The sequence below is a fragment of the Hydrogenophaga sp. FG152 genome (assembly GCF_057809615.1).
Window position 1 is genome coordinate 1 of record NZ_JBMDKH010000026.1, and the last position, 53,705, is coordinate 53,705.

General features: G+C 67.6%; 58 protein-coding genes and 1 pseudogene (1 of these 59 running past the window's edge). 24 read left to right on the plus strand and 35 right to left on the minus strand.

What is annotated here, in order from left to right:
* The 16 genes and pseudogenes from ACODTB_RS23775 to ACODTB_RS23850 all read right to left on the minus strand — a co-directional run.
* Positions 1-269: pseudogene (locus tag ACODTB_RS23775) on the minus strand (hypothetical protein); the annotation flags it as partial.
* A gap of 29 nt (positions 270-298) precedes the next feature.
* On the minus strand, positions 299-1,666 hold the full coding sequence (locus tag ACODTB_RS23780; protein ID WP_291115336.1) for an LLM class flavin-dependent oxidoreductase: 1,368 nt from the start codon (positions 1,664-1,666) through the stop codon (positions 299-301).
* Position 1,667: 1 nt separating this feature from the next.
* Positions 1,668-2,465 (minus strand): MetQ/NlpA family ABC transporter substrate-binding protein, encoded by a 798-nt coding sequence (locus ACODTB_RS23785; RefSeq protein ID WP_291115338.1) that lies wholly within the window; start codon positions 2,463-2,465, stop codon positions 1,668-1,670.
* Between the two features lie 180 nt (positions 2,466-2,645).
* Entirely contained in the window at positions 2,646-3,323 is a 678-nt protein-coding gene (locus tag ACODTB_RS23790) for a methionine ABC transporter permease (RefSeq protein ID WP_291115340.1), read from the minus strand.
* The gene (locus tag ACODTB_RS23795) at positions 3,316-4,356 is read right to left on the minus strand and encodes a methionine ABC transporter ATP-binding protein (RefSeq protein WP_488929816.1); all 1,041 of its coding nucleotides are present in this window, start codon (positions 4,354-4,356) and stop codon (positions 3,316-3,318) included. Before ACODTB_RS23795 ends, ACODTB_RS23790 begins: the two co-directional genes overlap by 8 nt.
* Before the next feature lie 139 nt (positions 4,357-4,495).
* A complete protein-coding gene (locus tag ACODTB_RS23800) occupies positions 4,496-4,711 on the minus strand; it encodes a TOBE domain-containing protein (RefSeq protein WP_291115344.1) in 216 nt (71 codons plus the stop codon).
* A gap of 41 nt (positions 4,712-4,752) precedes the next feature.
* Entirely contained in the window at positions 4,753-5,559 is an 807-nt protein-coding gene (locus tag ACODTB_RS23805) for an ATP-binding cassette domain-containing protein (RefSeq protein WP_291115347.1), read from the minus strand.
* A 4-nt stretch (positions 5,560-5,563) separates the two neighbouring features.
* Positions 5,564-6,526, minus strand: coding sequence for an aliphatic sulfonate ABC transporter substrate-binding protein (locus tag ACODTB_RS23810; protein WP_291115349.1), 963 nt, complete (start codon positions 6,524-6,526; stop codon positions 5,564-5,566).
* Between the two features lie 25 nt (positions 6,527-6,551).
* Positions 6,552-7,442, minus strand: coding sequence for an aliphatic sulfonate ABC transporter permease SsuC (gene ssuC / locus ACODTB_RS23815; protein WP_291115351.1), 891 nt, complete (start codon positions 7,440-7,442; stop codon positions 6,552-6,554).
* Positions 7,439-7,819 carry a VOC family protein gene (locus ACODTB_RS23820; RefSeq protein ID WP_291115353.1) on the minus strand — a complete coding sequence of 127 codons (381 nt, stop codon included), beginning with the start codon at positions 7,817-7,819 and terminating at the stop codon, positions 7,439-7,441. The genes ssuC and ACODTB_RS23820 overlap by 4 nt, the downstream gene beginning before the upstream one ends.
* Positions 7,820-7,830: 11 nt before the next feature.
* The gene (locus tag ACODTB_RS23825; protein WP_291115355.1) at positions 7,831-9,069 is read right to left on the minus strand and encodes an FMNH2-dependent alkanesulfonate monooxygenase; all 1,239 of its coding nucleotides are present in this window, start codon (positions 9,067-9,069) and stop codon (positions 7,831-7,833) included.
* A gap of 11 nt (positions 9,070-9,080) precedes the next feature.
* The gene (locus ACODTB_RS23830; RefSeq protein ID WP_291115399.1) at positions 9,081-10,046 is read right to left on the minus strand and encodes a sulfonate ABC transporter substrate-binding protein; all 966 of its coding nucleotides are present in this window, start codon (positions 10,044-10,046) and stop codon (positions 9,081-9,083) included.
* A gap of 142 nt (positions 10,047-10,188) precedes the next feature.
* The gene (locus ACODTB_RS23835; RefSeq protein ID WP_291115357.1) at positions 10,189-11,223 is read right to left on the minus strand and encodes a sulfonate ABC transporter substrate-binding protein; all 1,035 of its coding nucleotides are present in this window, start codon (positions 11,221-11,223) and stop codon (positions 10,189-10,191) included.
* A gap of 119 nt (positions 11,224-11,342) precedes the next feature.
* The gene (gene ssuE / locus ACODTB_RS23840) at positions 11,343-11,927 is read right to left on the minus strand and encodes an NADPH-dependent FMN reductase (protein WP_291115359.1); all 585 of its coding nucleotides are present in this window, start codon (positions 11,925-11,927) and stop codon (positions 11,343-11,345) included.
* Between the two features lie 54 nt (positions 11,928-11,981).
* A complete protein-coding gene (locus ACODTB_RS23845; RefSeq protein WP_291115361.1) occupies positions 11,982-12,995 on the minus strand; it encodes a sulfate ABC transporter substrate-binding protein in 1,014 nt (337 codons plus the stop codon).
* Positions 12,996-13,086: 91 nt separating this feature from the next.
* Positions 13,087-14,010, minus strand: coding sequence for a LysR family transcriptional regulator (locus ACODTB_RS23850; RefSeq protein ID WP_291115363.1), 924 nt, complete (start codon positions 14,008-14,010; stop codon positions 13,087-13,089).
* 115 nt (positions 14,011-14,125) lie between these two features.
* Here ACODTB_RS23850 and ACODTB_RS23855 point away from each other — a divergent pair, with 115 nt between their 5' ends.
* Genes ACODTB_RS23855 through ACODTB_RS23865 form a run of 3 tightly spaced genes read left to right on the plus strand, consistent with a single transcriptional unit; the run spans position 14,126 to position 17,285 of the window.
* A complete protein-coding gene (locus tag ACODTB_RS23855) occupies positions 14,126-15,139 on the plus strand; it encodes a Bug family tripartite tricarboxylate transporter substrate binding protein (RefSeq protein WP_291115365.1) in 1,014 nt (337 codons plus the stop codon).
* 2 nt (positions 15,140-15,141) lie between these two features.
* Positions 15,142-16,446 (plus strand): FAD-dependent oxidoreductase, encoded by a 1,305-nt coding sequence (locus tag ACODTB_RS23860; protein WP_291115367.1) that lies wholly within the window; start codon positions 15,142-15,144, stop codon positions 16,444-16,446.
* 2 nt (positions 16,447-16,448) lie between these two features.
* Entirely contained in the window at positions 16,449-17,285 is an 837-nt protein-coding gene (locus ACODTB_RS23865; RefSeq protein WP_291115402.1) for a shikimate dehydrogenase family protein, read from the plus strand.
* Between the two features lie 10 nt (positions 17,286-17,295).
* Here the strand turns inward: ACODTB_RS23865 and ACODTB_RS23870 are convergent, their stop codons facing one another.
* On the minus strand, positions 17,296-18,936 hold the full coding sequence (locus tag ACODTB_RS23870; RefSeq protein ID WP_291115369.1) for an FAD-dependent oxidoreductase: 1,641 nt from the start codon (positions 18,934-18,936) through the stop codon (positions 17,296-17,298).
* Between the two features lie 2 nt (positions 18,937-18,938).
* The gene (locus ACODTB_RS23875) at positions 18,939-19,922 is read right to left on the minus strand and encodes a Bug family tripartite tricarboxylate transporter substrate binding protein (protein ID WP_488929817.1); all 984 of its coding nucleotides are present in this window, start codon (positions 19,920-19,922) and stop codon (positions 18,939-18,941) included.
* Positions 19,923-20,053: 131 nt separating this feature from the next.
* Between ACODTB_RS23875 and ACODTB_RS23880 the strand changes: the two genes are divergently transcribed.
* The gene (locus tag ACODTB_RS23880; protein WP_291115373.1) at positions 20,054-20,977 is read left to right on the plus strand and encodes a LysR family transcriptional regulator; all 924 of its coding nucleotides are present in this window, start codon (positions 20,054-20,056) and stop codon (positions 20,975-20,977) included.
* Positions 20,978-20,983: 6 nt separating this feature from the next.
* Here the strand turns inward: ACODTB_RS23880 and ACODTB_RS23885 are convergent, their stop codons facing one another.
* Positions 20,984-21,628: a 3-oxoacid CoA-transferase subunit B gene (locus tag ACODTB_RS23885; protein ID WP_291115375.1), complete on the minus strand. Its 645-nt coding sequence runs from the start codon at positions 21,626-21,628 to the stop codon at positions 20,984-20,986.
* Between the two features lie 10 nt (positions 21,629-21,638).
* Complete coding sequence (locus ACODTB_RS23890) at positions 21,639-22,355, minus strand: 3-oxoacid CoA-transferase subunit A (protein ID WP_291115377.1); 717 nt, start codon at positions 22,353-22,355, stop codon at positions 21,639-21,641.
* Positions 22,356-22,497: 142 nt separating this feature from the next.
* On the opposite strand from ACODTB_RS23890, the gene ACODTB_RS23895 reads away from it, so the two are divergent.
* Positions 22,498-23,556, plus strand: a complete 1,059-nt coding sequence (locus ACODTB_RS23895) for a maleylacetate reductase (protein WP_291115379.1) — start codon at positions 22,498-22,500, stop codon at positions 23,554-23,556.
* A gap of 4 nt (positions 23,557-23,560) precedes the next feature.
* Here the strand turns inward: ACODTB_RS23895 and ACODTB_RS23900 are convergent, their stop codons facing one another.
* From ACODTB_RS23900 to ACODTB_RS23910, 3 genes are read right to left on the minus strand one after another with little or no spacing between them, the layout of a single operon-like run.
* On the minus strand, positions 23,561-24,079 hold the full coding sequence (locus ACODTB_RS23900) for a class IV adenylate cyclase (RefSeq protein ID WP_291115381.1): 519 nt from the start codon (positions 24,077-24,079) through the stop codon (positions 23,561-23,563).
* Between the two features lie 21 nt (positions 24,080-24,100).
* Positions 24,101-24,583, minus strand: a complete 483-nt coding sequence (locus tag ACODTB_RS23905) for a GNAT family N-acetyltransferase (protein ID WP_291115383.1) — start codon at positions 24,581-24,583, stop codon at positions 24,101-24,103.
* Between the two features lie 25 nt (positions 24,584-24,608).
* Complete coding sequence (locus ACODTB_RS23910) at positions 24,609-25,538, minus strand: LysR family transcriptional regulator (RefSeq protein WP_291115385.1); 930 nt, start codon at positions 25,536-25,538, stop codon at positions 24,609-24,611.
* 103 nt (positions 25,539-25,641) lie between these two features.
* On the opposite strand from ACODTB_RS23910, the gene ACODTB_RS23915 reads away from it, so the two are divergent.
* The 5 genes from ACODTB_RS23915 (at position 25,642) to ACODTB_RS23935 (ending at position 29,270) form a co-directional block, all read left to right on the plus strand.
* Positions 25,642-26,508, plus strand: coding sequence for an intradiol ring-cleavage dioxygenase (locus ACODTB_RS23915; protein WP_291115387.1), 867 nt, complete (start codon positions 25,642-25,644; stop codon positions 26,506-26,508).
* Positions 26,505-26,807, plus strand: coding sequence for a Dabb family protein (locus ACODTB_RS23920; RefSeq protein ID WP_291115389.1), 303 nt, complete (start codon positions 26,505-26,507; stop codon positions 26,805-26,807). Before ACODTB_RS23915 ends, ACODTB_RS23920 begins: the two co-directional genes overlap by 4 nt.
* A 29-nt stretch (positions 26,808-26,836) precedes the next feature.
* Positions 26,837-27,472: a nuclear transport factor 2 family protein gene (locus ACODTB_RS23925; RefSeq protein WP_291115391.1), complete on the plus strand. Its 636-nt coding sequence runs from the start codon at positions 26,837-26,839 to the stop codon at positions 27,470-27,472.
* Between the two features lie 64 nt (positions 27,473-27,536).
* The gene (locus tag ACODTB_RS23930) at positions 27,537-28,556 is read left to right on the plus strand and encodes a Bug family tripartite tricarboxylate transporter substrate binding protein (RefSeq protein ID WP_291115393.1); all 1,020 of its coding nucleotides are present in this window, start codon (positions 27,537-27,539) and stop codon (positions 28,554-28,556) included.
* Between the two features lie 132 nt (positions 28,557-28,688).
* Positions 28,689-29,270 (plus strand): malonic semialdehyde reductase, encoded by a 582-nt coding sequence (locus ACODTB_RS23935; RefSeq protein ID WP_291118599.1) that lies wholly within the window; start codon positions 28,689-28,691, stop codon positions 29,268-29,270.
* A gap of 24 nt (positions 29,271-29,294) precedes the next feature.
* Here ACODTB_RS23935 and ACODTB_RS23940 read toward each other — a convergent pair whose 3' ends face one another.
* From ACODTB_RS23940 to ACODTB_RS23950, 3 genes are all read right to left on the minus strand, one after another.
* Positions 29,295-30,287 (minus strand): alpha/beta hydrolase family protein, encoded by a 993-nt coding sequence (locus tag ACODTB_RS23940; protein ID WP_291118596.1) that lies wholly within the window; start codon positions 30,285-30,287, stop codon positions 29,295-29,297.
* Between the two features lie 139 nt (positions 30,288-30,426).
* Positions 30,427-31,917 carry a sensor histidine kinase gene (locus tag ACODTB_RS23945; protein ID WP_488929818.1) on the minus strand — a complete coding sequence of 497 codons (1,491 nt, stop codon included), beginning with the start codon at positions 31,915-31,917 and terminating at the stop codon, positions 30,427-30,429.
* Positions 31,914-32,951, minus strand: a complete 1,038-nt coding sequence (locus tag ACODTB_RS23950) for a sensor histidine kinase (RefSeq protein WP_291118591.1) — start codon at positions 32,949-32,951, stop codon at positions 31,914-31,916. Before ACODTB_RS23950 ends, ACODTB_RS23945 begins: the two co-directional genes overlap by 4 nt.
* Before the next feature lie 428 nt (positions 32,952-33,379).
* Between ACODTB_RS23950 and ACODTB_RS23955 the strand changes: the two genes are divergently transcribed.
* Positions 33,380-34,618 (plus strand): HD-GYP domain-containing protein, encoded by a 1,239-nt coding sequence (locus ACODTB_RS23955; protein ID WP_291118588.1) that lies wholly within the window; start codon positions 33,380-33,382, stop codon positions 34,616-34,618.
* Here the strand turns inward: ACODTB_RS23955 and ACODTB_RS23960 are convergent.
* Entirely contained in the window at positions 34,615-34,917 is a 303-nt protein-coding gene (locus tag ACODTB_RS23960) for a putative quinol monooxygenase (RefSeq protein ID WP_291118586.1), read from the minus strand. The genes ACODTB_RS23955 and ACODTB_RS23960 overlap by 4 nt on opposite strands.
* Before the next feature lie 186 nt (positions 34,918-35,103).
* Positions 35,104-35,724: a DJ-1/PfpI family protein gene (locus ACODTB_RS23965; protein WP_291118583.1), complete on the minus strand. Its 621-nt coding sequence runs from the start codon at positions 35,722-35,724 to the stop codon at positions 35,104-35,106.
* A 462-nt stretch (positions 35,725-36,186) separates the two neighbouring features.
* On the opposite strand from ACODTB_RS23965, the gene ACODTB_RS23970 reads away from it, so the two are divergent.
* Positions 36,187-36,603, plus strand: a complete 417-nt coding sequence (locus tag ACODTB_RS23970) for an NYN domain-containing protein (protein WP_291118580.1) — start codon at positions 36,187-36,189, stop codon at positions 36,601-36,603.
* 13 nt (positions 36,604-36,616) lie between these two features.
* On the opposite strand, the gene ACODTB_RS23975 is transcribed toward ACODTB_RS23970, so the two are convergent.
* On the minus strand, positions 36,617-37,243 hold the full coding sequence (locus ACODTB_RS23975; protein ID WP_291118577.1) for a LysE family translocator: 627 nt from the start codon (positions 37,241-37,243) through the stop codon (positions 36,617-36,619).
* 5 nt (positions 37,244-37,248) lie between these two features.
* Entirely contained in the window at positions 37,249-37,509 is a 261-nt protein-coding gene (locus tag ACODTB_RS23980) for a hypothetical protein (protein WP_291118574.1), read from the minus strand.
* Between the two features lie 162 nt (positions 37,510-37,671).
* Between ACODTB_RS23980 and ACODTB_RS23985 the strand changes: the two genes are divergently transcribed.
* On the plus strand, positions 37,672-39,216 hold the full coding sequence (locus ACODTB_RS23985) for a methyl-accepting chemotaxis protein (RefSeq protein WP_291118571.1): 1,545 nt from the start codon (positions 37,672-37,674) through the stop codon (positions 39,214-39,216).
* 11 nt (positions 39,217-39,227) lie between these two features.
* Here ACODTB_RS23985 and ACODTB_RS23990 read toward each other — a convergent pair whose 3' ends face one another.
* The 3 genes from ACODTB_RS23990 to ACODTB_RS24000 form a co-directional block, all read right to left on the minus strand.
* The gene (locus ACODTB_RS23990) at positions 39,228-39,608 is read right to left on the minus strand and encodes a response regulator (protein WP_291118568.1); all 381 of its coding nucleotides are present in this window, start codon (positions 39,606-39,608) and stop codon (positions 39,228-39,230) included.
* 141 nt (positions 39,609-39,749) lie between these two features.
* Entirely contained in the window at positions 39,750-40,391 is a 642-nt protein-coding gene (locus ACODTB_RS23995) for a response regulator (RefSeq protein ID WP_291118566.1), read from the minus strand.
* A gap of 21 nt (positions 40,392-40,412) precedes the next feature.
* Complete coding sequence (locus ACODTB_RS24000) at positions 40,413-42,497, minus strand: PAS domain S-box protein (protein ID WP_291118563.1); 2,085 nt, start codon at positions 42,495-42,497, stop codon at positions 40,413-40,415.
* A gap of 246 nt (positions 42,498-42,743) precedes the next feature.
* Between ACODTB_RS24000 and chrA the strand changes: the two genes are divergently transcribed.
* On the plus strand, positions 42,744-44,087 hold the full coding sequence (gene chrA, locus ACODTB_RS24005) for a chromate efflux transporter (protein WP_291118560.1): 1,344 nt from the start codon (positions 42,744-42,746) through the stop codon (positions 44,085-44,087).
* Here the strand turns inward: chrA and ACODTB_RS24010 are convergent, their stop codons facing one another.
* Complete coding sequence (locus tag ACODTB_RS24010) at positions 44,088-45,791, minus strand: AMP-binding protein (RefSeq protein WP_291118557.1); 1,704 nt, start codon at positions 45,789-45,791, stop codon at positions 44,088-44,090.
* A 156-nt stretch (positions 45,792-45,947) separates the two neighbouring features.
* On the opposite strand from ACODTB_RS24010, the gene ACODTB_RS24015 reads away from it, so the two are divergent.
* Complete coding sequence (locus ACODTB_RS24015) at positions 45,948-46,775, plus strand: alpha/beta fold hydrolase (protein ID WP_291118555.1); 828 nt, start codon at positions 45,948-45,950, stop codon at positions 46,773-46,775.
* The gene (locus ACODTB_RS24020) at positions 46,772-46,984 is read left to right on the plus strand and encodes a DUF3820 family protein (protein ID WP_291118552.1); all 213 of its coding nucleotides are present in this window, start codon (positions 46,772-46,774) and stop codon (positions 46,982-46,984) included. Before ACODTB_RS24015 ends, ACODTB_RS24020 begins: the two co-directional genes overlap by 4 nt.
* 3 nt (positions 46,985-46,987) lie before the next feature.
* Here the strand turns inward: ACODTB_RS24020 and ACODTB_RS24025 are convergent, their stop codons facing one another.
* Positions 46,988-47,590 (minus strand): 3'-5' exonuclease, encoded by a 603-nt coding sequence (locus ACODTB_RS24025; protein ID WP_291118549.1) that lies wholly within the window; start codon positions 47,588-47,590, stop codon positions 46,988-46,990.
* Positions 47,591-47,630: 40 nt separating this feature from the next.
* Between ACODTB_RS24025 and ACODTB_RS24030 the strand changes: the two genes are divergently transcribed.
* The 8 genes from ACODTB_RS24030 to hscA form a co-directional block, all read left to right on the plus strand.
* On the plus strand, positions 47,631-48,005 hold the full coding sequence (locus ACODTB_RS24030; RefSeq protein ID WP_291118546.1) for a DUF6172 family protein: 375 nt from the start codon (positions 47,631-47,633) through the stop codon (positions 48,003-48,005).
* Positions 47,959-50,079, plus strand: a complete 2,121-nt coding sequence (gene uvrB / locus ACODTB_RS24035; protein WP_291118543.1) for an excinuclease ABC subunit UvrB — start codon at positions 47,959-47,961, stop codon at positions 50,077-50,079. The genes ACODTB_RS24030 and uvrB overlap by 47 nt, the downstream gene beginning before the upstream one ends.
* Before the next feature lie 216 nt (positions 50,080-50,295).
* Positions 50,296-50,832, plus strand: coding sequence for a Fe-S cluster assembly transcriptional regulator IscR (iscR, locus tag ACODTB_RS24040; protein ID WP_066272853.1), 537 nt, complete (start codon positions 50,296-50,298; stop codon positions 50,830-50,832).
* A 71-nt stretch (positions 50,833-50,903) separates the two neighbouring features.
* The gene (locus tag ACODTB_RS24045) at positions 50,904-52,121 is read left to right on the plus strand and encodes an IscS subfamily cysteine desulfurase (RefSeq protein WP_291118539.1); all 1,218 of its coding nucleotides are present in this window, start codon (positions 50,904-50,906) and stop codon (positions 52,119-52,121) included.
* Positions 52,122-52,134: 13 nt separating this feature from the next.
* On the plus strand, positions 52,135-52,521 hold the full coding sequence (gene iscU / locus ACODTB_RS24050) for a Fe-S cluster assembly scaffold IscU (protein WP_291118536.1): 387 nt from the start codon (positions 52,135-52,137) through the stop codon (positions 52,519-52,521).
* Positions 52,522-52,649: 128 nt separating this feature from the next.
* Positions 52,650-52,973, plus strand: coding sequence for an iron-sulfur cluster assembly protein IscA (iscA, locus tag ACODTB_RS24055; protein WP_066272849.1), 324 nt, complete (start codon positions 52,650-52,652; stop codon positions 52,971-52,973).
* Between the two features lie 118 nt (positions 52,974-53,091).
* Positions 53,092-53,610 (plus strand): Fe-S protein assembly co-chaperone HscB, encoded by a 519-nt coding sequence (hscB, locus tag ACODTB_RS24060; RefSeq protein WP_291118528.1) that lies wholly within the window; start codon positions 53,092-53,094, stop codon positions 53,608-53,610.
* A 31-nt stretch (positions 53,611-53,641) separates the two neighbouring features.
* Positions 53,642-53,705: the beginning of a Fe-S protein assembly chaperone HscA gene (gene hscA, locus ACODTB_RS24065; protein WP_291118525.1), read on the plus strand. The gene runs 1,808 nt beyond the window's last position; 64 of the gene's 1,872 nt are visible here — the first part of the coding sequence; the start codon lies at positions 53,642-53,644; its stop codon lies off the right edge, out of view.

A 53,705-nucleotide genomic window follows, 5' to 3' on the forward strand; every position in this document is an offset into this window, starting at 1 on the left:
CGTTGCGAAGCCTCGCCGGGCCACCGGCCCGTCTGCGTTTCGCGCCTTGCGCAGGACTTTTTTGATCCGCAACGCATCTTGGAAAAATGGGGCGAGCAGGCCCTGATGTTGCCGGGCACCTTCAGGTCGAACAGGTCGGCGCCATGCTGCGCGTTGTCGAAGGCGTAGGCGGCGGTCTGGTAGATCGGCACGGCCACGGCCTTGGTGGTGGGGTCGGGCCGGTAGCCGGCGTGCACCGAGCGGGTTTCGAATTTCCAGTCTGCGGACATCGGTTTTTCTCCTTGTGGTGGTGGGACGTTCAGGCGGTGGCGGGTTCGCGCGCCGTTTGAATGGCGGCGGCGGCCGGGTGGGCGGGACGTTTCAGGCCCAGGTGATCGCGCAGGGTGCGGCCGCTGTACTCGGTGCGGAACAGGCCGCGCCGCTGCAGCTCGGGCACGACAAGCTGCACAAAATCCTTCAGGCCGTGGGGCAGCGTGGGCGCCAGCACGTTGAAGCCGTCGGCCGCGCCGCTGGTGAACCAGTGTTCGAGCTGGTCGGCGATGGACTCGGCCGTGCCCACCACCGTCCAGTGGCCGCGCGCGCCGGCCACGCGCTCGTAGAGCTGGCGGATCGTCAGGCCGTCGCGGCGCGCGAGGCCGGCGAACAGTTCCTGGCGGCTCTGCCAGCCTTCGGTCACCGGCAGGTCCTGCGGGAACGGGCCGTCCACCGGGTATTTCGAGAGGTCCACGTTGCCGAGGAAGGTGGAGAGCAGGCCGACGCCGAGCACCGGGTCGATCAGGGACTGCAGTTGCTCGAACTTCTCGCGCGCTTCGGCCTCGCTGCGGCCCACGAAGGGCGAGATGCCGGGCAGGATCTTCAGCGCGTCGGTGGAGCGGCCGTAGGCGGCCAGCTGGCCCTTGAGGCGGTTGTAGAACTGGCGCGCGTCATCGGCGGTCTGCTGCGCGGTGAACACCACCTCGGCGCTGGCGGCGGCGAGGTCCTGCCCGTCGCCGGACGAACCGGCCTGCACCAGCACCGGGTGGCCCTGCGGCGAGCGGCGGGTCTGCAGGCCACCGTGCACCTTGTAGTGCGCACCGTCGTGCGCCACGCGGTGCAGCTTGGCGGGATCGAAGAAGCGGTTGCGGGCCTTGTCTTCGATGAAGGCGTCGTCTTCCCAGGTGTTCCACAGGCCTTTGACGACCTGCACGTACTCCCGCGCGCGCTCGTAGCGCTGGGCGTGGGCGATCTGCTGGTCCAGCCCGAAGCTGCGGGCCTCGAAGTCGCTGCCTGAGGTGACGAGGTTCCAGCCCGCGCGGCCACCACTCAGCTGGTCGAGCGTGGCGTATTTGCGGGCCAGGTGGTAAGGGGGCAGGTAGGTGCTGGAGACCGTGGCCACCAGGCCGATGTGCGTGGTGCTCTGCGACAGCGCGGCCAGGGTGAGCAGCGGATCCAGCGGGTACCAGAGGGCGTTCTTCGCCACCCCTTCGTCGGGCGGGCCGGGCAGGCCCACGTTGTCGGCGAAGAAGATGGCGTCGAACTTCGCGGCCTCGGCCAGCTGCGTCCACTCGGTGAGCGCGGCGATCTGGCCGCCGGCCGAGGGCACCACGTCCGGGTGCCGCCAGGCGGCCAGGTGGTGACCGGCGCCGAAGAAGAAGGCACCGAGGTGCATCTGGCGAGGGGAGGTCATGTCAAAACCCGGCCAGGACCGAGCCCTTGAACTCGGTCTGGATGAAGGCCTTGACTTCGGCCGACTGGTAGGCCTTCACCAGTTTGGCGACCCAGGGCTTGTCCTTGTCGGCCTCGCGCACGGCGATCAGGTTCACGTACGGGCTCTTGGCGTTTTCCTGGGCGATGGCGTCCTTGCCCGGGTTCAGGCCGGCGGAGAGCGCGTAGTTGGTGTTGATGGCCGAGGCGTCGAGGTCGTCGAGCGAGCGCGGCAGTTGCGCGGCGTCGAGCTCCACGAACCTGAGCTTCTTGGGGTTGCTCACCACGTCCAGCGGCGTGGCCTTCAGACCGGCTTCGGGTTTGAGCTTGATGAGGCCCTGGTCCTGCAGCACCAGCAGCACGCGCCCGCCGTTGGTGGGGTCGTTCGGGATGCCGACCTTGCCGCCTTCGGGCAGGTCCTTCAGGCTCTTGACCTTCTTGCTGTAGATGCCGATGGGGAAGTTCACCGTGTAGCCGACGGCGGTGAATTTGTAGCCGCGGTCCTTGATCTGGTTGTCCAGGTAGGGCTTGTGCTGGTAGCTGTTGGCGTCCAGGTCGCCGGCGGCGAGCGCGGCGTTGGGCTGCACGTAGTCGCTGAACTCGACGATCTGGATCTTCAGGCCGTCCTTCTCGGCGATCTTCTTCACCTGCTCGAAGATCTGCGCGTGCGGGCCGGCGGTGACGCCGATCTTGAGCGGTTTGTCCTGCGCGAGCGCGGGCGCGGCGAAGGCAGCGGCCAGCGTGAGGGCCAGGGTGGATTGGAGCAGTTGCCGTTTGATCATTTCAGGGTTCCTTGTGGTTGATAAAAGTTTTCAAAGCGCACGAAACAACACTTCCGGAGCGTGTGCCTCGATCCAGAGGCATCAAGGGACGGCTCCGCCGGCCCAAGATGCCGTCCCCCCTCCAAGCGCCGAAGGCGCGCAAGTGAGGGGGGAAGCCGCGCAGCGGCGCAGGGGGGTGTTTCATTTCTTGTTCAGGCGGCGCACCAGCCAGTCGCCCAGGCTTTGCACCGCCTGCACGAAGACGATGAGCAGCAGCACCACGGCCAGCATCACCTCGGGCAGGAAGCGCTGGTAGCCATAGCGGATGCCGAGGTCGCCCAGGCCGCCGCCGCCGATGGCGCCGGCCATGGCCGAGTAGCCGGTGAGGCTGACGAGGGTGATGGTGAAACCGGCCACGATGCCGGGGAAGGCCTCGGGCAGCAGCACCTTGAAGACGATCTGCGGGGTGGTGGCGCCCATGGCTTGCGCGGCTTCGACCAGCCCGCTGTCCACCTCGCGCAGCGAGGTTTCCACCAGGCGCGCGATGAAGGGCGCGGCGGCGATCGTCAGCGGCACCACGGCGGCGGCCGTGCCGATGGACGAGCCGGTGATGAGGCGCGTGAACGGGATGATCGCGACCAGCAGGATGATGAATGGCGTGGACCGCACGGCATTGACGATGCCGCCCACGGTGCGGTTGAAGGCCGCGTTCTGCAGCACGCCGCCGTGGTCGGTGAGGCGCAGCAGCACCCCCAGCGGCACGCCGATGAGCGCACCCACGGCGCCGGAGATGCCCACCATCACCAGCGTCTCCCAGAAGGAGAGCACGAAGAGGTCGAGCAGGGCCGGCGGGAACCAGGTTTGCAGCTGTTCAAGCATGGGCCACCTCCTGCACCTGCACGCCGGCGCCACGCAGGTGGCTCACGGCGGCTTGCAGCTGCTCTTGCGCGCCACGCGCCAGCACGGCCAGCGTGCCGAAGGGATGGCCCTGCACCTCGTCGATCTGGCCGTGCACGATGTTCAGGTCCAGCCCGAAGCGGCGCACCAGGTCGGAGAGCAGGGGCTGGTCGGACTCGACGCCGGCGAACACCAGGCGCAGCAGGCTGGCCCGCGGCTGGCCCGGCACGCCGAGCAGGCCGCGCACGCGCTCCAGCACATTGGCCGGCAGCTCGCGCGGCACCACGTCGTCGAGCAGGCTGCGCGTCGTTTCGTTCTGCGGGTCGCTGAACACCTTGAGGGCCTCGCCCTGTTCGACGATCTGCCCGGCCTCCATCACCGCGAGGCGGTGGGCCACCTGCTTGATCACCTGCATCTGGTGCGTGATGAGCACGATGGTGAGGCCCAGCTCGCGGTTGATCTGCTGCAGCAGCGCGAGGATGGAGCGGGTGGTTTCGGGGTCGAGCGCGGAGGTGGCTTCGTCCGAGAGCAGCACCTTGGGCTGGCTGGCCAGGGCGCGGGCAATGCCCACGCGCTGTTTCTGCCCGCCGCTGATCTGGGCCGGGTAGCGGTCGGCCAGCGCGCCCAGGCCCGCGAGTTCGAGCAGCGGGTTCACGCGCGCCTTGATCTGGTGGCGCGAGAGGCCGGCGAGTTCGAGCGGCAGCGCCACGTTGTCGAACACGGTGCGCGAGGTCAGCAGGTTGAAGTGCTGGAAGACCATGCCGATGTCGCGCCGGGCTTCGCGCAGGCCGGCGGCGTTCAGCGTGGTGAGGGAGCGGCCGGCGACTGTGACCGTGCCCTGGCTGGGCCGGTTGAGCAGGTTGATGGTGCGCACCAGCGAGCTCTTGCCCGCGCCGCTGCGCCCGATCACGCCGAAGACCTCGCCGCCGCGGATCTGCAGGTCCACGCCGCGCAGGGCGTGCACCGGCCCCTTGGGGCCGCGGTAGGTCTGGTGGATGTTGTCGAGAAGGATCACGAGGAAATGCCAGGAACGAGGGGGAGTTCGCCAGGGGCACCGCGGAACTGGCTTTGCCAGGCCGCTGGTGTCGTCCCTCCTCCCAGCGCCGAAGGCGCGCCAGAGAGGAGGGAAGCCGCGAAGCGGCGCAGGGAGGTGTTCACAATTTCGCGATGGAGACTTCGGTGGACTTCACGAGCGCGACCACTTCCGAGCCCACCTTCAGGTCCAGGTCGTTCACCGAGCGGGTGGTGATGACGGAGGTGACGATGCCCCAGGGCGTTTCGACATCGACTTCGGAGACGACGTCGCCCTTGATGATTTCCTTGACTTTGCCCTTGAACTGGTTGCGCACGTTGATGGCTTGGATGGACATGGTGTTTTCCTTGGTTTGAATGAAGTGGAGGGAGCAGGGATTCAGACGGCCCAGCGCAGGGCGTGGGCGGGTTGGGTGGGCCAGACCGGGTCGTTCGACGGTGGCGCGCTGTCGGGCACCTGCAGCACGCGGTCGAGGATGCGTTTCTCGATCGCGGCGAAGGTGGCGTCACCGCGCGAACGCGGGCGCGCCAGCGGCACGCGCTCGTCCAGCGCGATGGCGCCGTCTTCGATCAGGATCACGCGGTCGGCCAGGGCCACGGCCTCCTGCACGTCGTGCGTGACGAGCAGGGCGGTGAAGCCGTGGCGCTTCCACAGGCCTTCGATGAGTTCGTGCATTTCGATGCGGGTGAGCGCATCGAGGGCGCCCAGCGGCTCGTCGAGCAGCAGCAATTGCGGCCGGTGCACCAGGGCGCGGGCCAGCGAGACGCGCTGGCGCTGGCCGCCCGAGAGCTTGGCCGGCCAGTCGTTGAGGCGGTCGCCCAGACCGACCTGGCCGAGCACGGCCTCGGCGTCGGCCTTGCGGTCCTTGGGCAGGCCCAGGGCCACGTTGTCGACCACGCGTTTCCAGGGCAGCAGGCGCGCGTCCTGGAACATGATGCGGGTGTCGTCGTGCAGGCCGTCGACGTTCTTGCCGTCGAGCAGCAGCTCGCCGCCGCTGGCCGGCTCCAGGCCGGCGATGAGGCGCAGCAGCGTGCTCTTGCCGCAGCCGCTGCGGCCCACGATGGCCACGAACTCTCCGGGCTCGATGGTGAGCTGGTTGTCGCGCAGCACCTCGCGCGCGCCGTAGCGCTTGCTGAGGTGGCGCAGCTGCACGCGCACGCCGTGGGTGTCGGTCTTCTCGCTCATGCGTTCACCCCTGCGGTTTGAACAGCGCGACGTTCACGGCGTCGACGCGGCGCGGCAGCAGCTTCTCGGCCAGGAAGGCGTCGGCGATCTTCTGCTGCTCGGTGATGTTCTGCGGCGTGACCGGGCGCACCGCGTAGCTGCGGCGGCCGTTGGCCTGTTCGACGATGGCCGCGTCCAGGCCCCAGAAGGGCGCGAGCAGGGCGGCGGCTTCCTTGGGGTTCTGCTTGACCCAGCGGCCGGTCTTCTCCAGCTCGGCGTAGATCACGCCGAGCACGTCGGGCCGGGCCTGCGCGAAGCGGGTGCTGGCCAGGTAGTAGCGCTGGTACGAGGCCAGGCCGGTGCCGTCGGCGAGCACGCGCGCGCCGGCCTGCTTCTGCGCGGCGGAGAGGAAGGGGTCCCAGACCACCCAGGCGTCCACGGCGCCTTTCTCGAAGGCGGCGCGGCCATCGGCCGGCGTGAGGTACGCGGGCTCGATGTCGGCGAAAGACAGGCCGGCTTTTTCCAGCGCGGCGATCAGCAGGTAGTGCGCGCCGGCGGCTTTCGCGAAGGCCACGCGCTTGCCCTTGAGTTCGCTCACGCTCTTCAGCGGCGAGTCGGCGCGCACCACGATGGCCTGGGCCGTGGGCGAGGGCGCCTCCTGCGCCACGAAGGTGAGCTGCGCGCCGGCGGCCTGGGCGAACACCGGCACCGTGTCGGCCACGTCGGCGCTGAAGTCCAGGTTGTCGAGGTTGAGCGCTTCGAGCAGCGGCAGGCCGCTGGTGAACTCGTGCCAGCTCAGCGTGGCGCCCAGCGGCGCGAGGCGCTGTTCCAGCGTGCCCTGCAGGCGCAGCACGGCGATCAGCGTGGACGATTTCTGATAACCCAGGCGCACGGCGCGTGGCGCGTTGCCCTGGGCCAGGGCGGCACCGGCGGCGAGGGAACCCAGGGCGCCCAGCGCGGCGCGGCGATTGAAGAGGGAGTGCGTCATGGTGGTCGTTCTCGTTGGATGGGGTTCAGGGGTTCTGGTAACCGGGGTGCCAGCGCAACCAGTAGCGTTCGAGACCACGGGCGAACACGTCGGCCAGCTTGCCGAGCGCGGCGTAGAGCAGGATGCCGACGAGCACGATGTCGGTCTGGAGGAACTCGCGGGCGTTCATCGTCAGGTAGCCGATGCCGGCCTGCGCCGAGATGGTCTCGGCCACGATCAGGATCACCCACATCAGGCCGAGCGAGAAACGCAGGCCGACCAGGATGGAGGACAGCGCGCCGGGCAGGATGATCTGGGTGTACAGGCCCCAGCGCGAGAGGCCGTAGGTGCGGCCCATCTCGATCAGGCCCGGGTCCACGTTGCGGATGCCGTGGAAGGTGTTGAGGTAGATCGGGAAGAACACGGCGACGGCGATCAGGAACAGCTTGGCGACTTCGTCGATGCCGAACCATAGGATCACCAGCGGGATCAGCGCGAGCGCCGGGATGTTGCGCACCATCTGGATGCTGGAGTCCAGCAGCGTTTCGAAGAAGCGCACCGAGCCGGTGAGCAGGCCCAGCGCCAGGCCCAGGCCGCCGCCGACGGCCAGGCCGATCAGGGCGCGGCCGGCGCTCACCTTCACATGGGTCCAGAGTTCGCCGGAGACGGCCAGCGTCCAGAACGCGGCGACCACGTCCAGCGGTGCGGGCAGCACGCGGGTGGACAGCCAGCCCAGCGAGGACGAGAGCTGCCACAGCACCACCAGCAGCACCGGCACCAGCCAGGGCAGGAAACGCTGCCAGAGGCCGCGCAGCAGCGGGCCGAGGAAGGCACCGGCGCCACGGCCGGGCAGCAGGCCCCAGCCGGGCGCGTCGATGGTGTCGGGCACCGGGGTCACCGGGGCCTCGCGGAGGGTCTGGGCCTGGGCTTGCGTCATGTGGCGCTCCCTTGTTGCGAATGGTCGGGTTCGAGGAATTCCAGCGGGTTGCCGGCGGGGTCGTTGACGAAGAAGCGCAGGTGGCCAGGCAGCGGCCGGCTTTCGTCGATCTCCAGCCCGGCGTCGAGCAGCCTGGCGCGGAAACCGGGCAGGTTCTGCACCTCGAAGGCCAGGTGCGAGGGCGAGGGCGAAGGGGTCCAGTTCGGCACGGGCACGAGGTCCACGCGCTGCGAGGCGGCGTAGAAGCGCAACGCGTTGCCACCGCCCAGGCGGAATTCCTTCAAGCCCAGCAACTCGCCGTAGAAATGCCGCACCAGCGATTGCTGGCCAGCCGGGAAGCCGAGCTGCACGTGGTGGATGGAATGGATGGTGCTCATGGCAGGGCTCCTCAGCTTTGGGCGGTGCGCGGCACGAACACGTTGGCGACCGTCTCGCCGAACGGGCCGGTGAGCGCGGGGCCGGGCAACTTCTCGCGCAGCTTGCGCGGCAGCAGCGGGAACACGAGTTCGGCGAAGCGGTAGGCCTCTTCGAGGTGCGGGTAGCCGGAGAAGATGAAGTTCTCCAGACCCAGCTCGGCGTACTCCTGGATGCGAGCGGCCACGGTCTCGCGGTCGCCCACCAGGGCGGTGCCGGCACCGCCGCGCACCAGGCCCACGCCGGCCCACAGGTTGGGGCTGATCTCCAGGTCGGCGCGGGTGCGTTTGGCGCCGCCGGCGTGCAGCGCGGCCATGCGGCGCTGGCCTTCGGAATCCATCTTGGCGAACGCGGCCTGCGCGCGGTTCACCACGTCGTCGTCGAGTTTGCTGATGAGCGCGTCGGCGGCGGCCCAGGCCTCGGCGTCGGTCTCGCGCACGATCACGTGCAGGCGGATGCCGAACGTAATCGGGCGGCCGGATCGGGCGCTGGGCCGCCCCAAGCCCGATTGCACCCCCTCGGGGGGCAGCGCAGCGTGGGGGCTGTCGTATTTGGCGGCGCGGGCCTTCACGTCGGCCACTTTCTTCGCCACCTCCGCCGGGGGCTCGCCCCAGGTGAGGTAGGTGTCCACCTGTTCGGCCGCGAGCTCGTGCGCGGCTTCGGAAGAACCGCCGAAGTACACCGGCGGGTGGGGGTGCTGCAGCGGCGGGAAGAACAGCTTGGCGCCCTTGACCTGCAGGTGCTGGCCGTCGTAGTCGAAGGTCTCGCCTTCGTGGCTGCGCGTGAGGATCTCGCGCCAGATGCGGATGAACTCGGCCGACTGCTCGTAGCGCTGCGCGTGGTCCAGGAACACGCCGTCGCCTTCGAGCTCGGCGCGGTCGCCGCCGGTGACGAGGTTGATGAGCAAGCGGCCGTTGGAGAGGCGGTCGAAGCTGGCGGCCATGCGCGCGGCCAGCGCCGGCTGGTGCAGGCCGGGGCGCACGGCCACCAGGAATTTCAGCCGCTGCGTCACCGGCAGCAGGCTGGCGGCCACCACCCAGGGGTCTTCGCAGGAACGGCCGGTGGGAATCAACACGCCTTCGTAGCCCAGGCTGTCGGCGGCTTGCGCGACCTGCTTGAGGTAGTCGTGGTTGAGCTGCCGCCCGCCCTGCGCCGTGCCGAGGTAACGGCTGTCGCCGTGGGTGGGGATGAACCAGAAGATGTTGAGACCCATGGCCGCTCCCCTCAGCTCGCGTTCACCGCAGCCTCAAGCACGTTGATCTTTTTCGGGATCAGCTTGAGGTTGAAGAAGGTGTCGGCGATGACCTGCTGTTCCTGCAGGATGGCCCTGGTGATGGGGCCGGTGCCGTAGACCTGGCGGGTCACGGAGCGGTCCACCACCGGCTTGGGCAGGCCCCACAGCGGCGCGAACTCGGCGGCGAGTGCATCGCGGTTGGCGCTGCCCCACTGGTCGAGCTTGTTGATCTCCTCGATCACGATCCTGATCACGTCGGCGTTCTTCGCCGCGTAGTCCAGCGTGGAGAAGTAGTAGGCGCGGTTGTTCACCACGCCGGTGGCGTCGGCCAGGATGCGGCCGTTCAGGCCCACCTCGGCGGCGGCCAGGAACGGGTCCCAGATCACCCAGGCGTCGACGGCGCCTTTTTCGAAGGCGGCGCGCGCATCGGCCGGCGGCAGGAAGACGGACTGCACGTCGTCGTACTTCAGGCCGTTCTTCTCCAGCAGCTTGACCAGGAAGTAGTGCACGTTGGAGCCCTTGTTGTAGGCGACCTTCTTGCCTTTGAGGTCGGCCACGCTCTTGGTGGCCGAGTCCTTGGGCACGAGCACGGCTTCGGTGGCGGGGCGCGGCACGGTGGCGGCCACGTAGGCCAGCGGTGCGCCGGCGGCCTGCGCGAAGATGGGCGGGGCTTCGCCCACGTCGCCGAAGTCGATCGAGCCGACGTTGAGTGCTTCGAGCTGCACCGGGCCGGCGGTGAATTCGGTCCAGCTGATCTTCACGCCCAGGGGCGCGAGGCGCTGTTCCAGCGTGCCCCGGCCCTTGAGCAGGCTCAGGAAGCCCTTCTGGTGGCCGACGCGGAACACGCGGTTGGCGGTCTGGGCCTGCGCGGGCAGGCCGGGCAGCGAGGCGAGGGCGGCGGCGCCCACGCCGGTGAGGACGAAGCGGCGGCGGTTGGAGAAATCGTTGTGGCTCATGGTGGTGGTGTTCTTTGAAAGGGTCAGGACGCTGCGCGCTTTCGCGGCGGCGATGCTCCAGGAGGCCGCGGTGACGGCCAGCAGCTGGGCGATGTGGCGGCGCAGGTCGGCCGCACTGAAGGGCTTGGACATGGCGGGCGCCTCAGGGCTGGGCGACGACGACGGCTTCGTTGACCTTGATCGCCTTGGGGATCAGCTTGAGTTCGAAGAAGGTGTCGGCGATCTTTTGCTGGTCGGCGGCCACGGCGGGCGTGATCGGCTTGACGTTGAACTCGTAGCGCTGCAGCGCGAGCTCGACCACGTCGACCGGCAGGCCTTGCAGCGGGGCGATGAGTTCGGCCGCCTGGCGCAGGTTCTTCTTGAGCCAGATGCCTTGCGCCACGGAGTCTTCGAACAGGGCTTCGATCACCTTGGGGTTCTTGCTGACGAAGTTGCGCGCGCCCAGGTAGTACTGGTAGTTGTTGACCACGTTGCCCGTGCCATCGGCCAGCACGCGGGCGCCGGTGGCTTTTTCGGCGGCGGCCTGGAACGGGTCCCAGATCACCCAGGCGTCCACGTTCCTGCTTTCGAAGGCGGCGCGTCCGTCGGCCGGGGCCAGGTAGACGGGCGTGATGTCGGTGATCTTCAGGCCGTGTTTTTCCAGTTGCTTCACCAGCAGGTAGTGCACGTTGCTGCCCTTGTTGAGCGCGACTTTCTTGCCCTTGAGGTCGGCCACCGACTTGATGGGCGAGTCCCGGGTGACGAGGATGGCCTCGGCGCGCGGTGCGGCGGGGTCGTGGCCGAAGTAGACGAACTGCGCGCCGGCGGCCTGCGCGAAGATGGGTGGGGCTTCGCCCACGTAGCCCACGTCCACCGCGCCGACGTTGAGGCCTTCGAGCAGCTGCGGGCCGGCCGGAAACTCGACCCACTTCACGCCGAAGCCCAGCGGGGCAAGTTTTTTCTCCAGCGTGCCTTGCGCCTTCTGCAGCACGAACAGGCTGGCCGACTTCTGGTAGCCGATGCGCAACTCGCCCTTTGCCTGGGCTTTGGCCTCGGGCACCGGCAGCAACAGCAGGGCCAGGCCGAAGGCGGCGATGACGAAGACCAGGAAGCCGATGGCCCATTGCTTCAGGCGGCTGAAGCGCGAGGGCTCGACCGGCACGCCGGCCTCGGGGTGGTGTTGAAACAGTTCACTCATGATCATTTCCTCTGTGACGAAGGCGCAGGCAACAGCCGTCCAGGCCACCTGCGCGGTGGCTGAAAAAAACGAATGGGGATGCGGGCGGGATCGGCCGGGTGGTCCCGGCTCGCAGCGGCTCAGACGCTACATCGCACCTGGGCGAACGGCACGGGCGCGAACCCGGCCGCGACCGGCATTCGCAGGCCTTCGTGGAGGAGGGTGTTCACGGCGTCGTCCAGCCGGTCACCGATCTCGGTGCCGACGTGGTACTGGCCTTCGGTGTCCTTCGGGATCTGCGCATCGGTGGCGTAGACCCCGGGAAGGATGTGCCGCGCCGCGAGCGACTGCAGCACGGGGCGCAGCGCGTAGTCGAGCGCGAGCATGTGGTGCGGGCTGCCGCCGGTGGCCAGCGGCAGCACCACCTTGCCCTTGAGGGCGGATTGCGGCAGCAGGTCCAGGAAGACCTTGAGCACACCGCTGTAGGCGGCCTTGTAGACCGGGGTGGCCACGACCACGGCGCGCGCGGTCTCGACCTGGCTCAGCGCGGCGCGGATGGACTTGTGGCCCACGTCGGCCAGCAGCAGCGCCTGGGGGGACAGGTCCCGGATGTGCAGGCGTTCGATCAGCGCGTGGCGCAGGCCCAGCCGTTGTGACACCGCATCGAGCAGCGCCGCCGAGCGCGAGTGCTCGGACGGGCTGCCAGCGATCAGGAGAATGGACACGGTGCGGTTCCCTGAGACGTTGTGCGTGCTTGGTGTGTGACAGCGCGAGGCTTCTTACTTCTTGGTGTAGATCTGGTCGAAGCTGCCACCGTCGGAGAAATGGACCTTGGCCGCTTTCTCCCAGCCGCCGAAGGTGTCCTCGATCTTGAACAGGTTGATCTTGGGCAGTTGCTTGGCGTACTTGGCCTGGGCCTTGGCCGAGGTCGGGCGGTAGAAGTGCTTGCCGATGATGTCCTGCGCCTCTTCGGTGTACAGGAACTCCAGGTAGGCCTGGGCCACGGCGCGCGTGCCCTTCTTGTCGACGTTCTTGTCGACGATGGTCACGGCCGGCTCGGCCAGGATGGACAGCGAGGGGTAGACGAAGTCGACCTTGTTGCCGAATTCCTTCTCCAGAAGGTAGGCCTCGTTTTCCCAGGCGATCAGCACGTCGCCCTGGTTGCGCTGCGAGAAGGTGATGGTGGAGCCGCGCGCGCCGGTGTCGAGCACGGGCACGTTGTTGTAGAGCTTGCCCACGAACTCCTTGGCCTTGTCGTCGCTGCCGTACTTGCGCTTGGCGAATTCCCAGGCGGCGAGGTAGTTCCAGCGCGCGCCGCCGGAGGTCTTGGGGTTGGGGGTGATGACCTTGACGTCGGGGCGGATCAGGTCGTCCCAGTCCTTGATGTTCTTGGGGTTGCCCGCGCGGGTCACGAGCACGATGGTGGAGGCGTAGGGCGTGCTGTTGAGCGGCAGGCGCTTCTGCCAGTCCTTGGGGATCCAGTTGCCGTGGTCGTGCAGGGCGTCGGTGTCGCCGGCCAGGGCCAGGGTGGCCACGTCGGCGTCCAGGCCGTCGATGATGGAGCGGGCCTGTTTGCCCGAGCCGCCGTGGCTTTGCTTGATGCTCACGTCCTGGCCGGTCTTGGCCTTCCAGAACTTGGTGAAGGCGGCGTTGTACTCGACGTAGAGCTCGCGCGTCGGGTCGTACGACACGTTGAGCAGGGTCACCGGCGCGGGCTGGGCCACGGCGGTGAGCGCGCTGGCGGTGAGGGCGGTGGCAGCGAAGGCCTGGATCAGTTGGCGGCGGGTGGTCATGTCGTTCCTCATGGGGATGCGTTGAAGGGATGCCGGATGATCCTTTCAAAGCCACGGATAAGGAACGAATGGTTTTTTGGTTGTTTATTACTTAAACATCTGAGCTGACGTTGTCCTCGGCCGATCCACGCCGGATCGAGCGAAAGCCCTGGCGGATGCGCTCGACCAGCGCCTGTTCCAGCGCCGAGCTGGGGAAGTTCGGGTTGCGCACCATGTACACCTTGCTCGAAGGCGCTTTCCTGACCGGGCGGAACGCCAGCCGGTCGTGCGGCCAGGCGCGCGCGGTCAGGCTGTCGACCACCGCCACGCCGGCGCCGGCCGCCGCCAGCGCGCAGGCGACCTGGCCGGAGCGCACTTCGATGCGCTGGCGGCCCGGGTCGATGGCGCGCGGGTAGGCCTGGGCCACCATGCGGCCCTGCGGCGTGTCGGGGCTGAAGGCGATCAGCGGCTCCTTCACGATCTCGCGCAGCGAGACCGCGCTTTCCTGCTCGAAGCGGTGGCCTTTCTGGAACACGCAACTCAGCGACCACGAGCCGATGGCTTCGGTGACCAGGGGCGGGTGGTCGATGGGCAGGCTGCTGAAGCCCACGTCGGCCTCGCCGATGGAGAGCAGGCGCACCATCTCGCGCACCAGCTGCGATTCCACATAGAAGCGCGAGTCCGGGTAGCGGGCCGAGAGCGAGGCCACCGCCTCGGGAACGATTTCCAGCAGCAGGCTGGGCGTGGCCAGCACGCGCACGGCCAGCCCGCCGCCGGACTTCAGGGCCTGGGCCCGCGCGTCGATGCGCTGCACGCCGCGGTAGACCTGCTCGACCTCGGCGTACAGCGCGTGCGCCTCGGGCGTGGGCTTGAGCCGGCCCTTGCCGCGCTCGAACAGGTTCACGCCGAGCTGCAGCTCGACGTGGCCGATCATGCGGCTGATGCCGGGCTGCGAGACGTGCAGCAGCCGGGCCGCGTCGGCGGTCGATCCGGTCAACATGGTGGCGCGGAACACCTCGATCTGCCGCAGGTTCATGGCCGTCCTTTCAAGCGATAACAGCATGTTATTGCATGCCATCGAATTGGTATTTGCCTGTTAGGGGTGCGGTTTCTACGATGCCGGCTTCCGACACCGATCCTGGAGACAACACATGACCTCGCCTTCCGCTTCTTCCTCGTCCCTCGTGCGCCGCCGCGCGCTGCTCTCGGGCGCTGCCGCATTGGGCTGCGCCGCTGCCGTCTGGCCCCAGGGTGTGCTCGCGCAGTCGGCCTGGCCTTCGCGCCCGGTGCGCATCATCGTGCCCTTCGCCCCCGGTGGCGGCGCCGACAGCTCGGCGCGCGTGCTGGCCGAGCTGTTCGCGGCCCAGCTGGGCCAGGGCGTGATCGTGGAGAACAAGCCCGGCGCGGGCAGCGCCGTGGGCGTGAACGCCGCCGCGCAGAGCAAGGACGGCCACACCCTGCTGATGGGCAGCAACAGCATGGTGATCAATCCCTCGCTGATCCCCAACATCGGCTACGACGTGGCGCGCGACTTCGATGCCGTGGGCATGGTCTCGGCCCAGCCGCTGGTGCTGGTGGTGCCGGCCAACTCGCCGCTCAAGAGCTTTGCCGAGGTGGTCGCCGAAGCCAAGGCCAAGCCCGGTCAGCTCATGGCGGGCAACAGCGGCAACGGCACGCTGGCGCACCTCGCGTCTGAAATCTTCGCCAGCCAGACCGGTACGACGATCACCCCGGTGCCTTACAAGGGCGAGAGCGCGCTCATGCCCGACCTGATGGGCGGCCTGGTCTCGCTGGGTTTCCTGAACCTGCCCAGCGTGATCGCGAACATCCGCTCGGGCCGGCTGCGCGCGCTGGCCGTGTCCTCGCCGAAGGAAGTGCCGGAGCTGCCGGGTGTGCCCACCTTCCGCTCGCTCAACCAGCCCAGCCTGGAAGTGCAGGGCTGGGCCGCGCTGTTCGCGCCCAAGGATTCGATTCCCGCCGAGGGCCTGGCCAGGCTGGAGAAGCTGCTGGCCCAGGCACTGGCCTCGGACGCGGTGAAGAGCCGCTTCGCCACGCTGGCCGTGTCGCCGGTGAGCCAGAGCCGCGCGGAGACCGTGAAGTTCATGAAGGCCGAGACCGAGCGCTACGCCGCCGTGATCAAGGCGCGCGGCATCAAGGCGGAGTGAACGTGAGCCCTGCCAACGGACGGGCACCGATGACGGTGGATGTGCTGGTGTGCGGCGGCGGTGTCGCCGGCACCATGGCGGCCGTGGCCGCGGCGCGCCAGGGCGCTTCGGTGCTGCTGGTGGAGCGCTACGGCTTCCTGGGCGGCAACGCCACGGGCGGGGCCGTGGCCCAGTTCAACAGCTGGCAGACCGAGAACGGCCGCCGCGTGATCGCCGGGCTGGCCAGCGAGGTGGTGGAGCGGCTGCGCGCCTACCAGGCGGCCGGCGAGCACGAGGTCTTCGTGATGTCCACCGGCCACCGCATGGACCGCGTGGCGTACGCGCCCGAGGTGCTCAAGCTGGTGCTCGACGACCTCGTGACCGAAGCCGGCGTGCAGCCCATGCTGCACGCCAACGTGTGCGACGTGGTGCGCGAGGGCGATCGCATTCGCGCCGTGCGCCTGCTCACCAAGAGCGGCGTGATCGAGGTGAACCCGCGCGTGGTGATCGACACCTCGGGCGACATCGACGTGCTGCACCGCGCGGGCGCGGACTTCCTGGAACTGGACGCGGGCGATGCCCTGCAGCCGGCCACCATGATGTTCCGCTTCGGCCCGATCGACTTCGCGCGCTTCGACGCGCTGGCGCCGGCCGAGGTGCAGGCCCTGGCGCGCCAGGGTTACGACAGCGGCGAGCTGGCGCGGGCCGCGCTGCACTCGTCGCGCGACCCGTATTCCCACGACGGCTGGTTCAACATCAGCCGCCTGGGTATCGATGCCACCGACGCCGGGGCACTCAGCCGCGCCGAGATCGACGGCCGCCGCCAGGCCTGGAAAGCCGCGGCCTACCTGCGGCGCGCCGTGCCCGGCTGCGAGGGCGGCCGCCTGCAGGCCTTTGCCACCCAGGTCGGCATCCGCGAGACGCGGCGCGTGCAGGGCGACCACGTGCTCACGGCCGAGGAACTGCTGCAGCCCGCGAGCTTCGCCGACGGCATCGCCTGTGGCGCCTACCCGATCGACATCCACCCCGCCGCCGGCGGTGAGCTGATCTACTCGGGCCTGGGCGCGGACCACGCCTACCAGATTCCCTACCGCAGCCTGATCCCGTCGGGCCTGTCGAACGCGCTGGTGGCCGGACGGGGCATCTCGGCCACGCACGCCGCGCTGGCCGCGATCCGCGTCATGACGATCTCGATGGCGGTCGGCCAGGCCGCCGGCACCGCCGCCGCCATGGCCTGCCGGGCCGAGGGGGCGCCGGATGTGCGCGCCGTGGACGCGGCGGCGCTGCGCGCCAGCCTGGTCGCGCAAGGTTCGCTGGTGGGCGGTTGAGCGTGCGCATCGATGGCCGCACCGAGCTGATCGCCCTCATCGGCCACCCGACCCACACGGTCAAGTCGCCGATGATCTACAACCCGTTTTTCGAAGCAGCCGGCATCAACGCCCTGGTGATGCCCATGGGCTGCCGGCCCGGGCACTTCGCCGCGCTGATGCGCAGCCTGTTCGCGCTGGAGAACACGCGCGGCGCGCTGATCACCATGCCGCACAAGGTCGCCACCCTGTCGCTGCTGGACGAGGCCAGCGTGGCCGTGAAGGTGGCGGGCTCCTGCAACGCAGTCAAACGCACCGGGGACGGCCGCCTGGTGGGCGACCTGTTCGACGGCGAAGGCTTCGTGCGCGGCGTGCGCCGCAAGGGCCTGGCGCTGGCGGGTGCGAGCGCGCTGGTGGTGGGCAGCGGTGGTGTGGGTTGTGCCATCGCGGCCTCGCTGGCCGGGGCGGGCGTGGGCACGCTGGCACTGTTCGACGCGAACGAAGCCTCGGCCCAGGGGCTGGCCGAGCGCCTGCGCCGGCACCACCCTGCATTGCAGGTGCAGGTGGGCAACAAGGACCCCCAAGGCGTCGACCTCGTGGTCAACGCCACGCCGCTGGGCATGAACGCGGGCGACCCCTTGCCACTGGACGTGGATCGCCTCTCGCCCCACACGCTGGTGGGCGAGGTGGTGATGAAGGCCGAGATGACGCCGCTGCTGCAGGCCGCGCGGGCCCGGGGCTGCGCGGTCCAGATCGGCACCGACATGCTGTTCGAGCAGATCCCGGCCTACCTGGAGTTCTTCGGCCTGCCCACGGCGACGGCGGACCAGCTGCGCGCGACCGCGCGGCTGGCCTACTGAGGGCCGCCGCTCACGCGCGGGCGGCGGCGTGCTGGTAGCCGGTGCGCAGCAGCGGGGTGAGGGCACCGAAGCGCGGCCACTCCAGCAGCACACCTTGCGCTTGCAGCAGCCGCTGGAAGTCCTGCAGCAGCTCGGGTTGGGCGCGCACCGCGCGTGGCGGTTCGGCCTGTTGCAAGGCGAAGGCGGCGAGCGAGCCTGCGGCTTCGCCGATGCTCCATTCGGTGGCGTGTTCGCGGTAGGCGCCGTTGGTCACGCGCGTGGTGCCGAGGTTCTTGCAGGCCGGCAACAGGTTCTCCACCCGCTGCGGCAGCAGGGCGCCCAGCGGAATCTGGAACGGGTACGCGTCGATGTCCACCGTGTTGCGCCCGCGCGTGCTGGGGTGCAGGTCGATGCGGTAGGCGCCGATACCCACGCTGTCGAAGAAGCGCTCCGCGCCGTCCTGCCCCGGCCGCGCGGCCACGCCGATGTGCTGTTCGAGCACCGTGAACTCGGCCTGGATGCGCCGGCCTTCGCGCCAGTAGACCTGCTGGGCCATGCCGTCTTCGGTGCCCAGCACGTCGCCTCGCAGGCGCAGGCCCGGGTAGCCCACACCGCCGTCGTGGCGCGGGGCCTCGGTCTGCATCCAGTAGAAGAAGCCCAGGCTGAACTGCTTGGCTTGCCGCAGCGCGTGCTGCTCCTCGGCCTCGGACACGCCGATCAGCGGCTGTTCCCAATAGTCCATCTGCGGCCAGTTGGCCAGCGTGATGTCGCTCTCGTAGGTGCCGGGCTGGAAGTGGCCACGCCAGGCGATGCGGCGCGCGTGCCAGAGGTCGTACACGCCGGGCGCATCGGTGTCGCCCGCGAACAGCGCGCGGGTGCGCGGCTGGTGGGTGACGAAGTCCGACAGCGTCCAGCTGTACTGGGCGTTGGGCCAGCAGTCCAGCTGCAGGGTGCGAAAGCGCTCGTAGCCCTCGGGCTTGTCGATCACGTGGTGCTCGCCGGGGCGGTGCTCCATGGCGAAGCACCAGGTCACGGCCTGCTGGTCCATCGGGTCGGCCTCGGGCAGGGCATGCGGCTCCTGCGTGACCGACTGCGCCTCGGCGCCCAGCACGTGCTCCGCGCCGGCCTGTTCCAGCAGTTCGCCGGTTTCGGTGGCGTCGATGAAGAGTTGCGCCTGCAACACGCCCTCGCGGCCCGTTCGCAGGTCGCGCAGTTCCAGCGCCCTGAGCCGGTCGCCTTCGCTGTGCGCGCGTTGCACGCGGTGCTGGCGCAGCACGCGCAACCGGCCGTCGTGTTCCCAGGGCGCGAGCAGTTCGTCGATCACCTTGGCGGCCACCCAGGGCTCGTGGCACAGGGTGCTCACGTTGCCCTGGCCCGGGTTCAGGCAAAGCGTGCGCCGCGCCTCGGGCGTCAGCGGCAGGTGCAGGCGGTAGTGCTCGCGAATGGCGCGGCGCAGCTGCGAGTAGCTTTGCGAGGCGTGCAGCGATTCGATCCACGGGTACTCGTCGGGCGGCACGGCCTGGGCCGTGAGCTGCCCGCCGAGCCACTGCAGCGCCTCCACCAGCACCACGCGCCGGCCCAGCCTCAGCGCGGCCAGCGCCGCCGACACCCCGCCCAGGCCGCCACCGACGATGGCGACCTCCGTGCTCCAACCGCTTGCCGTCACCGCCATGCTCACTCCACCTTGATGCCCATGCGTCGGATCGCTTCGCCGTAGCGCTGCGTGTCCGAGGCGATCAGTTTCTGGAACTCGGCCGGCGTGCCGCCGCCGGACTCCAGGCCGAGGCCGCTCAGGCGCTCGCGCAGTTCGGGCTGTTGCAGCGCGGCGTTGAGCTCGCGGTTGAGGCGCTCGACCACGGCGGCGGGGGTGCCTGCCGGCGCGAGCACGCCGAACCAGCCGATCACTTCGAAGTCGCGGATGCCTTGTTCGATCACCGTGGGCACGTCGGGCAGTGCGCTGCTGCGGGTGCGGGTGGTCACGGCCAGCGCGCGCAGCTTGCCCGACTGGATGTGGGGCAGGGCGCTGGAGGGAATCTCGAAGCCGACCTGCACCTCGCCCGACAGCAGCGCGGTGAGCGCCGGGCCCGAGCCTCGGTAGGGCACCTGGACCATGTCGGTGCCGGTGTCCTTCTTCAGGAACTCGGCCGCCAGCGCGGTGGTGGTCGCGCCACCGCCGCCGGCCGCGTAGTTCAGCGTGCCGGGCGCCTTGCGCGCGGCGTCGAGCAGTTCGCCGAGCGATTTCCAGGGCTGGGCGGCGGGGGCCACCACCACCACCGGCGTGGCCGCGAGCTTGATCACCGGGGTGAAGGCCTTGATCGGGTCGTAGCGCAGCGTGGGGTAGAGCGCGCCGCTGCCGGCGTGGCCGCTGGTCACCAGCAGCAGGGTGTGGCCGTCGGGCGCGGCCGAGGCCACGGCGGCGGCGGCGATGGTGCCGCCCGCGCCGGGCTTGTTGTCCACCACCACGGGCTGCCCGAGCACGCCGGTGAGTTTCTGCGAGATGGCGCGCGCCAGGATGTCGGCCGAGCCGCCGGCGGCAAAACCCACGGTGAGGGTGACGGGCTTGGCGGGCCAGGCCTGGGCCTGGGCCAGCAGGGCGGTCGAGCACAGGGCGGCGGCGAGGGCGGTGCGCGCCAGGGCGCGCCGGTGAAGCTTGAACATGTCTTGTCTCCTGAATGAATCCCGGTGTTCGGGCCGAGTGGGGAGATGCTAGGAGGGGTGCTCCATACGATCCAATACTTTTCTGCCAGTTCTGAATAACACGGGGTTATGCGTGGGCGACAATGCGGCCCATGAACCTGCGTCAGATCGAGGTGTTCCGCGCCGTCATGACCACCGGCTCCACCACCGAGGCCGCGCGGCTGCTGCACGTCTCGCAGCCGGGCATCAGCCGCCTGGTGCGCCACCTGGAGCTGCAGCTGGGCGTGGCCCTGTTCGAGCGCCGCAGCGGCCGGCTGGTGCCCACCGCCGAGGCGCGCGAACTGCAGGAGGAAATCGAGAAGGTCTACCGGGGCGTGCAGCACGTGCGCGACGTGGCGGCCCACCTGCGCTTCGGCACGCGCACCACGCTGCGCGTGCTCTCCAGCGCCAACACCGCGTTGCAGCTGGTGCCGCGCTGCATCGCCGCGCTGGTGGGCCAGGCCACGACCGCGCGCGTGCTGTTCGAGTCGCTGCCCACGCGCGAGATCGTCAAGCTGCTGGTGACGGAAGAGGCCGACGTGGCGATCTCCAGCGCGCCGCTGGACCACCCTGCGCTCGACATCGAGGAGATCGGCCGCTGGGAGCTGCTCTGCGCCTTGCCCGCCGGGCACGCGCTGCTGAAGAAGGCCAGGCCGTCGTTGGCCGAGGTGCTGGCCGGCCGCCTCGTGGTCTACAGCCCGGAGGCGCCGCAAAGCGCGGTGATCGACCACTGGATCGAATCGCACGGCGTGGCGCGCAACGTGGCGGCCGAGGTGCGCTCGGGCCTGGCCGCGTGTTCGGTGGCGGCCACCGGCGCGGCCGTGGCCTTCGTGGACGACCTCTCGGCCCGCGCCCACCGGCCCGAAGGCCTGGTGTTCACCGCCTTGCCGGGTTCACCCACCTTTCCCATCTTCGCGGTGCGCAACCGGCACCGCCCGCTCTCGCGGCTGGGCACCGCTTTCCTGCAGATCGCGCGCGAGCAGCTGGAGGCCCTGCGTGCGGCGCCGCTGCCGCTGCACAAGGCCGCGCTGCGCTGAGGACGCTCAGGCCGCCGCGATCGGCAGGCCCACGAGCCTTTCGAGTTCGGCGTGTTCCAGGCCCTCGACCTTGTCGATCAGCTTGAGGCCTTCGGGCGTGCAGGCCAGGGTGGCGAGGTCGCTGTAGATGCGCTTGACGCAGCCGATGCCGGTGAGCGGGTAGCTGCATTGCGCCACCACCTTGCTCGCGCCCTGCTTGGTGAGCAGGTCCATCATCACCCAGGTCTGCTTGGCGCCGATGGCCAGGTCCATCGCGCCGCCCACCGCCGGGATGGAGCCCGCTTCGCCGGTGCTCCAGTTGGCCAGGTCGCCGGTGGCCGAGACCTGGAAGGCGCCGAGCACGCAGATGTCCAGGTGGCCGCCGCGCATCATGGCGAAGCTGTCGGCGTGGTGGAAGAACACGCCGCCGGGCAGCAGCGTCACCGGCTGCTTGCCGGCGTTGATGAGGTCGTAGTCTTCCTCGCCCGCGGCCGGTGCCGGGCCCATGCCCAGGATGCCGTTCTCGCTGTGCAGCACCACCTCGATGCCCGGGGGCAGGTGGTTGGCCACCAGCGTGGGCTGGCCGATGCCGAGGTTCACGTAGGCGCCGTCGTGGATGTCCTGCGCCACGCGGTGCGCGAGTTCGTCCTTGGTTCTCCGGGTGTAGCTCATGGGGTCTTCCTCAGGCGGCGGTCTTGAAGCCGCCGGCCTGCGTGGCCACGCGGGGAATGCGCACCACGGCGCTCACGTGAATGCCGGGCGTCACCACCGCCTCGGGGTCGAAGCTGCCGAGTTCGGCGAACTCATACACGCTGGCGATGGTGCGCTTCGCGGCGGTGGCCATCACCGGGCCGAAATTGCGCGCGGCCTTGCGGTAGGTGAGGTTGCCCCAGCGGTCGCCGCGCTCGGCCTTGATGAGCGCCACGTCGCCGAAGATCGGGTACTCCAGCACATAGGCCTTGCCATTGATCACGCGCGTTTCCTTGGGCGAACCGTCTGCGTTCTTCGCGAGCTCGGTGCCGAAGCCGGTGGGCGTGAAGAAGGCGCCGATGCCGGCCCCAGCGGCGCGCAGGCGCTCGGCCAGGTTGCCTTGCGGCACCAGCTCGAGTTCGAGTTTTCCGCTGCGGTAGAGCGCGTCGAACACATGGCTGTCGGCCTGGCGCGGGAAGCTGCAGATCACCTTGCGCACGCGCCCGGCCTTGAGCAGCGCGGCCAGGCCGGTGTCGCCGTTGCCGGCGTTGTTGTTGACCACGGTGAGCTCGCGCGCGCCCTGGTCGATCAGGCCGTCGATGAGTTCACCCGGAATGCCGGCGGTGCCGAAACCGCCGATGAGCACGGTGGCGCCGTCTTCGATGCCGGTGAGCGCCTCGGCGACCGAGGCGGCGATCTTGTTGATCACGGAAGTTCTCCTTCAGGGGGTGCCCGCGCATTGTGTCAGCGAAAGGACCGCCATTTCGCGCCCACATTTCCCTCTGCGGAAAACTGATTTTCAGGTGCCCCGCCACGCGCCGGGGCCGGCAGACGCTGCCATCATTCGCACCATGAAATCCTTCATCTACCAGAACCTGCCGGCGCGCGTGGTCTTCGGCGCCGGCTCGCTGGCCCAGCTGCCGCGCGAGATGGATGCCCTGGGCGCGGCGCGCGCGCTGGTGCTCAGCACCCCCGAGCAGCGCGCCTCGGCCGAGCACGTGGCGGCGCTGCTTGGCGCGCGGGCCACCGGCATCTTCGACCGCGCGGTGATGCACGTGCCGATCGAGACCGCGCGCGAAGCCCGCGAGGTGGCGCGCCAGCTGGGCGCGGACTGCGCCGTGGCCATCGGCGGCGGCTCCACCACCGGCCTGGGCAAGGCCATCGCGCTCGACTCGGGCCTGCCCATCGTCGCCATCCCCACCACCTACGCGGGCTCGGAGATGACGCCCATCTACGGCATCACCGAAGCCGGCCTGAAGAAAACCGGCAAGGACCCGCGCGTGCTGCCGCGCACGGTGATCTACGACCCCGAGCTGTCCCTGGGCCTGCCCGTGGCGATGAGCGTGACCAGTGGCATCAACGCCATCGCGCACGCGGCCGAAGGCCTGTACGCGACCGACGCCAACCCCATCATCGACCTCATGGCCGAAGAGGGCATCGCCGCGCTGGGCCGCGCGCTGCCGCGCATCCACGCGCAGCCGACGGACGCCCAGGCGCGCTCGGACGCGCTGTACGGCGCCTGGCTCTGCGGCACCGTGCTCGGCACGGTGGGCATGGCCCTGCACCACAAGCTCTGCCATACCCTGGGCGGCAGCTTCAACCTGCCGCACGCCGAGACCCACACCATCGTGCTGCCGCATGCCCTGGCCTACAACGCGGCGGCGGCCCCGCAAGCCATGGAGCGCATCCGCCGCGCCCTGGGCGGGGCGAGCGCGGCGCAGGCGGTGTACGACCTCGCCAAGATCAACGGCGCGCCCGTGGCGCTGAAAGACATCGGCATGAAGGCCGACGACCTCGACAAGGCCTGCGAGATCGCGATGAGCAACCAGTACCCCAACCCCAGGCCGCTGGAGCGGGGCGCGATCCGGCTGCTGCTGCAGGACGCGTTCGAGGGCGTTCGGCCCGGGTGATGGGTTAGCGCAGGGCCTTGGTCAGCAGATCCACATACGCCCCTCCCACCAGCTGCGAGGGCGCGATGCCGAGGTCGGCCATCAGCCGGTGCGCTTCGCGCACGCCGGCTTCCAGCGGCTCGCCGTCTTCCAGCACCACCTCCAGTTCCAGGAACTCGCCCAGGCCCTGCACCTTGTCGAGGTGGATGCGGGTGCGCCCCAGCAGGTACAGCGTGCGGTCCTTGACGACGCGGCCGATCTCGCCGTGCGCCAGCGTGAGGGCTTCGCGCAGGCTGGCCGGGCTGGCGGTGGGCGAGTGCATGTAGAACGATTCCTTGGGGCCTTGCCGGTCGGTGCGGCGGTAGAAGATCAGCTCGCCTTGCGTTTCTGAAAACACGCGCAGCTTGAGGCGGCCGTTGTCGCAGCGGAAGAAGGTGTCGTCCTGCGCGATGGCGATGGGGCCGTGGTCGGCCAGGGCGGCTGCCTTGGCGGCGACGGCGCTGAAGTTGTCCAGGCGGGCTTTGATCTCGACGTTTCTCGGCATGGTGGGGCGATGGCGTGTGGGTCAGGCCGCAGCCTGGGGTGGTGCAAGGCGTTTTCGCATCAACGCGTTCGGGATGATGACACCCGCGCGCACGGGAAAGCGCTGCTCCACGACCTCGAACCCGAAGCGGGCGAAGAAGGGCTGCGCGGTTCGGCTGACGTCCGCCGTGAGTTCGGCGATGCCCTGGCGGGCCGCCTCTTCGTGTATCCGCCGCATGAGACAGCGCCCCACACCCTGGCGAGGAAAGTCGGCGGACACGAAGAAGTGATCGATGTAGCCGCTGGGTTGCAGGTCGGCATAGCCGGCGATCACGCCGTCGACCTCGGCCACGAAAGGCCGAAGGTGGCGCATCTTGATGGCCCACGGCCCCGGGTCCTGCCGGTCCGGCGCCCAGGCCTGGACCTGCCCGGGCGTGTAGTCGCGCGACGCCACGCGGTGGATGGCCTCGCGGTGCACGCGGTAGAGGGCCGCTTCGTCGCCGGGCTGGAAAGGGCGGATGTTCATCGTGCGATGGCGCTCTGCGAGACGGTCAGTAGACGGAGAAGCGGCCGGTCCACTTGCGCTCGTAGTCCATCTTCTCGAAGTGCGCGGCCATGAAGTCGATGAAGGTGCGCACCTTGGCGCTGAGGTGCTTGCGGCTGGGGTAGGCCAGGTTGACGGTGAGGCGAGGCAGGTCCCAGTCGTCGAGCATGGGCACCAGGCGGCCGGCGACGATGTCGTCGTAGACGATGTAGCTGGGCTGGACCAGGATCCCCATGCCGTCGAGCGCGGCGGCGCGCAGGATCTGGCCGTCGTTGCTCTCCAGCAGGCCCTTCACGTTGATGGTCTGCTGCTCGTCGCCGCGTGTGAAGCGCAGTTCATTGGGGTTGTTGGCGTGCGTGTAGATCAGCAGCTTGTGCCGGTGCAGCTCGTCGATCGTGCGCGGCACGCCGTGGCGCGACAGGTAGGCCGGCGACGCCGTGAGGATGCGCCGCGTGCCCGCGAGCCGGCGGATGGTGATGTTGGAGTCGGGCTCGTATTCGCGGTTGCGGATCGCCACGTCGATGTTGTTGTCGATGATGTCCAGGTAGCGGTTGGCCGATTCCACGTGGACCGACACGTTGGGGTAGCGCTCGGTGTACTCGCGCAGCAGCGGTGCGATGTGGTGCATGGAGAACGAGAGCGAGGCGGTGACGCGCAGCACGCCGGTGGGGTTGAGCGCGGCCGCGTTCACGGTGGACTCGGCGTCGCGCAGGTCGGCCAGGATGGCGCGCGAGCGCTGGAAGAACTCCTGCCCCGTGTCGGTGAGGTAGAGGCGGCGCGTGTTGCGCTCCACCAGGCGCACGCCCAGGCGTGTCTCCAGCGCGGCCAGGTGGCGGCTCGCGCTGGCGTTGGACAAATTGAGCAGCTCGGCCGCGCGGCTCAGGCTGCCGGTCTCGGCCACCTGCACGAACAGTTCGATCTCGGTCCAGCGGTCCATGGTCTCCTCTTTGTTGCGCCTGACGGAAAAGTCATTTTTGCCGCAGGTCTTTTTCGGGGTCTCCCAAGGCCGTACATTGTGCCGGCACTCCCGGAGACCACGCTTGAGAAACCTCGACCAGTACAACATCACCCAGGCGGTGCTCGCGCGCATGGCGAACACGCCGGACCCGCGCCTGAAACAGATCATGACCAGCCTGGTGCAGCACCTGCACGCCTTCGCGCGCGAAGTGAAGCTGACCGAGGCCGAGTGGAAGGCCGGCATCGACTTCCTCACCGCCACCGGCCACCAATGCACCCACCAGCGGCAGGAATTCATCCTGCTCTCGGACGTGCTGGGGCTGTCCATGCTCACGGTGGCGCAGAACAACGACAAGCCCGCCGGCTGCACCGAGGCCACGGTGTTCGGGCCCTTCCACGTGGAAGGCGCGCCGCACTACGAGCATGGCGCCGACGTGGCCAACGGCGCGGCCGGCACGCCTTGCCTGGTGCGCGGCAGCGTGCGCGCGCTCGATGGCACACCGGTGGCCGATGCCGTGATCGACGTGTGGCAGGCCGATGCCGAGGGCATGTACGACGTGCAGCGCACCGACCTGCCCGAGGCCCAGGGCCGGGGCGTGCTGCGCAGTGGCCCCGACGGCCGCTTTCACTTCCAGAGCGTGGTGGCCGAGCCGTACCCGATTCCCGACGACGGACCCGTGGGCGACATGCTGCGCGCCACCGGCCGCCACCCCTGGCGCCCGGCGCACCTGCATTTCATGATCCAGGCGCCCGGCTACGAAACCCTGGTGACGCACGTGTTCCGCGACGGTGGCGAGTACCTCGACTCGGATGTGGTCTTCGGCGTGCGCCAGTCGCTGGTGGCCGACTGGGTTCAGCAGCCCGATGGCACCCACACGCTGGACTTCGACTTCGTGCTCAACCGCGCCAAACCCGCCACCGCCACCGCCACCGCCACCCGCGCCACATGATCAAACACATCGTCATGTGGAACGTGAGCGGCGAGACCGCCGTGGCCAAGGCGCACAACGCCCAGCGGCTCAAGCGCGCCTTCGAAGGCCTGCGCGAGCAGATCCCCGGCCTGCTGCGGCTGGAGATCGGCCTGGACGAAAGCGGCGTGGACTACGCCTGCGACGCTGTGCTCTACGCCGAATTCGAGTCGCGCCAGGCCCTCGACGACTACGCCCGCCACCCTGCGCACACCCGCGTGCGCCACGAGCTGGAAGGCGTGCGCACCGCGCGCCACCAGGTCGACTTCGAAACCCTTTGAATCACCGCAACCCCCCGAGGAGACAAACCATGATCGAACAACAACTCAAAGACGAACTGCTGATCCGCCAGATGGTGGAGCGCTGGGCCGTGTGGCGCGATGCCGGCGACTGGGACCGCTTCGCCACCGTGTGGCACCCCCGGGGCGTGATGATGGCCACCTGGTTCCAGGGCCCGTTCGCCGACTTCATCCGCGTCACGCAGGAAGGCTGGGCCAAGGGCGTGAGCATCCTGCATTTCCTGGGCGGCTCGGCGATCGAGGTGGCGGGCGACCGCGCCATCGCGCAGACCAAGATGACCATCTCGCAGCGCGGCATGGTCGACGGCGCCAACGGCCCCGTGATGTGCGACGTGGTCTGCACCGGCCGCTTCTACGACTTCGTGGTGCGCGAAAAAGGCGAGTGGAAGCTGCTGCACCGCCAGCCCATCTACGAAAAAGACCGCATCGACCCGATCGACTCCACCGCCGTGCTCGCGCTCGACCAGCAAGCCCTGGCCAGAATGCCCGAGGGCTACCGCCACCTGGCCTACATCCAGACCCGCATCGGCTACACGGTGAAGATGGACATGCCCATGCTCAAGGGCCCTGAGGTGGACGAGCTCTACCGCCGTGGCGCGCGCTGGCTGGCCGGCGGCGAGCTGGAGCGCGAAGTGAACCCGGGCTGAGTTTCATGCGGCGGGCGCGGGCCGCCGTCCAACCGCGCCAGACACCACAACAAGGAGACAAGACATGAACGCACTCGATCCGACGTGCGGGGGACCGGCTTCGCCGCTTCGCCGCCAACTGCTCGCCGCCGTGCCGGCCGCCGCCCTCGCTTCCCTGGCCCCGGCCGCCGCCTGGGCGCAGGCCGACTACCCCAACCGGCCCCTGCGCGTGATCGTGCCGCAACCGCCCGGTGGTGGCTTCGACTTCGTGGGCCGCGCGCTCGCCGACCGCCTGGCCCAGCCGCTGGGCCAGCCCGTGGTGGTGGAGAACCGCACCGGCTCGGGCACCGTGGTGGGCACCGACGCCGCCGCCAAGGCCGCGCCCGACGGCTACACGCTGCTCACCGGCTCGGTGTCGAACATGGTCCTGAACATGGGCCTGTACAAGAACCTCTCGTACGACAGCCTCAAGGACTTCGAACCCGTGGGGCTGGCCGTGAGCTACAGCTACACGCTGCTCGGCCGCAACAGCCTGCCGTTCAACAACCTGGCCGGCCTGGTGGCCTACGCCAAGGCCAACCCCGGCAAGCTCACCTACGCCTCGGCCGGCAACGGCTCGGGCCAGCACGTGATTGCCGCCGCGCTGTGGAGCCTGGCGGGCGTGGACATCGTGCACGTGCCCTACCGGGGCGCGCAGCCGGCGTACGCCGACCTGCTAGGCGACCGCGTGGACCTGTTCTTCGACCTCACGCCCACCACCCGCGCGCACGTGGACACCGGCAAGCTCAAGGCCATCGCGGTCTCCAGCGCCGAGCGCAACCCCATGCAGCCCACGGTGCAGACCATCAACGAGTCCGGCACCGTGAAGCTCGAACTGGAATCGTGGTTCGGCTACTTCGCGCCCAGCAAAACCCCGCCCGAGGTGCTGGCGCGGCTGCGCGGCGAACTGGCGAAAATCATCGCCACGCCCGAGCTTCAGGAAACCTTCCGCAAGGCGGGCGGTTCGCCCATGAAAATCAGCGTGGCCGACACCAAGACCATGCTGGCACGGGACGTGCAACGCTGGACCGGTCTCATCAGAGCCGCCAACATCAGCTTGGACTGACCCCCCGCCGCGCTTCGCGCGACCCCCCAAGGGGGGCAACACCTGCGGCCCGGCAAAGCCGGTTCCGCGGTGTTTCTGGGCGGGGTCATTTCGTTTCTGCAATGCTTTCTTTTCTTTAACTTTCAATTTGCCATGACCCTCGACGCGCAAGCCCTCGATCAGATCTTCCTCAAGGCGCGCACCGCCAACACCTTCCTCGACAAGCCCGTGCCCGACGAGCTGCTCAGGCAGGTGTACGACATCGCCCGCATGGGGCCCACCTCGATGAACACGCAGCCCGCGCGCTACGTGTTCCTCAAGACGCCCGAGGCGCGCGCGCGCCTGCTGCCCGCGCTCTCGCCGGGCAACCTGGACAAGACGCGCGTGGCGCCGGTCACGGTCATCGTGTGTGCCGACAACCGCTTCCACGAGTTCATGCCCCAGGTGTGGCACCGTGAAGGCGCGAAGGAAAACTTCGAGAGCAACCCCGCGCTGAGCGAAGCCACGGCCACCCGCAACAGCACGCTGGGTGGCGCGTACTTCATCATCGCGGCGCGCGCGCTGGGCCTGGACTGCGGGCCCATGAGCGGCGTGGACCTGGCCAAGGTGAACGCCGAGTTCTTCCCCGACGGGCGCTGGCGCGCGAACTTCCTGATCAACCTCGGGTATGGGGATGGGAAGGTGTTCGACCGCAATGCGCGCTTGAGTTTCGAGCAGGCTTGTCAGGTGCTTTGAGCGCGGCGATCGCCGCGCACGGGATCAATGCGCCCGCAATGCCTTGCTGAAAAAGTCGACGACCGTTGCATTGAAGCTCGCGTGAAACGCGACCCGATCGAAACCAGGAGCGCTGGTGCAAATCGGGGGCGCGATCGACGCCAGCGCGCTGCTGCACGGCGCCAGGAAGTCGAAATGCCCTGCCTTGGGGACGGCATGGTAGTCCGGTGTCTGCGGCAATGCGAGCCGGACCGCTTCGGCGTATCGCGGATGTGGAAGGATGGCATCGTCCTCGGCGCGCCAGAGCTGCACAGGGACCTTGACGTTCTTGAGCCCATCGGGTGCGAAGCTGAAGCCGAGCGCTGGTGCGGCCACCACAGCGGCCTTGATCCGAGGGTCCGTCGCGTTGGCGATGGCGGACGCGGTGGGCGGAGAGACGTTGCTGCCGCTCTTCGCCAGGAGCTGGCACGCAAAGTCGCCGGGGTATTGGCGGCACACGGGCTCGATCTTTGAAAAGTCGGGCACCCCGCCGATGTTCGCGAGCGTGGTGAAGCCGCCGGCGGAGAAGCCAAACATGCCGACGCGCGCCGGGTCGATCACCGCACGACCGTCCCAGCTCGCCAGCATGTGGTCGATCACCCGGCGGATCTGCCGGGGGCGGTCCATGATGTCGACGGCGCGACTCTGGTCGGCGTAGTTGTCGCCCGTGTGCATGACGGCCGCCACCACGAAGCCGGCGTCGGCAAGCGCCATGGCTGTGTCGAAGTGCCCGAGATAGGAGCCACCGGTGCCGTGCGAGATCAGCACCAGCGGCAGTGCCTTGCCCTGCACCGGGCCTTTGACGGCCACGCTCATCGTCGTCGGGCCCATGGCCACGGGTTGGACCGCCGCCGAACTCGGGTACCAGATGCCGATTTCGAGCGGCTTGCCGTCCGGATCGGCGGCGAATCCGTGCTGAAAACCGGCGGCGTGGGCGCAGGCACCTGCAAGCGCCAGGGTGAGGGCCACGGAGAACCGTTTTGTGTTGAGCGTTTTCATGTAGTGCGAGCCTTGATTGGATGACGCTCGCGATTATCTGGGCGGGCCACCCATGGGCCTTGCCCTTTGCGACGATGCAATGGGCGGTCGGCGCGGAGGTGATTGAGAAACTCAAACACTGCGCCAAGTGATTCGCCCATCACGGCAAGGCGAGGGTGAAATAGAAGGTCGCGCCTTGGTTCGGTCTTGCCTGCACCCACACGCGCCCACCATGGCGCGCCGCGATGCGTTGCACGATGCTCAGGCCGATGCCAGTTCCCTTGAACTCGGTTTCGCTGTGCAGGCGTCGGAAGGGACTGAACAGTTGATCGGCATGGGCCATGTCGAAGCCACAGCCGTTGTCTTTGACGTAGAAGACATCTTGGCCTGCGTTGAATTCGTGGCCAACTTCGATGCGGGTAATGTCCCGGTTGGCGCAGAACTTCCAGGCGTTGCGCAGCAGGTTGTCGAGCACGCTGCGCACGAGCACCGGATCGCCCTGGGCCTTCAGGTCTGGGGCGATGCGCACGTCAGCCACTCGCTCGGGCTCGGTCTCCATCTGCTGCTCGATGATTTCCGCAGCGATGCTGCTCAGATCCACTTCGCTGAGTTGCGGCGTCACTTTAGAGAGGTGCGAGAGGTTGAGCAGGGCATCGATGAGGTTGCTCATCTGGGTGCTCTTGGCCGCGATCCGTGCGATCAGCTTGATACCTTCCTCATCCAGTTGGGTCCGATGGTCTTCCAGAAGCACTGCACTGAGTCCGGCGATGGCGCGAATGGGCGAGCGCAGGTCGTGCGCCACCGAGTAGCTGAAGGTTTCCAGCTCCTTGAGGCTCTCGCGCAGTTCGTTGGTGCGCTCCCACACGAGACTTTCCAGTCCTTCATTGAGCTTGCGCAGCCGAATCTCCGCGTGTTTGCGCTCCGAGATGTCCTGCACCACGCCACTGATGCGTTGCGCGGGCAGGGCGCTGGCGTCGATCTTGATCCAGCGCGCGGGCTTCTGGTCGCTCAGCAGGCGAAACTCCTCACTGAATTTTTTCAGGGGGTCCAGCGCTTCCTGGAAGCGGGTGGCGACGAGGGCGCGGTCTTTTTCGTCGATGCCCGCGAGAAAGTTATCAAGGGTGATCAAGTTTTCGGCTGGCTTGTCGAGCAGTTCGGCGGTGCGCGGGTTGAGCGTCATGGCAGCGTTCGAAGGATCGAACTCCAAGATGCCCAGGCTGGCGGCGTCCAGGGCCTGCTGCAGCAGGCGGCGGTTTTCCACCAGCGCTTCCTCCACCGCATGGCGCTCCAGTGCCATCTGAATGGTGGCATGCAGTTCGCGTTCGGAGAACGGTTTGATCAGATAGCCATAGGGACGTGTCTTGCGCGCGCGTTCGAGGGTGGAGTCTTCGGAATAGGCGGTGAGGTAGATCACCGGCACAGGACTGTTCTGGTTCAGCCGCGCGGCCACTTCGATGCCGTCCATATCGCCCTCGATGTGAATGTCCATCAGCACGAGATCGGGGCGGGATTGCGAGACGAAATCCAGGCTTTGCTGCCCAGAGACAGCCACGTGTGGCACTTCGTAGCCCAACTGCGAGAGGCGCTGCTGCAGGTTGAAGGCAACGATGCTTTCGTCTTCCACAATCAGGATTCGAGCGGGTTGTCTCATGGCGCCGTCCCCAGTTGAAAGCTGAGCGAGAACCGAGTGGGGTTTTCGCGCTGGATATCCAGTTTTCCGTGCAACTGCTGCGTCAGGAGCTGGACCAGCTGCAGCCCGAGCGAACCGGTGCGTGAGAGGTCGAGCGCCTGCGGGATGCCTTGTCCATCGTCACTGATGCACAGCTCGATCTGCTTCTCGCCTTGTTGACGGATGTCCACTGAAATCCTGCCGCGTTGCTGGTTCGGGAAGCCGTGCTTGAGCGCGTTGCTCACGAGTTCATTGACGATCAAGCCGCACGGGATGGCCTCGTTGATGGGCAGCTTGACGTCATGCGCGTTGATCTCGATGTCCACTTGTCCAGACGTCGAGCCGTACGCCTCGGTCAGGCGGGGCAGAAGTTCCCCCAGGAAGCGCTGGAAGTCCACCTGCGCGAAGTTCTGCGACTGGTACAAAGTCTGGTGAATCAGCGACATTGAGCGCACACGGTTCTGACTGTCGCGCAGCATGCCGATCAATTCGCTGTCGCTGCTTTTGAGGGCCTGGAGATCGAGCAGGCTGTGGATGACCTGAAGGTTGTTCTTGACGCGGTGGTGCACCTCGCGCAGCAGCAAGTCCTTTTGTTGCAGCGCGTCTTGAATTCGCTTCTCGCTGAGCTTGCGCTCGCTCAGATCCAGGATCACCGAGAGGATCATCGGACCCTCGCCAGTCTGCACCGGGTTGATGCCGATTTCGACGGGAAACTCGCTGCCATCCTTCCGCAGGCCGCTCAGATCGCGCCCTGCGCCCATTGGGCGCGCATTGGTTTCGGCGAGAAACCCCTGGCGGTAGCCGGGATGGGCATGGCGATAGCGGGCAGGAATGAGCATTTCGACCGGGCGTCCGATCAATTCCGCGCTGCTGTAGCCGAACGTGGTTTCTGCGAGCTGGTTGAGGCGGGTGATCTCCCCCAGCTGATTGACGACGATCATGGCGACCGGGATGCGATCGAACGCCTGCCCCAGATACTCGTCCAGCTTCAGCCTCTGCTCCGCCATGCCGGGCATCGTATGTCAGTTGTGTAGGGCTGCCTACTGCGCAAACCCCATGGCCGTGTCACCGCGGCGTCGAATCGCCACAATTGTGCATAGGGCTGGGCATGTTTCTCCCCCATTCACGCTCAAGCTGCGCACGGTGTCACCCATGCGACTCACGGCAACCGCTGCACAGACCGTGGGATGCCCTCCAGCACCCGGGCCGCACCCCAGGCGCACATGAGTGCCCGGCTTTACTCGTTGTCCGTTTGACGCAATGCAACCGTGCAATAGTTTGGACCACTCCAATGCAGTTCATGCGCAACACCGGGGCACCGGTTCACAATGCCCAAGGGCAAAGTTCGCCTGCCGCATTGAGACCCAAGGACACGCCTCTCGCACTTCGACGAAGCTCGCCGCCGATGCAAGCTCACATGAGGACGCTCTGAGCGAAGACACCCATGATCAAGCGAATATCAATCAGGCAACTTCGCCGGGGAATGTATGTTCATGAGTTCTGTGGATCCTGGATGGATCATCCGTTCTGGCGCTCCAGATTTCTGCTTCGCAACGACGCCGAGTTGCAAAGAATCATCTCGGGAGGTGTCCAGGAACTCTGGATCGATACAGCAAAGGGCCTGGATACCGAAAGCGATGTGGCCGGGGGGAGCGAACACCGCGAGCAAGACGGAGCAGAACAAATTGAACGGGAGCTGGAGTTTGCAGCGTCCCTGCCGATGGAATACGACCTCGGGCCATCCGAGGGCACCGCGCTGGTCCAGGCGCAGGCGCTGTACCGCCGTTCTGTGCCGAAAATCAAAGCGTTGTTTGGCGAAGCCCGGCTTGGAAAAGCCATACGCGTTGACCAATGCACGGCGTTGCTGGAGGAAATCTCGGAATCGGTGCTCAACAACCCCGGGGCGTTGATCAACGTCGCCCGACTCAAAACGCGCGATGAATACACCTACATGCACTCGATCGCGGTTTGTGCATTGATGATATCGCTGGGTCGGCAACTGGGGCTGGACACGAGTCAACTGCGGGAGGCAGGACTGGCGGGCATGTTGCACGACCTGGGCAAGGCATTCATGCCACGGTCGGTGCTCATGAAGCCAGGCAAGCTGACCGATGCAGAATTCGCCCAGATGAAAAGCCACCCAGAACGTGGCCACGCGTTGCTCAAGGAGTGCGGCAGCGTTGGCCCGATCGTGCTGGACGTGTGTCTCCATCACCACGAGAAGGTTGACGGCAGTGGCTATCCGCATGGCCTCAAAGGCAACGAGATCAGCCTTTTCGCAAAAATGGGAGCCGTGTGCGATGTGTATGACGCGATTACCTCTGAACGCCCTTACAAGAAGGGTTGGGACCCAGGAGAGTCCCTGCGGCGCATGGCGCAGTGGAAGGGGCACTTCGAGCAACGTGTCTTTCAAGCCTTCGTCAAAACCGTCGGGATCTATCCCGTGGGCTCACTGGTGCGTCTGCACTCGGGACGGCTGGCGGTTGTGATGTCACAGGACGCTCGATCCTTGCTGGCGCCAAAGGTCAAGGTGTTCTTTAACACCGCGTCGAACAAGCGCATCGAACCGCAGGAGATCGAACTCGCCAGTCACTGGTGCAACGACAAAGTGGCTGGTTGTGAGTCGCCTGACAATTGGAACTTTACGGACATGGACCTCTTGTGGGGTGCGCCCCGGACCTAGCCGGGTAATTTTGCTGCGAGCACGTCGACCTTCTCGATGGTTGGCGGCGCAGAGAACAGTTCTCCGGCCTTTGCCATCAAGGCCGCTGCGACCTTGCCGGAGAGATGCGCTTGCCTTCCCGCTTCGTCGGGGAAGGCATCGAAGATCCCGAAGGTCGTCGGCCCAAGACGTATCCCAAACCAGGCCGTTGTGGCGGGCTCCTCCATGACCAGGGGGAGGCCACTCATCAGGAAGCTCTCAACCTCGCTCTCTTTGCCGGGTTTCGCTTCGAGGCGAACGAACAAAGCGACTTTGACCATGAGTTATCTCCTAGTGTGCCAAGGGGTCACAAGGCTACGCGCTTTTAGGAGGCCCAACGTAAATGGACGGGAAACTTACAGAATAAAACGGCCAGCAATGTCTGGAGGCAAGCTCCGCAGTACTTGGTCACTGGCAAAACGATCCAGGCGGCGCTTCCGTTGCAGCCCTTCAAGGCCTGGCGAGGCTCAAGCAGTTTTGAGTACCTTGACCGACAGGAATGGGAGGATGTTGCTCATGGCCCGTGAAACGAACTGGTCCTTCTCGCCCACAGGTGCAACGCAGTGAAGTGCGCTCTCGGCAGCCTCGATACCTTCAAGCCTCGCAATGATCCATGCGGCCAGGTAAGGCGATGCCAGGCAGCCGCCCGCCGTGGCGACGTTGTCGCGAGCAAAGAAGGGTTGATTGAGCACGTCCACGCCGGCCTCTTGCACCCATGGTTTGGTGGTCAGGTCGGTGCAGGCGGAAACGCCTTGGAGCAGACCGAGTTTGGCAAGGACAAGGGTGCCAGAACACTGCGCCGCCAGCAGTTGCCGTGATGGGTCCAGCTTCAGTTGTGACATCAGCACCGGGTTGGCCACGACCTCCCGTGTGAGAAGCCCGCTTCCAACGACGACCGCGTCCGCACTGGCCGCTTCCTCCAGCGTGGTTTGAGCTTCCACCACCACACCGTTCATGGAGCGCACCTTGGCAGAAGGGCTGGCGATCGAGACGCGCCAGCCAGGCTTCTTGACGCGATTCAAGATGCCGAGGGCCACAAAAGAATCGAGCTCGTTGTAGCCCTCAAAGGTCAGGATGGCAATGTGCATGAGATGTGCCCTCGTTAACGATCAACACTGGGTCGGTGAAGTTGACGGCGGTGATTGGCCTCGACCTGGATTTTCGCTCAAGGTCCTTTTGCGAAAGGGGGCTTGCTGTGGATCGCTCGTCGAACGTCCAGTTGCAGCTGATCTGACAATGAAACAGTCCGCCGCACCTGCCGGGATTGGCATAAAGTCTCTCCCGCTCACGAAAAAGGTGAGCCGGGTGTGAGAACCTGCAAACGTAGGCGGAGGCCGTGAACCTGACAAGGAAAATGGCCTCTATCGCTCCAGACCCATGCCTTTTTGGCGGCCTGGACGGGAGGCCGCAAGGCCTACCGGTTTGCCCGGCGTTTCCGGTTCTCACCCCGTTCAGGCCGCCGCCCTTATCCAGGGCGGCGGCTGTTCACCAACGAACAGGGAAGCCACCACATGCCCCGGCTGCAGCACAAGCAACAGAGACTCGCCGTCTTGTTTGACGCGGAAAACGTCTCCTACACACTCACCCGTCCCATCCTGCTGCGCGCCGCGAGTTATGGCGTGCTGGCGGTCAAGCGCGCGTATGCGGACTGGTCCCGGCCGGGCATGAGCCGCTGCAGGAACGTGCTGCTGCACAACGCGATCGAGCCGGTGCAGCTCTTTCCCTACGCCAAGGGCAAGAACGCCGCCGACATCGTGCTCAGCCTGGACGCGATGTCGCTGGCGAACACGGGCCAGTTCGACGGGGTGTGCCTCGCGTCGTCGGACAGTGACCTCACGCCACTGGCCTTCTGCCTGCGGCGCGAGGGTCTGCGGGTTTACGGCTTTGGCGCGCGCCAGACGCCCCGGGCCTTCGTGGCGGCGTGCAACAGCTTCATCTACACGGAGTCGATCGCCGCTGCCGCCTGAGCCTGGCGCCGCCTCAGGCCGCGCGCCGCGCCATCAGCGCCCACACGCCTGCCGCCGTCAGCAGCGAGCCACCCGCGAGGTGAAAGCGCCGCTGCGCGCGCGGCGAGGTGAGCACCCGGCGCGCCGAGCCCGCGAACACGGCGTACAACGTGGCGTTGAGCGTGGCCAGCACCACGAAGGTGACGGCCAGCACCCACAGCTGCGGACCCACCGGCACCGAGGGGCTGATGAACTGCGGCAGGAAGGCCACGAAGAACACGATGCCCTTGGGGTTGAGCGCGGTCACCAGGTAGGTGTTGGCGAACAGGCGCCAGCGCGATTGCGGCGCGGGTGGGGCGGCCAGTTCGGTGGACGAGATGCCCGCGCGCAGCAGCTTGACGCCCAGGTAGATGAGGTACAGGCCGCCGGCCCACTTGATGAGGGTGAACCAGAAGGCCGAGGTGGCGAGCAGCGCGCCCAGGCCGAGCAGCGAGACCGCCAGCGCGGTGGAGTCGCCCAGCGCCACGGCCGCCACCAGCGGCACGTTGGCGCGCCGGCCGTGGGCCATGGAGTAGCTGATGACGGTGAGGATGGTCGGGCCGGGGATGATCAGCATGACGGCCGATGCGGCGACGAAGGCGAGCCAGAGTTCGATGGGCATGGGGCTTATCCGATGGAGCCGAGGGTGGTGTCGCTCTGGGCGTGGGCGTCGCCCATGTAGAGCTTGAGGATGGGGCCTTCGCCGTCGTGTTCCCACACGCGGCCGCGGATGAGGAACTGCCGGCCACCGAGGCGGACCAGGTCGCCCTGGGCCGGCTGCACCGGGTGGCCTTGCCAGAAGGCGGGCACGGTGATGGGGGTGCGGCGGATCCAGGCCTGGTCTTCCGCGCTGAACACCAGGACCGTGCGCAAGCTCGATGGGCTCATGGGTTGTCTCCTTGGGCTGGCTGACTTTGAGGGGCCGATGAACGGGAGCTTAGCGCAAGCGGGCGGGCCGGGGTGACCAGAAATGACATGGTTTCCCCACACAAGACGGCCTCGGGGGCGTCGATACAGCAGACATCTGTCCACACACTCAAGGTATCTGCCATGCGCGTCAACTCTCCCGTTACCCAGCGTGAATACGAGTTCCCCGACAACGCCACGCTGATGTCGACCACCGACACCCAGAGCCACATCACCTACGCCAACGCTGCGTTCGTGGACGTGAGCGGTTTCACGCTGGAGGAGATCCAGCGCCAGCCACACAACCTCGTGCGGCACCCGGACATGCCCAAGGAGGCGTTCGCCGACATGTGGGCCACGCTCAAGGGCGGTGAACCCTGGACGGCGCTGGTGAAGAACCGCCGCAAGAACGGCGACCATTACTGGGTGCGGGCCAACGCCACGCCGGTGATCCGCAACGGCCAGACCGTGGGCTACATGTCGGTTCGCACCAAGGCCAGCCGCGAAGAGATTGCGGGCGCCGAGCGGCTCTACGCCGATATGCGCGAGGGCCGCGCCCGGCACCTGAAGCTGCACAAGGGCCTGCTGCTGCGCACCGGGCTGATGGGGCTGACGACCGCGTTCAAGACCATGGGGGTGCGCAGCCGCATCCGCCTGCCGCTGGCGGTGTTGCTGGCCGCTCTTGCTGGCGGCGCCTGGGCGCTGGGGCTGCATGGCATGGAGTGGGCGCAGTTCGCTGGGCTGTCGGCCGTGGGCGTGGGCCTGACGGGCTGGTTCCTCGAATCGCAGCTGGCCGCCCCTCTGGAGTACCTGCGCGAGCAGGCCTTGCGCGTGGCCACCGGCGACACCCACAAGGTGGCGCACATGGACCGGGTGGACGAGATCGGCATGACGATGCGCACCATCAGCCAGCTGGGCCTGATGTTCCGCTGGCTGATCGACGACGTGAGCCAGCAGGTGCTGACGGTGCAGACGGCGGTGACCGAGATCGCCCAGGGCAACAACGACCTGAGCCAGCGCACCGAGCAGGCGGCGTCCAGCCTGCAGCAGACGGCGGCGTCCATGGAGCAGATGACCGCCACCGTGCGCCAGAACGCCGAGACCTCCAGCCAGGCCAACCAGCTTTCGGGCACGGCCAGCGACGCGGCTTCGCGTGGAGGCCATGCGGTGTCCCAGGTGGTGCACACCATGAGCGAGATCACCGAGAGCTCGCGCAAGATCAGCGACATCATCGGCGTGATCGATGGCATCGCCTTCCAGACCAACATCCTGGCATTGAACGCGGCGGTGGAGGCCGCGCGCGCCGGTGAGCAGGGCCGGGGCTTCGCGGTGGTGGCCGGCGAGGTGCGCAGCCTCGCTCAGCGCAGTGCCGAGGCGGCCAAGGAAATCAAGCAGCTGATCGGCGCCAGCGCGGGCAAGGTGGAGGCCGGCACGCGCCTGGTGGACGACGCGGGCAAGACGATGGACGAGATCGTGCAGCAGGTGCGGCGCGTGTCGGACCTCATCAGCGAGATCAGCGCGGCCACGATCGAGCAGAGTGGCGGCATCCAGCAGGTGAGCCAGGCCGTGGGCCATCTCGACCAGGTGACGCAGCAGAACTCGGCCCTGGTGGAGCAGGGCGCCGCCGCCTCACAAAGCCTGCAGCAGCAGACGAAGCGGCTGGTGGAGGCGGTGAGCGTGTTCCGCTGAAACCGGGGCCGTCATACCAGGTGGCGTTGCACCCACCAGCCGATGGCGCGGGGCAGCTCGGACCAGTGCCAGGTGCTGGGCTGGCACTGCACGCAGCTGGTGCCCGGGTCGTCGAAGCTCAGCACGTCGAAGTCGGTGTGGGCAAGCGCGAGTTCGCGGCTGAGCATGCAGCCGCTGGCGCGGTCGATGCGGGCGTCCAGGATGGCCAGGGCCGGGGGCGATTGCTGCGCCCGCCGCAGGGCGGCGACGGGATCGACCGTCCAGTAGATCTGGGTGCTGCGCACCCAGTCGCCGACGAGGCCCCGCACCGTGTCCAGGTATTCCCCGCGCGGGCAGACCACCAGCACCTGCAGGGGCTGGGCGTCAAGCGGCGCGGGGAGGGAAACGGTCATCTCAGGCTCCTGTCGGCTGGACGCGAGAAGCCGCGCCGCCATGCAGAGACTGTGCAGCGCATCGGGGCGCGTGCCTGCGGGGAAAACTGGACGGTGTGGGGCGGAATCACCCGCAAGCCCAGGGGGCCTGTGCGAAAGTCCTCAGTCGTCTTCGGCGCTGATCAGGCCTTCCCGGATGGCCAGGCGCACGAGCGCGGGCAGGTCGCTCACGCCGAGCTTGGCCATGAGCCGGCTGCGGTAGGACTCGACCGTCTTGGGCGAGAGGTGCAGCTGTTCGCCGATGGCCACGCTGGTCAGGCCGCGCACCACGAGCAGGATGACCTGCTGTTCGCGCGCCGAGAGCGATTCGATGCTGCTGGGCGGAGCGTCGCCCATGAGCCCTTCGACCGCCAGCTCGGCCACGCCGATGCCCAGGTACTTGCGGCCCTCGCTCACCGCCGCCACGGCGTCGATCACGTCCCGCGAAGGCGAGCCCTTGAGCACGTAGCCGAAGGCGCCCAGGCGCATCGCTTCGGCCACGTGCCTGGGCTGGGCCGACATGGTCAGCAGGATGGTGCGGGTGCTGAGTTTGCGCCGCTGCAGCTGTTCGAGCAGTTCGAAGCCGGAGCGGTGGGACAGGTGCAGGTCGAGCAGCAGCACGGTGGGCACCAGCCGCACGATGTCGGCGAGCGCGGGGGTGGGCTGGTCCGATTCGCCGATCACGTGGTGCCCGGCGCCTTCGAGCACCGCACGCAGGCCGTCCCTCATCATCGCGTGGTCGTCTACCAGGTATATGTCGCTCATGGCAGTCTCCAGGTGGCGCAATCAGGGCCTTGCGGGTGACGGTTCTCCGGGGGGGGCGGCCGGTGGGGTTCCCCAGGTGAGAGAGATGACGGTGCCGCCTTTGGGCAGGCCCTTGGCTTCCATGCGCGCACCGATGGCCAGCGCGCGTTCGCGCATGCCCACGATGCCCAGGTGCCCGGGCCGGCCAGCGGCCATCTTGGGCGTCAGGCCCTTGCCATCGTCGGTCACCTGAAGGTGCAGCCACTCGGTTTCGCCATCGACACGCACCACCACCTGTCTCGCGTTGGCGTGCATCACGGCGTTGGCCAGGGCTTCCCGGGCCACCATGAAGGCAGCGTATTCCACGTCGGCGGGCCAGCGCACATCGCTTGCGGTGGGCGAGATTTTCAGCTGCAGCGCCACCGGCTCGGCATCGGGGGTGCGCGTGTGCACCTCGTTTTCCAGCGCCGCCTGCAGGCCAAGTTCATCCAGCAACGGTGGGCGCAGCTCCACCAGCACCTGGCGCACCTCGGTGTTGGCCGTGTCGATCATGTTGCCCAGCTTGAAGGCGCGCTCCCTGGCCTTGTCGGGCAGGCCGAGCGGGATCATGCCCGTGAGCGCGTCGAACGACAGCCGGATCGCGCCCAGCGTCTGTCCCAGCTGGTCGTGCAGGATCTGCGCCAGCCGGCGCGTGGTCTGTTTTTCCTGGTGCAGCAGGCGGCGCGTGAGTTCGGAGAGTTCGAGCTGGTACTGCGCCACGGCGCGTTCGGCGCGCACGCGCTCGGTCACGTCGCGCAGGATGGCGGTGAGCAGCTTGGAGCCACGCACGGTGATCTGCGAGATCGACGCTTCGAGGTCCAGCGTCTGGCCGTCGGCCCGCAGGCCGGTCACACGCCCCACACCCATGGGGCGCGTGGTGGTGTGGGATTCCGCAAAACGCTGCAGGTGGTCGAGGTGCTGGGCTCGCTGCATGTCCGGCAGCAGGATGTCCAGTGGTTGCCCGATCATGCTGCTCGCAGGGTGGCCGAAGATGCGGGCGGCGGCGGGGTTGAAGAGGCTGATGCGCCCTTGCAGATCCACGCTGATCACCGCATCGCTGGCGGAGTTGATCACCGCACTCAGCACCTCGCCCTGTTCGCGCAGGTGCTGCTCGGACTGGCTGTAGGGCCGCGCCAGGTGGCGCGAGATCGCGAAACCGGCCAGGCCCAGCAGCAGCGTGGTGATGCCACCCCAGGTCAGCAGGCTGCGCTCGAGCTGGCGCACGGGCTCGACCGCGGCGCTCAGCGGCTGGTAGCCGACCACCTGCCATGGGGTGCGCAGTTCCGAGTCCCGGGGCTGAATGGCCACGTGCGAGAGGAGGTGGTGCCCGCCCTTGTCGTCCTGCACGGTGTGGGGGTTTTCTCCAGGGCCGGTCAGCAGGACGTTCCATTCGCTGTCGGTCACCGTCGGCCGTTCCCCGATCAGCACGCGCCCGTCGGCGTCGACCAGGGCCAGGTTGAGGGACCGGCGGCCCTCTGGCGGCCCCAGCACCTGCTGGCGCAACTGGTCGAAGAAGCGGGCGTCGAGGTGCGCGGCGATCACCCCGCGCGTCAGGCCCTGGGTGTCGTAGACAGGCATGGCAATGTCGGCGAGCGCTTCCGGCACCTGCAGCCCCCGTTTGCTCAGGGGGTCGCGCAGTACCACCGGCGGGTGCAGGCTGCCGAACCACAGGCCGTCCCGGCCGTTCGTGAACACCCCGCGATTGGCGATCGAGGTGCCTTCGAGCAGGCCATCGCTGGCCACTTCCACCTCACCGTGCTCATTGGTCACACCGATCCACACATAGCTGTTGGTGCTGGTCTTCAGGCGCTGCATCTGATCGCGCCAGGTGTCGGTGCGGATGTCGGCCCGGGCCATTTCGCCAAGCAGCTGGAGTTCGACGGTGCGGCGGGCCAGCGAGCGCGCAATCTGCTCGGCGTACAGCTGGGCGGACTGCTCGACACGGGTGCCCGCGCGCTGTTCGAGCTCCTTGGCCACGATGATCTCGGCCAGCAGCAGCGAGAGCACCAGCAACACCAAGGCCACCACTGCGGGCAGCAAGGGCAGTATCCAGGTCAGAACTCGGTCGCGGGGTGCAGCGGTCGTCAAGGGGCTCCCTCTTCTTTTGGGTGGCGCCCTGGCAGCGTATCAGAGCTTGCGAGGTCTTTCGTGTGAAATATCACTCGACAACGGGCTTGTCCGTGGTGAATATGACTTCACTTGCACGAGGCCCTTCATGCGCATCCCCTTGTTGATCATTGGCGCTGTTCTGTGGCACACAGATTTGCATGCGGGCCGTCACCGCGGTGTCAAGGGGATGGGCTACATTGCGGGCGGTCGCCCCACCCAGTCCATATGCCCGAAACCCCCACGCCCGAACCCCCCGCCGCCGTCGGCTTTGGCGAGGCCCTGCGCTTCTGGCTCAAGCTGGGCTTCATCAGCTTCGGTGGGCCGGCCGGGCAGATCGCGATCATGCACGCCGAGCTGGTGGAGCGCCGCCGCTGGATCAGCGAGCGCCGCTTCCTGCACGCGCTGAACTACTGCATGCTGCTGCCCGGTCCCGAGGCCCAGCAGCTAGCCACCTACATCGGCTGGCTGATGCACCGCACCTGGGGTGGCATCGTGGCCGGCGCGCTGTTCGTGCTGCCCTCGCTGTTCATCCTGATCGGCCTGTCCTGGGTGTACCTGCGCTTTGGCGACGTGCCCGTGGTGGCGGGCATCTTCTACGGCATCAAGCCGGCCGTGACGGCGCTGGTGCTGCACGCGGCGCACCGGATCGGCACGCGCGCGCTGCGCAACCTCTGGATGTGGGGCATCGCCGCCGCCGCCTTCGCGGCCATCTTCGGGTTCGACACGCCGTTCCCCGCCATCGTGCTGGCCGCCGGCCTGATCGGCCACTTCGGCGCGCGGCGCTGGCCCGAGGTCTTCGCGCTGGGCGGTGGCCACGCTTCCCAGGCGGCAGGCCATGGGCCGGCCTTGATCGACGACCACACGCCCACGCCGGCGCACGCGCGTTTCTCGAAACGCCATCTGGCGAAGGTGCTTGGCGCGGGGCTGGCGCTGTGGCTGCTGGGCATGGCTGCGCTGTTGGCCACGCAGGGTTGGGAGGGCACGCTGGCCCAGATGGGCTGGTTTTTCACCAAGGCGGCACTGCTCACCTTTGGCGGGGCCTATGCGGTGCTGCCCTACGTGTACCAGGGCGCGGTGGACACGCACCAGTGGCTCACCGGCGCGCAGATGATCGATGGCCTCGCATTGGGCGAGACCACGCCCGGTCCGCTCATCATGGTGGTGGCCTTCGTGGGGTTTGTCGGCGGATGGACAAAGTCCGTGCTGGGGCCGGACGCGCTGTTCCTCGGCGCGGCGCTCGCGGCGACGGTGGTGACCTTCTTCACCTTCCTGCCGTCGTTCGTGTTCATCCTGGCCGGTGGACCGGCGGTAGAGGCCACGCACGGCAAGCTGGGCTTCACCGCGCCGCTCTCGGCCATCACCGCCGCCGTGGTGGGGGTGATCCTCAACCTCGCGCTGTTCTTCGCTTACCACGTGTGGTGGCCCAAGGGCCTCGGCGGGCCGTTCGACCTTGCTTCGGCGGTCATCACGCTGCTGGCGCTGGTGGCGCTGTTCCGGTTCAAGTGGGGCGTGATGCCGCTGCTCGGGGTGTGCGCGCTGGCCGGGCTGGCGCTGACATTGCTGCGCTAGTCAGGCCGTTGCTGCCGCCTTGAGGCCAAGTTTCTTGACCATGGCCTCGCGCAGCAGGAACTTCTGGATCTTGCCGGTGATGGTCATGGGGAAGGCGTCGACGAACTCGATGTAGGCCGGCACCTTGTAGTGCGCGATCTGGCCGCGCGCGAAGTCCTGCAGTTCCTGCACCGTGGCCTTCTCGCCCGCCTTGAGCACCACGCAGGCACAGAGCACCTCGCCAAAGCGCGGATCGGGCACGCCGACCACCTGCACGTCCTGCACCTTGGGGTGGCGGTAGTAGAACTCCTCGATTTCGCGCGGGTACACGTTCTCGCCGCCGCGGATCACCATGTCTTTCAGGCGGCCGACGATGTTGACGTAGCCCTCGGCGTCCATGGTGGCGAGGTCGCCGGTGTGCATCCAGCCCTGGGGATCAATCGCCTCGCGGGTCTTTTCGGCGTCGTCCCAGTAGCCCTGCATCACCGAGTAGCCGCGCGTGCAGAGTTCGCCCACCAGGCCGCGCGCCACGGCGCGGTTGTCGGTGTCGACGATCTGCACTTCCAGGTGGGGTTGTACCCGCCCCACGGTGGACACGCGGCGGTCCACCGGGTCGTCCACCGCGCTCTGGGTGGAGACCGGGGAGGTTTCCGTCATGCCATAGGCGATGGTGACTTCGCGCATGTTCATCAGCGATTGCACGCGCTTCATGACCTCGATGGGGCAGGGCGAGCCGGCCATGATGCCGGTGCGCAGGCTGGAGAGGTTGGTGGCGCCGAACTGCGGGTGGTCGAGCACGGCGATGAACATGGTGGGCACGCCATAGAGCGCGGTGCAGCGCTCGGCCTGCACGGCCTGCAGCACGGCGGCGGGGTCGAAGGCCTCGGAGGGGTAGACCATGGCACAGCCGTGCGTGACGCAGGCAAGGTTGCCCATGACCATGCCGAAGCAGTGGTACAGCGGGACGGGGATGCACAGGCGATCCTCGGGCGTGAGGCGGATGGCCTCGCCGACGAAGAAGCCGTTGTTCAGGATGTTGCGGTGGGTCAGCGTGGCGCCCTTGGGGAAGCCGGTGGTGCCCGAGGTGAACTGGATGTTGATCGGGTCGGTGGGCGCGAGCCGGGGGCCGATGGCCGCGAGTTGCGCGCGCTGGGCGTCGGCGGCCCGGGAGGGCAGTTCGTCGAAGTTGAGCATGCCCGCGGTCTTTTCCTGGCCGAGCCGGATGGCCCAGCGCAGGTGCGGCAGGGCCTGGGCATGGAGCTGGCCGGGGGCGGTGGCGTCGAGCTCGGGGGCGAGGCTGCGCAGGATCTCGATGTAGTTGCTGGTCTTGAGCGCGGGCGCGAGCACCAGGGCCTTGCACGAGACCTTGTTGAGCGCGTAGGCCAGTTCGCTGGCGCGGTAGGCGGGGTTGATGTTGACCAGGATCAGGCCGGCGCGCGCGGTGGCGAACTGCATGAGCGTCCATTCGGCGCAGTTGGGCGCCCAGATGCCCACGCGGTCGCCGGGCTGCAGGTCCAGCGCGAGCAGGCCGGCGGCCACGGCGTCGCTGCGTTGCAGCAGCTCGCGCCAGTTCCAGCGCACGTTCTGGTGCGGGATCACGAGGGCTTCGCGCTCGCCCCACTGTTGGGCGGCGCGGGCCAGCGCCTCGCCGATGGTGATGTCGTGCAGGGCCGGGCTCTGCGGGCCCTGGGCGTAGGAAGAGGTGGGGGCGGATGCTGGGTTCATGTCGGTTTCGGCGGTGCGGGGGAGCAAAGGGTTCGCCGGCCATCATGAACGCCCGCCGCGCCGCCCGCACGCCCGGGATTTCCCTGACGCCAGGTGTTCCATTCCAGTACGATGCGCGCTGTCCATTCACCACCCAGACGCCGGAGGCTCTCGCTCATGAAGGAAGCTTTGCAGATCGATGACGTGGATGTGGTGGTGGAAGGCGAGGGCCCGCACACGGTGGTGATGCTGCACGGCTGGCCCGACACCCCGGCCTTGTGGGACAGCACCGTGGTGGCCTTGCGCGAGGGCTACCGCTGCGTGCGTTTCTGCCTGCCGGGCTACGACCTGGCCAAACCGCCCAGGGCGGCGTCGGTGGACGCCATGACGGGCCTGATCCGCAAGATCGTCGACGCGGTCAGCCCGCACCAGTCGGTCACGCTGCTGGTGCACGATTGGGGCTGTTTCTTCGGCTACGAGTTCGCCGCGCGCCACCCGGACCGGGTCGCCCGCGTGGTGGGCGTGGACATCGGCGACACCAGCTCGGGCGCCTACCTCAGGGGCTTGAGTGGCAGGGAAAAACGGATGATCGCCGGCTACCAGATCTGGCTCGCGGTGGCCTGGAAGATCGGGCCTTGGTGGCCCTGGCTGGCGAACCGCATGACGCGCTACATGGCGCGCACCATCGGCTGCCGCAACGAACCGTCCCGCATCGGCTGGCAGATGAACTACCCGTATGCCATGGGCTGGTTCGGCGCCCATGGCGGCCTGCGGGGCGTGGGCCGGGTGGACAAGCTGCTGGGCGTGGGCATGCCCGCGCTGTTCATCTATGGCCGGCGCAAGCCCTTCATGTTCCATTCCGAGCGCTGGCTGGACCAGCTCGCCCGCGCGCCGGGCTGCGAGGTGCTCGCGCTGGACACCGGCCACTGGGTGATGCGCCAGAAGCCGGCCGAATTCAACGCCTGCGTGCGCGCCTGGCTGGACCGATCGACTTCCCTGGTATGAAACCCGAAGACCTCGAACGCCTCGTCACCGTGGAAATGCCCTTTGGCAAATACAAGGGCCACGTGATCGCCGACCTGCCGGGCAACTACCTGCACTGGTTCGCGCGCGAGGGCTTCCCGCCCGGCGAAATCGGCCGCCTGCTGGCGCTGATGCGGGAGATCGACCACAACGGGCTGAGCGAACTGCTCACGCCATTGCGGCGGCGCTGAAAATCAGCCCAGGCCCAGCGCGTGGTGCACGCGCATGGCGCCCCAGGCGTCGTTGGCGGCGTAGATGAGTTGGGCTTCCGTCAGCCGCGGGTTGGCCCAGTTGGACGTGGCCGCCTTCTTGGACTTGATGAAGCGCTGGTTGAACAGCACCGCGATCGCGCCTTTGACGCCCATGTCCTTGCGGTAGCCGCGTTCGCGGAACACCGTGTTGAGTTCCAGCACGCCGCCGGGCTCCACGCCGAGCTTGGCCACGATGCGCCGGGTGTCGTCGCCCAGGCCGAAGCCGGCCTTGGTGTGGCCGCCGTCGGCCAGCAGCGCGGCCACCTGGGCGCGGCAGTCGGGTTCGTGCAGCTGGAACACCCAGGCGTGCTGCAGGGTGGCGAGCTGCACGATGTGCGGTCCGTCGGACACCTGGTCCTTGAAGAAGGTGGGCTTGGACTCGGTGTCGAAGCCCCAGGCGCCGTGGTCGCGCAGGGCGGCGCAGGCCTCTCGGGCCTGGGCGGCGGTGTGCACCAGCGTGATGCGGTCGAGCCGCAACTGCTCGAACGGGGCGAGCAGGGCGATCTCGTCCTTGCTGGGGGTGGGGTGGTGTTCTCGGGAGGTCATCGCGGGGCAGGATACCCCGGCGCGCATAATCGCGCCCTCCATGAGAAAAATCTTCCCCCTGACCCAAGAAGGCCGTCACCGCGATCGCGTGCTGGAAGCCGTGAAGCACGAGATCCGCAAATACCTCAAGCGCGAGCGCCGCCGCGAACTGCCCGAGGGTGCCGATTTCCTGGACTTCGACTGCCGCTTTGGCGCCACCAAGGAAACCGCCGAGGTGGTGCACCTCTCGGCCCTGATCGGCCAGCTGGACGCCGTGGCGCGCGAGGGTGGGGCGCAGGCCTATGTGGAGATCCTGGCCAAACCCGGCGTGCGCCGCCCGCGCCCCCCGGGCGCCAGCGCCGAAAGCGACCATCCGGCACAATCGTCCGATGCCCCAGACGACCCTGCCTCCGACGCCGAAAGACCCGCTGATTGAAGGGGTGAGCGACGCGCCCCCCGAGGGCGAGTTCCTCACGTTTCCCGGTTCCCCGTTCGAGCTCTTCCTGCCTTACCCGCCAGCGGGTGACCAGCCCGAGGCCATCCGCCAGCTGGTGGAGGGGGTCAACGACGGCGAGGTGTTCCAGACCCTGCTGGGCGTGACCGGCTCGGGCAAGACCTTCACCATGGCCAACGTGATCGCGCGGCTGGGCCGCCCGGCGATCGTGTTCGCGCCCAACAAGACGCTGGCCGCGCAGCTCTACAGCGAGTTCCGGGAGTTCTTCCCGAAGAACGCGGTGGAGTACTTCGTCAGCTACTACGACTACTACCAGCCTGAGGCCTACGTGCCGCAGCGCGACCTGTTCATCGAGAAGGACAGCGCGATCAACGAGCACATCGAGCAGATGCGGCTCAGTTGCACCAAGAGCATCCTGGAGCGGCGCGACGTGGTGATCGTGGCCACCGTCTCGGCCATCTACGGCATCGGCAAGCCCGAGAGCTACCACCAGATGGTGATGACGCTGCGCACCGGTGACAAGATCGGCCAGCGCGACCTGATCGCCCAGCTGGTGCGCATGCAGTACGCGCGCAACGAGCAGGACTTCTCGCGCGGCAAGTTCCGCGTGCGCGGCGACACCATCGACGTGTTTCCCGCCGAGCACTCGGAAATGGCGATCCGCATCGAACTGTTCGACGACGAGGTGGAGACGCTGCAGCTGTTCGACCCGCTCACCGGCAAGGTGCGCCAGAAGATCCCGCGTTTCACCGTCTACCCCAGCAGCCACTACGTGACGCCGCGCGAGCAGGTGCTGCACGCGGTGGAGGCCATCAAGCTGGAGCTGGCCGACCGGCTCAAGCAGCTGGTGGGCGAGGGCAAGCTGGTGGAAGCCCAGCGGCTGGAGCAGCGCACCCGCTTCGACGTGGAAATGCTCAGCGAAGTGGGCCATTGCAAGGGCATCGAGAACTACTCGCGCCACCTCGCGGGCAGCGCCCCGGGCGAGCCGCCGTCCACGCTGACCGACTACCTGCCCAAGGACGCGGTGATGTTCCTGGACGAGAGCCACGTGCTCATGGGCCAGTTCGGCGGCATGTACAACGGCGACCGCGCGCGCAAGACCACGCTGGTGGAATACGGCTTCCGCCTGCCCAGCGCGCTGGACAACCGCCCGCTCAAGCTGGAGGAGTTCGAGCAGCGCATGCGGCAGGTGGTGTTCGTCTCGGCCACCCCGGCCGACTACGAGAAAAGCCACACCGGCCAGGTGGTGGAGCAGGTGGTGCGCCCCACCGGCCTGGTGGACCCGGAGCTGGAGGTGCGCCCGGCCACTCACCAGGTGGACGACGTGCTGCAGGAAATCCGCATCCGCGTCGAGAAAAACGAGCGCGTGCTGATCACCACGCTGACCAAGCGCATGGCCGAGCAGCTCACCGACTACCTGACGGAAAACGGCGTCAAGGTTCGCTATCTGCACAGCGATGTCGATACCGTGGAGCGGGTGGAGATCATCCGCGACCTGCGCCTGGGCGCCTTCGACGTGCTGGTGGGCATCAACCTGCTGCGCGAAGGGCTGGACATTCCCGAGGTGTCGCTGGTGGCCATCCTGGACGCCGACAAGGAAGGTTTCCTGCGCTCGGAGCGCAGCCTGATCCAGACCATCGGCCGCGCCGCGCGCAACCTGGGCGGCAAGGCCATCCTGTACGCCGACCGCATCACCGACTCGATGAAGCGGGCGATGGACGAGACCCAGCGCCGGCGCGACAAGCAGATCGCCCACAACCTGGCCATGGGCATCGAGCCGCGCAGCATCAACAAGCGCATCAAGGACCTGATCGACGGGGTCTACAGCGAGAAGGCGGGCCGGGAGGCCGATCGCCTGGCCGCCGAGAGCGCCCAGCGCGCCAGCGTCGAGGAGATGAGCGAGAAGGACGTGGCGCGCGAGATCAAGCGGCTGGAAAAGCTCATGCTCGAACACGCCCGCAACCTGGAGTTCGAAAAGGCCGCCGGCGTGCGCGACCAACTCGCCCACCTCAAGGCCCAGGTGTTCGGTGCCCCGGGTACCGACAACATTCCCTGAGCACCGAACTGGTGCCCCCGGGGAACGGGGGAAGGGTTTACCAGTAAAATGCTGAGCAAAACACTAGGCTTTTGAGGTATACTCGACGAAAACAGTCGGGAAAGCCTTCGATAACAGATCCGCAACGGATCGGGGTGGGTGGAGAAGGGGTTCAGGGGGTTCTTACCCGTTGGACCATGCCACGACGGTCAAGCCAACATCTCAAGGAGCTTGAATATGCGCCTCACGACCAAAGGCCGCTTCGCGGTCACCGCCATGATCGATCTGGCCCTGCGCCAGAACAATGGTCCCGTCACGCTCGCGGCTATCAGCCAGCGGCAACAGATTTCGCTGTCCTATCTGGAACAGCTGTTCGGCAAGCTGCGCCGCCACGAACTGGTGGAATCCACCCGTGGCCCCGGCGGCGGCTACACGCTGGGCCGCAAGGCGGCCGACATCACCGTGGCCGACATCATCGTGTCCGTGGACGAGCCCATCGACGCCACCCAATGCGGCGGCAAGGAAAACTGCCTGGGCGAAGGCCACCGCTGCATGACGCACGAACTGTGGGCGCAGCTCAACGCCAAGATGGTTGATTTCCTCGACTCGGTGTCCCTGCAGTCGCTGGTGGACGAGCAGCTCGCCAAGGGCGTCGTGGTGGAGAACGCACCCCTGATCAAGCGGGCGATTTCCAGCGCGCCGGTGGTCAAGCCGATCCGAGTGAACGCCCCCAACTCGGTCTTTGCCCTCGGAGGCGCCGCGTTCTCGAAATGAACCCGGCCTGACCGGGGCGCTCGACCCCGCCGCCCCCTCTTTTCACCGACAAGCCCACGAACCGTCCTTCCATGAGCACTCCGCACTTTCCCATCTACATGGACTACAGCGCCACCAACCCCTGCGATCCGCGGGTGGTGGACGCCATGATTCCCTGGCTGCGTGAACATTTCGGCAACCCGGCGTCGCGCAGCCATGCCTGGGGCTGGGAGGCCGAGAAGGCCGTGGAGACCGCGCGCGAGCAGGTCGCCGCCCTCATCAACGCCGATCCGCGCGAAATCGTCTGGACCAGCGGTGCGACCGAGTCCAACAACCTCGCGCTCAAGGGCGCGGCGCAGTTCTACAAGACCAAGGGCAAGCACCTCATCACGGTGAAGACCGAGCACAAGGCCGTGCTCGACACCATGCGCGAGCTGGAGCGCCAGGGCTTCGAAGTCACTTACCTCGACGTGCAGGCCGATGGCCTGGTCGACCTGGACGCCTTCAAGGCCGCGATCCGCCCCGACACCATCCTGGCCTCGGTCATGTTCGTGAACAACGAAATCGGTGTGATCCAGGACATTGCCGCCCTGGGCGCGATCTGCCGCGAGAAGGGTGTGGTCTTCCACGTGGACGCCGCGCAGGCCACCGGCCGGGTCGACATCGACCTGCAGACGCTGCCGGTCGACCTGATGAGCCTGACCTCGCACAAGACCTACGGCCCCAAGGGCATCGGTGCTCTTTACGTGCGCCGCAAGCCGCGCATCCGCATCGAAGCGCAGATGCACGGCGGTGGCCACGAGCGCGGCATGCGCTCGGGCACGCTGCCCACCCACCAGATCGTGGGCATGGGCGAGGCCTACCGCATCGCCAAGGCCGAGATGCACGAAGAGAACCAGCGCATCAAGGCCCTGCACGACCGCATGGTCGCCGGCCTGAAGGACGTGGAAGAGGTGTTCATCAACGGCCATGAAACGCGTCGCGTGCCACACAACCTCAACATGAGCTTCAACTACGTCGAAGGCGAGTCGCTCATCATGGGCATCAAGGGTCTGGCGGTGTCGTCGGGCTCGGCCTGCACCTCGGCCAGCCTGGAGCCCAGCTATGTGCTGCGCGCCCTGGGCCGCAGCGACGAACTGGCGCACAGCAGCCTGCGCATGACCATCGGCCGCTGGACGACCGAAGAGGAAATCGACTACGCGATCGCCACCATCAAGGAAAACGTGGCCAAGCTGCGCGAGTTGTCCCCGCTGTGGGAAATGTTCAAAGACGGTATCGACCTGTCCACCATCCAGTGGTCAGCGCATTGAAGGAGAAAACACCATGGCTTATTCAGACAAAGTGGTAGATCACTACGAAAATCCGCGCAACGTCGGCTCCTTCGAAAAGGGCGACGACTCGGTGGGCACCGGCATGGTGGGGGCCCCGGCCTGCGGCGACGTGATGAAGCTGCAGATCAAGGTCAACCCGACCACGGGCGTGATCGAGGACGCGCGCTTCAAGACCTACGGCTGCGGCTCGGCGATCGCCTCGTCGTCGCTGGTGACCGAGTGGGTCAAGGGCAAGACGCTCGACCAGGCCGCCGCGCTCAAGAACAGTCAGATCGCCGAAGAGCTGGCCCTGCCGCCGGTGAAGATCCACTGCTCGATCCTGGCCGAAGACGCCATCAAGGCCGCGGTGGACGACTACCGCAAGAAACACGTGAATTAAGGAATTCCCCTGCGCCGCTTCGCGTCTTCCCCTCAAGGGGACCACGCCCGCAGCCCGGCAAAGCCGGTTCTGTGGCGTGTGCTTGAGAAGACGCCTCGCAGATGCGGCGCCATGGAGTGAGCACAAAAATGGCCATCTCGATTTCAGAAGCTGCCGCACGGCACGTCAACCGCTACATCGCCAAGCGTGGCAAGGGCGTGGGTGTGCGCCTGGGGGTGAAGACGACGGGCTGCTCCGGCATGGCCTACAAGCTGGAGTACGCCGACGAGATCGCGCCGGAAGACGTGGTGTTCGAGGACAACGGCGTGAAGGTGCTGGTTGATCCCAAGGCCCTGGCCTACATCGACGGCACGCAGCTCGATTTCGTGCGCGAAGGCCTCAACGAGGGCTTCCGCTTCAACAACCCGAACGAGCGCGACCGTTGCGGCTGCGGCGAGAGCTTCAGGATTTAGACTCACCCCCGCCGCGCTTCGCGCGACCCCCTCAGGGGGCGCCGGCAGCGGCCCGGCAAAGCCGGTTCCGCGCCGGCTCTGGAAGGCGCCCCTCAGTCCCACAGGCGCTTATCCATCGATGAACCTGCAATCGAACGACTTCGAGATCTTCGGCCTGAGCCCGCGCTTCGCGGTGGACCGCGCCGCGCTCGACGCGCGCTGGAAAGACCTGCAGCGCGAAGCCCATCCCGATCGCTTCGCCACCGCCGACGCCCAGACCCAGCGCCAGGCCATGCAATGGTCGGTGCGCATCAACGAGGCCTACCAGCGCCTGAAGGACCCGCTCAAGCGCGCGGCCTACCTGTGTGAACTGCATGGCGCGCCGATCCAGGCCGAGAACAACACCGCCATGCCCGCCGCCTTCCTGATGCAGCAGATGCAGTGGCGCGAAGAGCTGGAAGAGGCCGAGGGCCTGGACGACCTGGAGCGCATGGCCGACGAGGTGGCCACCGCGCGGCGCGCGATGCTGCAGGAACTGCAGACCACGGCCGACGACCTGCAGGACTGGCCCGCGCTGGCCCAACAGGTCAGAGCCCTTATGTTCGTTGAGCGCTTTGCCAGCGATGTGGAGAACCGGATCGATCTGCTGGGACAATAGCCAGTTCCCCCTTTTGAATGACCGTTGACCCATGGCGCTTCTGCAGATTTCCGAACCCGGCCAGTCGCTCGACCCGCACCAGCGGCGCGTGGCGG

What these genes read in the sequence shown, in the direction of transcription:
- ACODTB_RS23780 (WP_291115336.1), bottom strand. Translation starts at nt 1,666, where the DNA reads ATGACCTCCCCTCGCCAGATGCACCTCGGTGCCTTCTTCTTCGGCGCC.
- ACODTB_RS23785 (WP_291115338.1), bottom strand. Translation starts at nt 2,465, where the DNA reads ATGATCAAACGGCAACTGCTCCAATCCACCCTGGCCCTCACGCTGGCC.
- ACODTB_RS23790 (WP_291115340.1), bottom strand. Translation starts at nt 3,323, where the DNA reads ATGCTTGAACAGCTGCAAACCTGGTTCCCGCCGGCCCTGCTCGACCTC.
- ACODTB_RS23800 (WP_291115344.1), bottom strand. Translation starts at nt 4,711, where the DNA reads ATGTCCATCCAAGCCATCAACGTGCGCAACCAGTTCAAGGGCAAAGTC.
- ACODTB_RS23805 (WP_291115347.1), bottom strand. Translation starts at nt 5,559, where the DNA reads ATGAGCGAGAAGACCGACACCCACGGCGTGCGCGTGCAGCTGCGCCAC.
- ACODTB_RS23810 (WP_291115349.1), bottom strand. Translation starts at nt 6,526, where the DNA reads ATGACGCACTCCCTCTTCAATCGCCGCGCCGCGCTGGGCGCCCTGGGT.
- ssuC (WP_291115351.1), bottom strand. Translation starts at nt 7,442, where the DNA reads ATGACGCAAGCCCAGGCCCAGACCCTCCGCGAGGCCCCGGTGACCCCG.
- ACODTB_RS23820 (WP_291115353.1), bottom strand. Translation starts at nt 7,819, where the DNA reads ATGAGCACCATCCATTCCATCCACCACGTGCAGCTCGGCTTCCCGGCT.
- ACODTB_RS23825 (WP_291115355.1), bottom strand. Translation starts at nt 9,069, where the DNA reads ATGGGTCTCAACATCTTCTGGTTCATCCCCACCCACGGCGACAGCCGT.
- ACODTB_RS23830 (WP_291115399.1), bottom strand. Translation starts at nt 10,046, where the DNA reads ATGAGCCACAACGATTTCTCCAACCGCCGCCGCTTCGTCCTCACCGGC.
- ACODTB_RS23835 (WP_291115357.1), bottom strand. Translation starts at nt 11,223, where the DNA reads ATGAGTGAACTGTTTCAACACCACCCCGAGGCCGGCGTGCCGGTCGAG.
- ACODTB_RS23845 (WP_291115361.1), bottom strand. Translation starts at nt 12,995, where the DNA reads ATGACCACCCGCCGCCAACTGATCCAGGCCTTCGCTGCCACCGCCCTC.
- ACODTB_RS23850 (WP_291115363.1), bottom strand. Translation starts at nt 14,010, where the DNA reads ATGAACCTGCGGCAGATCGAGGTGTTCCGCGCCACCATGTTGACCGGA.
- ACODTB_RS23855 (WP_291115365.1), top strand. Translation starts at nt 14,126, where the DNA reads ATGACCTCGCCTTCCGCTTCTTCCTCGTCCCTCGTGCGCCGCCGCGCG.
- ACODTB_RS23870 (WP_291115369.1), bottom strand. Translation starts at nt 18,936, where the DNA reads ATGGCGGTGACGGCAAGCGGTTGGAGCACGGAGGTCGCCATCGTCGGT.
- ACODTB_RS23875 (WP_488929817.1), bottom strand. Translation starts at nt 19,922, where the DNA reads ATGTTCAAGCTTCACCGGCGCGCCCTGGCGCGCACCGCCCTCGCCGCC.
- ACODTB_RS23880 (WP_291115373.1), top strand. Translation starts at nt 20,054, where the DNA reads ATGAACCTGCGTCAGATCGAGGTGTTCCGCGCCGTCATGACCACCGGC.
- ACODTB_RS23885 (WP_291115375.1), bottom strand. Translation starts at nt 21,628, where the DNA reads ATGAGCTACACCCGGAGAACCAAGGACGAACTCGCGCACCGCGTGGCG.
- ACODTB_RS23895 (WP_291115379.1), top strand. Translation starts at nt 22,498, where the DNA reads ATGAAATCCTTCATCTACCAGAACCTGCCGGCGCGCGTGGTCTTCGGC.
- ACODTB_RS23900 (WP_291115381.1), bottom strand. Translation starts at nt 24,079, where the DNA reads ATGCCGAGAAACGTCGAGATCAAAGCCCGCCTGGACAACTTCAGCGCC.
- ACODTB_RS23905 (WP_291115383.1), bottom strand. Translation starts at nt 24,583, where the DNA reads ATGAACATCCGCCCTTTCCAGCCCGGCGACGAAGCGGCCCTCTACCGC.
- ACODTB_RS23910 (WP_291115385.1), bottom strand. Translation starts at nt 25,538, where the DNA reads ATGGACCGCTGGACCGAGATCGAACTGTTCGTGCAGGTGGCCGAGACC.
- ACODTB_RS23920 (WP_291115389.1), top strand. Translation starts at nt 26,505, where the DNA reads ATGATCAAACACATCGTCATGTGGAACGTGAGCGGCGAGACCGCCGTG.
- ACODTB_RS23925 (WP_291115391.1), top strand. Translation starts at nt 26,837, where the DNA reads ATGATCGAACAACAACTCAAAGACGAACTGCTGATCCGCCAGATGGTG.
- ACODTB_RS23930 (WP_291115393.1), top strand. Translation starts at nt 27,537, where the DNA reads ATGAACGCACTCGATCCGACGTGCGGGGGACCGGCTTCGCCGCTTCGC.
- ACODTB_RS23935 (WP_291118599.1), top strand. Translation starts at nt 28,689, where the DNA reads ATGACCCTCGACGCGCAAGCCCTCGATCAGATCTTCCTCAAGGCGCGC.
- ACODTB_RS23940 (WP_291118596.1), bottom strand. Translation starts at nt 30,287, where the DNA reads ATGAAAACGCTCAACACAAAACGGTTCTCCGTGGCCCTCACCCTGGCG.
- ACODTB_RS23945 (WP_488929818.1), bottom strand. Translation starts at nt 31,917, where the DNA reads ATGAGACAACCCGCTCGAATCCTGATTGTGGAAGACGAAAGCATCGTT.
- ACODTB_RS23950 (WP_291118591.1), bottom strand. Translation starts at nt 32,951, where the DNA reads ATGCCCGGCATGGCGGAGCAGAGGCTGAAGCTGGACGAGTATCTGGGG.
- ACODTB_RS23955 (WP_291118588.1), top strand. Translation starts at nt 33,380, where the DNA reads ATGATCAAGCGAATATCAATCAGGCAACTTCGCCGGGGAATGTATGTT.
- ACODTB_RS23960 (WP_291118586.1), bottom strand. Translation starts at nt 34,917, where the DNA reads ATGGTCAAAGTCGCTTTGTTCGTTCGCCTCGAAGCGAAACCCGGCAAA.
- ACODTB_RS23965 (WP_291118583.1), bottom strand. Translation starts at nt 35,724, where the DNA reads ATGCACATTGCCATCCTGACCTTTGAGGGCTACAACGAGCTCGATTCT.
- ACODTB_RS23975 (WP_291118577.1), bottom strand. Translation starts at nt 37,243, where the DNA reads ATGCCCATCGAACTCTGGCTCGCCTTCGTCGCCGCATCGGCCGTCATG.
- ACODTB_RS23980 (WP_291118574.1), bottom strand. Translation starts at nt 37,509, where the DNA reads ATGAGCCCATCGAGCTTGCGCACGGTCCTGGTGTTCAGCGCGGAAGAC.
- ACODTB_RS23985 (WP_291118571.1), top strand. Translation starts at nt 37,672, where the DNA reads ATGCGCGTCAACTCTCCCGTTACCCAGCGTGAATACGAGTTCCCCGAC.
- ACODTB_RS23990 (WP_291118568.1), bottom strand. Translation starts at nt 39,608, where the DNA reads ATGACCGTTTCCCTCCCCGCGCCGCTTGACGCCCAGCCCCTGCAGGTG.
- ACODTB_RS23995 (WP_291118566.1), bottom strand. Translation starts at nt 40,391, where the DNA reads ATGAGCGACATATACCTGGTAGACGACCACGCGATGATGAGGGACGGC.
- chrA (WP_291118560.1), top strand. Translation starts at nt 42,744, where the DNA reads ATGCCCGAAACCCCCACGCCCGAACCCCCCGCCGCCGTCGGCTTTGGC.
- ACODTB_RS24010 (WP_291118557.1), bottom strand. Translation starts at nt 45,791, where the DNA reads ATGAACCCAGCATCCGCCCCCACCTCTTCCTACGCCCAGGGCCCGCAG.
- ACODTB_RS24015 (WP_291118555.1), top strand. Translation starts at nt 45,948, where the DNA reads ATGAAGGAAGCTTTGCAGATCGATGACGTGGATGTGGTGGTGGAAGGC.
- ACODTB_RS24020 (WP_291118552.1), top strand. Translation starts at nt 46,772, where the DNA reads ATGAAACCCGAAGACCTCGAACGCCTCGTCACCGTGGAAATGCCCTTT.
- ACODTB_RS24025 (WP_291118549.1), bottom strand. Translation starts at nt 47,590, where the DNA reads ATGACCTCCCGAGAACACCACCCCACCCCCAGCAAGGACGAGATCGCC.
- ACODTB_RS24030 (WP_291118546.1), top strand. Translation starts at nt 47,631, where the DNA reads ATGAGAAAAATCTTCCCCCTGACCCAAGAAGGCCGTCACCGCGATCGC.
- uvrB (WP_291118543.1), top strand. Translation starts at nt 47,959, where the DNA reads ATGCCCCAGACGACCCTGCCTCCGACGCCGAAAGACCCGCTGATTGAA.
- iscR (WP_066272853.1), top strand. Translation starts at nt 50,296, where the DNA reads ATGCGCCTCACGACCAAAGGCCGCTTCGCGGTCACCGCCATGATCGAT.
- ACODTB_RS24045 (WP_291118539.1), top strand. Translation starts at nt 50,904, where the DNA reads ATGAGCACTCCGCACTTTCCCATCTACATGGACTACAGCGCCACCAAC.
- iscU (WP_291118536.1), top strand. Translation starts at nt 52,135, where the DNA reads ATGGCTTATTCAGACAAAGTGGTAGATCACTACGAAAATCCGCGCAAC.
- iscA (WP_066272849.1), top strand. Translation starts at nt 52,650, where the DNA reads ATGGCCATCTCGATTTCAGAAGCTGCCGCACGGCACGTCAACCGCTAC.
- hscB (WP_291118528.1), top strand. Translation starts at nt 53,092, where the DNA reads ATGAACCTGCAATCGAACGACTTCGAGATCTTCGGCCTGAGCCCGCGC.